Source organism: Tistrella mobilis KA081020-065 (assembly GCF_000264455.2).
GTDB classification, from domain to species: Bacteria; Pseudomonadota; Alphaproteobacteria; order Tistrellales; family Tistrellaceae; genus Tistrella; species Tistrella mobilis.
In genome coordinates, this window is sequence record NC_017966.1 from 573,608 (window position 1) to 629,737 (window position 56,130).

Annotated in this window: 50 protein-coding genes and 3 pseudogenes (2 of these 53 only partly in view); 26 read left to right on the forward strand and 27 right to left on the reverse strand. The window is 66.5% G+C overall.

Annotation, left to right across the window (positions count from 1 at the left end; all coding sequences use genetic code 11):
* The 3 genes from TMO_RS23270 to TMO_RS23280 all read right to left on the reverse strand — a co-directional run.
* Window positions 1-194: the 5' portion of a 2-keto-4-pentenoate hydratase gene (locus TMO_RS23270; RefSeq protein WP_014753265.1), read on the reverse strand. The gene continues 613 nt to the left of window position 1, outside the view; 194 of the gene's 807 nt are visible here — the first part of the coding sequence; it begins with the start codon at window positions 192-194; its stop codon lies off the left edge, out of view.
* Window positions 195-309: 115 nt separating this feature from the next.
* Complete coding sequence (locus TMO_RS23275; protein ID WP_081599069.1) at window positions 310-1,410, reverse strand: MFS transporter; 1,101 nt, start codon at window positions 1,408-1,410, stop codon at window positions 310-312.
* A 65-nt stretch (window positions 1,411-1,475) separates the two neighbouring features.
* A complete protein-coding gene (locus tag TMO_RS23280; protein WP_416069010.1) occupies window positions 1,476-1,928 on the reverse strand; it encodes a cyclophilin-like fold protein in 453 nt (150 codons plus the stop codon).
* Between the two features lie 174 nt (window positions 1,929-2,102).
* Between TMO_RS23280 and TMO_RS23285 the strand changes: the two genes are divergently transcribed.
* Complete coding sequence (locus TMO_RS23285; protein WP_014753268.1) at window positions 2,103-2,996, forward strand: LysR family transcriptional regulator; 894 nt, start codon at window positions 2,103-2,105, stop codon at window positions 2,994-2,996.
* A gap of 9 nt (window positions 2,997-3,005) precedes the next feature.
* On the opposite strand, the gene TMO_RS23290 is transcribed toward TMO_RS23285, so the two are convergent.
* Window positions 3,006-3,509 (reverse strand): winged helix-turn-helix transcriptional regulator, encoded by a 504-nt coding sequence (locus TMO_RS23290; protein ID WP_014753269.1) that lies wholly within the window; start codon window positions 3,507-3,509, stop codon window positions 3,006-3,008.
* A 110-nt stretch (window positions 3,510-3,619) separates the two neighbouring features.
* On the opposite strand from TMO_RS23290, the gene TMO_RS23295 reads away from it, so the two are divergent.
* Together TMO_RS23295 and TMO_RS23300 are read left to right on the forward strand one after the other, a co-directional pair.
* Window positions 3,620-4,384: an SDR family NAD(P)-dependent oxidoreductase gene (locus tag TMO_RS23295; protein ID WP_014753270.1), complete on the forward strand. Its 765-nt coding sequence runs from the start codon at window positions 3,620-3,622 to the stop codon at window positions 4,382-4,384.
* A 14-nt stretch (window positions 4,385-4,398) separates the two neighbouring features.
* Window positions 4,399-5,007 (forward strand): 2-hydroxychromene-2-carboxylate isomerase, encoded by a 609-nt coding sequence (locus tag TMO_RS23300; RefSeq protein WP_014753271.1) that lies wholly within the window; start codon window positions 4,399-4,401, stop codon window positions 5,005-5,007.
* 7 nt (window positions 5,008-5,014) lie between these two features.
* On the opposite strand, the gene TMO_RS23305 is transcribed toward TMO_RS23300, so the two are convergent.
* The 4 genes from TMO_RS23305 to TMO_RS23320 all read right to left on the reverse strand — a co-directional run bounded on the left by TMO_RS23305 (window position 5,015) and on the right by TMO_RS23320 (window position 7,101).
* A complete protein-coding gene (locus tag TMO_RS23305) occupies window positions 5,015-5,203 on the reverse strand; it encodes a hypothetical protein (protein WP_014753272.1) in 189 nt (62 codons plus the stop codon).
* A gap of 82 nt (window positions 5,204-5,285) precedes the next feature.
* Window positions 5,286-6,266, reverse strand: coding sequence for a helix-turn-helix domain-containing protein (locus tag TMO_RS23310; protein WP_014753273.1), 981 nt, complete (start codon window positions 6,264-6,266; stop codon window positions 5,286-5,288).
* A 35-nt stretch (window positions 6,267-6,301) separates the two neighbouring features.
* A complete protein-coding gene (locus TMO_RS23315) occupies window positions 6,302-6,631 on the reverse strand; it encodes a nuclear transport factor 2 family protein (RefSeq protein WP_014753274.1) in 330 nt (109 codons plus the stop codon).
* Complete coding sequence (locus TMO_RS23320) at window positions 6,628-7,101, reverse strand: 2,4'-dihydroxyacetophenone dioxygenase family protein (protein WP_014753275.1); 474 nt, start codon at window positions 7,099-7,101, stop codon at window positions 6,628-6,630. The genes TMO_RS23315 and TMO_RS23320 overlap by 4 nt, the downstream gene beginning before the upstream one ends.
* 245 nt (window positions 7,102-7,346) lie before the next feature.
* Between TMO_RS23320 and gloA the strand changes: the two genes are divergently transcribed.
* From gloA to TMO_RS23340, 4 genes are all read left to right on the forward strand, one after another.
* Complete coding sequence (gene gloA, locus TMO_RS23325) at window positions 7,347-7,871, forward strand: lactoylglutathione lyase (RefSeq protein ID WP_014753276.1); 525 nt, start codon at window positions 7,347-7,349, stop codon at window positions 7,869-7,871.
* A gap of 122 nt (window positions 7,872-7,993) precedes the next feature.
* Entirely contained in the window at window positions 7,994-8,656 is a 663-nt protein-coding gene (locus TMO_RS23330) for a GntR family transcriptional regulator (protein ID WP_041607544.1), read from the forward strand.
* 23 nt (window positions 8,657-8,679) lie between these two features.
* Window positions 8,680-9,615, forward strand: coding sequence for a type I pantothenate kinase (coaA, locus tag TMO_RS23335; RefSeq protein ID WP_014753278.1), 936 nt, complete (start codon window positions 8,680-8,682; stop codon window positions 9,613-9,615).
* Window positions 9,616-9,726: 111 nt separating this feature from the next.
* Window positions 9,727-11,361: a GMC family oxidoreductase gene (locus tag TMO_RS23340; RefSeq protein ID WP_014753279.1), complete on the forward strand. Its 1,635-nt coding sequence runs from the start codon at window positions 9,727-9,729 to the stop codon at window positions 11,359-11,361.
* Window positions 11,362-11,375: 14 nt separating this feature from the next.
* On the opposite strand, the pseudogene TMO_RS23345 reads toward TMO_RS23340, so the two are convergent.
* A pseudogene (locus TMO_RS23345) lies at window positions 11,376-12,283 on the reverse strand (LysR family transcriptional regulator).
* A gap of 104 nt (window positions 12,284-12,387) precedes the next feature.
* On the opposite strand from TMO_RS23345, the gene wrbA reads away from it, so the two are divergent.
* The gene (gene wrbA, locus TMO_RS23350; protein WP_014753282.1) at window positions 12,388-13,014 is read left to right on the forward strand and encodes an NAD(P)H:quinone oxidoreductase; all 627 of its coding nucleotides are present in this window, start codon (window positions 12,388-12,390) and stop codon (window positions 13,012-13,014) included.
* Window positions 13,014-14,291 (forward strand): CynX/NimT family MFS transporter, encoded by a 1,278-nt coding sequence (locus tag TMO_RS23355; RefSeq protein WP_051045597.1) that lies wholly within the window; start codon window positions 13,014-13,016, stop codon window positions 14,289-14,291. The genes wrbA and TMO_RS23355 overlap by 1 nt, the downstream gene beginning before the upstream one ends.
* Here TMO_RS23355 and TMO_RS23360 read toward each other — a convergent pair.
* The 3 genes from TMO_RS23360 to TMO_RS23370 all read right to left on the reverse strand — a co-directional run bounded on the left by TMO_RS23360 (window position 14,239) and on the right by TMO_RS23370 (window position 19,129).
* The gene (locus tag TMO_RS23360; RefSeq protein WP_014753283.1) at window positions 14,239-15,327 is read right to left on the reverse strand and encodes a 50S ribosomal protein L11 methyltransferase; all 1,089 of its coding nucleotides are present in this window, start codon (window positions 15,325-15,327) and stop codon (window positions 14,239-14,241) included. The two genes, TMO_RS23355 and TMO_RS23360, sit on opposite strands and share 53 nt — an antisense overlap.
* A 98-nt stretch (window positions 15,328-15,425) precedes the next feature.
* Window positions 15,426-17,072: an AMP-binding protein gene (locus TMO_RS23365; RefSeq protein WP_014753284.1), complete on the reverse strand. Its 1,647-nt coding sequence runs from the start codon at window positions 17,070-17,072 to the stop codon at window positions 15,426-15,428.
* A 95-nt stretch (window positions 17,073-17,167) separates the two neighbouring features.
* Window positions 17,168-19,129, reverse strand: a complete 1,962-nt coding sequence (locus TMO_RS23370; RefSeq protein WP_014753285.1) for a flavin-containing monooxygenase — start codon at window positions 19,127-19,129, stop codon at window positions 17,168-17,170.
* Window positions 19,130-19,423: 294 nt separating this feature from the next.
* On the opposite strand from TMO_RS23370, the gene TMO_RS23375 reads away from it, so the two are divergent.
* From TMO_RS23375 to TMO_RS23400, 6 genes are all read left to right on the forward strand, one after another.
* On the forward strand, window positions 19,424-20,641 hold the full coding sequence (locus tag TMO_RS23375) for a serine hydrolase domain-containing protein (protein ID WP_014753286.1): 1,218 nt from the start codon (window positions 19,424-19,426) through the stop codon (window positions 20,639-20,641).
* Between the two features lie 101 nt (window positions 20,642-20,742).
* Window positions 20,743-21,891: a C4-dicarboxylate TRAP transporter substrate-binding protein gene (locus TMO_RS23380; protein WP_014753287.1), complete on the forward strand. Its 1,149-nt coding sequence runs from the start codon at window positions 20,743-20,745 to the stop codon at window positions 21,889-21,891.
* Between the two features lie 73 nt (window positions 21,892-21,964).
* On the forward strand, window positions 21,965-22,498 hold the full coding sequence (locus TMO_RS23385; protein ID WP_014753288.1) for a TRAP transporter small permease: 534 nt from the start codon (window positions 21,965-21,967) through the stop codon (window positions 22,496-22,498).
* Window positions 22,495-23,802 (forward strand): TRAP transporter large permease, encoded by a 1,308-nt coding sequence (locus TMO_RS23390; RefSeq protein WP_014753289.1) that lies wholly within the window; start codon window positions 22,495-22,497, stop codon window positions 23,800-23,802. The genes TMO_RS23385 and TMO_RS23390 overlap by 4 nt, the downstream gene beginning before the upstream one ends.
* A gap of 51 nt (window positions 23,803-23,853) precedes the next feature.
* Window positions 23,854-24,564, forward strand: coding sequence for a TetR/AcrR family transcriptional regulator (locus TMO_RS29935; RefSeq protein ID WP_014753290.1), 711 nt, complete (start codon window positions 23,854-23,856; stop codon window positions 24,562-24,564).
* 44 nt (window positions 24,565-24,608) lie between these two features.
* Window positions 24,609-24,854 carry a type II toxin-antitoxin system ParD family antitoxin gene (locus TMO_RS23400; RefSeq protein WP_014753291.1) on the forward strand — a complete coding sequence of 82 codons (246 nt, stop codon included), beginning with the start codon at window positions 24,609-24,611 and terminating at the stop codon, window positions 24,852-24,854.
* Between the two features lie 15 nt (window positions 24,855-24,869).
* Here the strand turns inward: TMO_RS23400 and TMO_RS23405 are convergent, their stop codons facing one another.
* Entirely contained in the window at window positions 24,870-27,152 is a 2,283-nt protein-coding gene (locus tag TMO_RS23405) for a mechanosensitive ion channel family protein (RefSeq protein ID WP_014753292.1), read from the reverse strand.
* 171 nt (window positions 27,153-27,323) lie between these two features.
* On the opposite strand from TMO_RS23405, the gene TMO_RS23410 reads away from it, so the two are divergent.
* From TMO_RS23410 to TMO_RS23420, 3 genes are all read left to right on the forward strand, one after another.
* Window positions 27,324-28,598 (forward strand): serine hydrolase domain-containing protein, encoded by a 1,275-nt coding sequence (locus TMO_RS23410; protein WP_014753293.1) that lies wholly within the window; start codon window positions 27,324-27,326, stop codon window positions 28,596-28,598.
* Between the two features lie 128 nt (window positions 28,599-28,726).
* Entirely contained in the window at window positions 28,727-29,365 is a 639-nt protein-coding gene (locus TMO_RS23415) for a peroxiredoxin (RefSeq protein ID WP_014753294.1), read from the forward strand.
* Between the two features lie 55 nt (window positions 29,366-29,420).
* Window positions 29,421-29,846 carry a hypothetical protein gene (locus TMO_RS23420; protein WP_014753295.1) on the forward strand — a complete coding sequence of 142 codons (426 nt, stop codon included), beginning with the start codon at window positions 29,421-29,423 and terminating at the stop codon, window positions 29,844-29,846.
* Here TMO_RS23420 and TMO_RS23425 read toward each other — a convergent pair.
* A pseudogene (locus TMO_RS23425) lies at window positions 29,831-30,734 on the reverse strand (DMT family transporter). The gene TMO_RS23420 and the pseudogene TMO_RS23425 overlap by 16 nt on opposite strands.
* Window positions 30,735-30,859: 125 nt before the next feature.
* On the opposite strand from TMO_RS23425, the gene TMO_RS23430 reads away from it, so the two are divergent.
* A complete protein-coding gene (locus tag TMO_RS23430) occupies window positions 30,860-31,768 on the forward strand; it encodes a helix-turn-helix transcriptional regulator (RefSeq protein WP_014753297.1) in 909 nt (302 codons plus the stop codon).
* Window positions 31,769-31,785: 17 nt separating this feature from the next.
* Here the strand turns inward: TMO_RS23430 and TMO_RS23435 are convergent, their stop codons facing one another.
* On the reverse strand, window positions 31,786-33,099 hold the full coding sequence (locus tag TMO_RS23435) for an MFS transporter (RefSeq protein WP_014753298.1): 1,314 nt from the start codon (window positions 33,097-33,099) through the stop codon (window positions 31,786-31,788).
* A gap of 236 nt (window positions 33,100-33,335) precedes the next feature.
* On the opposite strand from TMO_RS23435, the gene TMO_RS23440 reads away from it, so the two are divergent.
* Window positions 33,336-34,208 carry a LysR substrate-binding domain-containing protein gene (locus TMO_RS23440; RefSeq protein WP_041607374.1) on the forward strand — a complete coding sequence of 291 codons (873 nt, stop codon included), beginning with the start codon at window positions 33,336-33,338 and terminating at the stop codon, window positions 34,206-34,208.
* Here the strand turns inward: TMO_RS23440 and TMO_RS23445 are convergent.
* Window positions 34,149-35,201 (reverse strand): GlxA family transcriptional regulator, encoded by a 1,053-nt coding sequence (locus TMO_RS23445; RefSeq protein ID WP_014753299.1) that lies wholly within the window; start codon window positions 35,199-35,201, stop codon window positions 34,149-34,151. The two genes, TMO_RS23440 and TMO_RS23445, sit on opposite strands and share 60 nt — an antisense overlap.
* Before the next feature lie 99 nt (window positions 35,202-35,300).
* Between TMO_RS23445 and TMO_RS23450 the strand changes: the two genes are divergently transcribed.
* Genes TMO_RS23450 through TMO_RS23465 form a run of 4 tightly spaced genes read left to right on the forward strand, consistent with a single transcriptional unit; the run spans window position 35,301 to window position 40,433 of the window.
* A complete protein-coding gene (locus TMO_RS23450) occupies window positions 35,301-36,554 on the forward strand; it encodes a sarcosine oxidase subunit beta family protein (RefSeq protein ID WP_014753300.1) in 1,254 nt (417 codons plus the stop codon).
* 10 nt (window positions 36,555-36,564) lie between these two features.
* The gene (locus TMO_RS23455; RefSeq protein ID WP_014753301.1) at window positions 36,565-36,864 is read left to right on the forward strand and encodes a sarcosine oxidase subunit delta; all 300 of its coding nucleotides are present in this window, start codon (window positions 36,565-36,567) and stop codon (window positions 36,862-36,864) included.
* The gene (locus tag TMO_RS23460) at window positions 36,861-39,863 is read left to right on the forward strand and encodes a sarcosine oxidase subunit alpha (protein ID WP_014753302.1); all 3,003 of its coding nucleotides are present in this window, start codon (window positions 36,861-36,863) and stop codon (window positions 39,861-39,863) included. The genes TMO_RS23455 and TMO_RS23460 overlap by 4 nt, the downstream gene beginning before the upstream one ends.
* 18 nt (window positions 39,864-39,881) lie before the next feature.
* Window positions 39,882-40,433, forward strand: coding sequence for a sarcosine oxidase subunit gamma (locus TMO_RS23465; RefSeq protein ID WP_014753303.1), 552 nt, complete (start codon window positions 39,882-39,884; stop codon window positions 40,431-40,433).
* A 469-nt stretch (window positions 40,434-40,902) separates the two neighbouring features.
* Here the strand turns inward: TMO_RS23465 and TMO_RS23470 are convergent, their stop codons facing one another.
* The 11 genes and pseudogenes from TMO_RS23470 to TMO_RS23515 form a co-directional block, all read right to left on the reverse strand.
* Window positions 40,903-41,355, reverse strand: coding sequence for a host attachment protein (locus TMO_RS23470; RefSeq protein ID WP_014753305.1), 453 nt, complete (start codon window positions 41,353-41,355; stop codon window positions 40,903-40,905).
* A gap of 106 nt (window positions 41,356-41,461) precedes the next feature.
* A complete protein-coding gene (leuD, locus tag TMO_RS23475; RefSeq protein WP_014753306.1) occupies window positions 41,462-42,115 on the reverse strand; it encodes a 3-isopropylmalate dehydratase small subunit in 654 nt (217 codons plus the stop codon).
* Between the two features lie 4 nt (window positions 42,116-42,119).
* The gene (gene leuC / locus TMO_RS23480) at window positions 42,120-43,514 is read right to left on the reverse strand and encodes a 3-isopropylmalate dehydratase large subunit (protein WP_014753307.1); all 1,395 of its coding nucleotides are present in this window, start codon (window positions 43,512-43,514) and stop codon (window positions 42,120-42,122) included.
* Window positions 43,511-44,749 carry a CaiB/BaiF CoA transferase family protein gene (locus TMO_RS23485; RefSeq protein ID WP_014753308.1) on the reverse strand — a complete coding sequence of 413 codons (1,239 nt, stop codon included), beginning with the start codon at window positions 44,747-44,749 and terminating at the stop codon, window positions 43,511-43,513. Before TMO_RS23485 ends, leuC begins: the two co-directional genes overlap by 4 nt.
* Before the next feature lie 64 nt (window positions 44,750-44,813).
* Complete coding sequence (locus TMO_RS23490; protein WP_014753309.1) at window positions 44,814-46,001, reverse strand: acyl-CoA dehydrogenase; 1,188 nt, start codon at window positions 45,999-46,001, stop codon at window positions 44,814-44,816.
* Between the two features lie 47 nt (window positions 46,002-46,048).
* Window positions 46,049-46,672, reverse strand: a complete 624-nt coding sequence (locus TMO_RS23495) for a cysteine hydrolase family protein (protein ID WP_014753310.1) — start codon at window positions 46,670-46,672, stop codon at window positions 46,049-46,051.
* 3 nt (window positions 46,673-46,675) lie between these two features.
* Window positions 46,676-48,756: pseudogene (locus TMO_RS23500) on the reverse strand (hydantoinase/oxoprolinase family protein).
* 28 nt (window positions 48,757-48,784) lie between these two features.
* Window positions 48,785-50,491 carry a hydantoinase B/oxoprolinase family protein gene (locus tag TMO_RS23505; protein ID WP_051045598.1) on the reverse strand — a complete coding sequence of 569 codons (1,707 nt, stop codon included), beginning with the start codon at window positions 50,489-50,491 and terminating at the stop codon, window positions 48,785-48,787.
* A gap of 58 nt (window positions 50,492-50,549) precedes the next feature.
* Window positions 50,550-51,395 carry a GntR family transcriptional regulator gene (locus tag TMO_RS23510; protein WP_014753313.1) on the reverse strand — a complete coding sequence of 282 codons (846 nt, stop codon included), beginning with the start codon at window positions 51,393-51,395 and terminating at the stop codon, window positions 50,550-50,552.
* 396 nt (window positions 51,396-51,791) lie between these two features.
* Window positions 51,792-53,315, reverse strand: coding sequence for a hypothetical protein (locus TMO_RS30815; protein ID WP_145978391.1), 1,524 nt, complete (start codon window positions 53,313-53,315; stop codon window positions 51,792-51,794).
* A 332-nt stretch (window positions 53,316-53,647) separates the two neighbouring features.
* A complete protein-coding gene (locus TMO_RS23515) occupies window positions 53,648-55,237 on the reverse strand; it encodes an LA2681 family HEPN domain-containing protein (protein ID WP_014753315.1) in 1,590 nt (529 codons plus the stop codon).
* A 284-nt stretch (window positions 55,238-55,521) separates the two neighbouring features.
* Between TMO_RS23515 and TMO_RS23520 the strand changes: the two genes are divergently transcribed.
* Complete coding sequence (locus TMO_RS23520; RefSeq protein WP_014753316.1) at window positions 55,522-55,998, forward strand: VOC family protein; 477 nt, start codon at window positions 55,522-55,524, stop codon at window positions 55,996-55,998.
* Window positions 55,995-56,130, forward strand: partial view of an ArsR/SmtB family transcription factor gene (locus TMO_RS23525; RefSeq protein WP_014753317.1) — the beginning only. 206 nt of this gene lie beyond the right edge of the window; the window shows 136 of its 342 coding nt (coding positions 1-136); the start codon lies at window positions 55,995-55,997; its stop codon lies beyond the right edge, outside the window. Before TMO_RS23520 ends, TMO_RS23525 begins: the two co-directional genes overlap by 4 nt.

A 56,130-nucleotide genomic window follows, 5' to 3' on the forward strand; every position in this document is an offset into this window, starting at 1 on the left:
AGGCTGGTGGCGGCGATCTTCCAGCCGATATGGGCAGCCGGATCGGCCACCAGCCGCGCCTGGATGGCATAGCCCTCGGCCCGGCTCTGTGGCTGCAGCGCAGCGGGCAGGCAGGCGAGCCGCGTGCCGGCATTCCAATGGTCGATCAGCAACCGGGCAGCGGCAGCATGTCCCGACATGGCGATCTGGTTCATCGGCGGATCCTCCCTGGTACGTTCTCATTTTGCGGAACTTAGGGAAGATCATGCCATGAGCCGTATCGGATACGTCATATGGAATGTGCAGCTGCCGGCCATGGCAGGCAGGTGATCAGCGCGCCCGCACGGCCAGCGCGGCCGCCAGGCCGAGCAGGCCGGCCGCGAAGATGAAGGTCGCGGCATGGCCGCCCGCATCGAACAGCACGCCGCCTGCAGCAGCCCCGACCGTGATGCCCGCCTGGATGATCGCGACCATCAGCCCGCCGCCGGCCTCGGCATCCTCTGGCAGGGTACGGGCAAGCCAGGTCCACCAGCCGACCGGGGCGGCGGTGCCGACCAGGCCCCAGAGGCCGAGCAGCGGCGCCACGATCCACAGCCGGTCACCCGCGACCGCAAGTCCGAGGGCGATCCCGCCCAGGATCAACGGCATGCCGATCAGGGCCGCGCCGAGGCTGCGGGTCAGCACCATTCCGATCAGGCTTGTGCCGATCAGCCCGGAGATGCCGATCACCAGCAGAAGCGCCGAGAGCGTATCGACATCCACCCGCGTCACGGCCTCCAGGAAAGGCCGCAGATAGGTGAACAGGGCGAACTGACCCATGAACAGGAACAGCACTGCCGCCATGCCCGAAGCGACCGGGCGCCGCTGGAAAAGACGAAAGGGGCTTCTGCCTGCCCGGCGACCGCCGGGCATGCGCGGCAGGCTGCATGCCTGCCAGACGAAGGCGATTGCGGCGAGCGGCACGATGCAGAAGAAGGCACCGCGCCAGCCGATCACCCCGCCCAGAAAGCTGCCGAGCGGTGCCGCGATCGTGGTGGCCAGCGCATTGCCGCCATTGAGCAGCGCCAGCGCCCGCGGCACGGCGTGATCCGGTACCAGCCGCATCACCACCGCGGTGGTCATCGACCAGAACCCGCCGATCACCACTCCGAGCAGTGCCCGGCCGGCCATCAGCACCGCTCCATCGGGTGCCGCGGCCACGATGATGCCCGAGATCAGCATCAGCCCGGTCAGGGCGAGCAGCACGGTCCGGCGATCGACACCACCGGCCAGACGGCTGATCGACAGGCTGGTGAGCACGGCAAAGACGCCCGACACGGCGATCGCCTGCCCGGCCCGGCCTTCGGTGATGGCCAGATCCGCCGCGATCGGGGTCAGCAGGCTGACCGGCATGAATTCCGAGGCGATCAGCACGAAGACGCACAGCGACATCGCGAACACGCCGCCCCATGCCGCGGCAGTGCGACCGCCCGACGCTGCGGATCGGATGTCCACCTTCACGGCACCCCCTGCACCGAGAGGGGAAAACTGCCGCGCGTCAGCAGCGGCCCGATGCCGCCATCCAGCCGGCCGAGACGGATCAGGCCCCGCGAATACCGGTAGCCTTTGTAGAAGAAAGCGAGATTGCCCCAGGGTGCGAAATAGCAGAGGTCGCCCGGCGCCTCGCCCGAAAACGTGCCGCTCCCGTCCTCTGTCAGCCGGCGCGGCAGGCGGGCGATCTTCTCGTTGGTGGAATAGTCCTCGATCGTCAGATCGAGCGGCAGCATCGACATCAGATCCCGCGCCGTCGGTGTATCGTCGAGGGTCGCCGTGAAGTCATGAGTGTCGAAGGTGAAACGCAGCTGCATGGTCGTGCCCCCGCCTGGAGTTGCGGCACGGAGCGGTACTGGCGTCATGGCAGCAGCCGCCGCCTGGAGCAGCAACCCGCGCCGTGTGATGGAGAGGCCCATGCCCCTGTCCTCCTGATCGCTCCGGATGGAAGGTCCTGAGGCTAGCAGCTGCCGCCCATGGTCATTAGCCGGTAGAATCCGCATCTTGTTATGAGGACAGTTCATGAATTGCCTGCAGCCCGACCTGCGCAGGCAATGCTATGAAGACCGGGACACCACCAGCGGGGGACATAGATGCCGCGCGACAATCTCAATGACCTGCAGGCTTTCCTGGCGGTCGCCCGCGAGCGCAGCTTCACCCGTGCCGCAGCGAAAGCCGGCGTCTCGCAATCGGCGTTGAGCCATACCATCCGGCAGCTGGAGGCCCGGCTGGGCGTGCGGCTGCTGACCCGCACCACCCGCGCCGTGTCCCTGACCGAGGCCGGGCAGCGCCTGCTCGACGGGCTGGGTCCCCATTTCGACGGTATCGAGGCCGAACTCGATGCGCTGAACGCGCTCCGCGACAAGCCTGCCGGCAACATCCGGATCGTCGCCTCGGATCACGCGCTCAACCATCTGCTCTGGCCGAAGCTGCGCCGGTTCCTGATCGAGCATCCGGACATCAAGGTCGAACTCGTGCTCGACAACGGCCTCACCGACATCGTCACCGAACGCTTCGATGCCGGGGTCCGGATGGGCGAACAGCTGGCCAAAGACATGATCTCGGCCCGGATCGGTCCGGATTTCCGCTTTGCCGTGGTCGGCGCACCCGGCTATTTCGAGACCCGTCCGGTGCCGCAACATCCGCGGGACCTTGTCGAGCATGTCTGCATCAATCAGCGCATGCCGACCTCGGGCGGGTTCTGGGTCTGGGATTTTGAGGAAGACGGTCGTGAGCTGAAGATCCGGGTCGACGGGCAGCTCGCCTTCAACAACATTTATAACGTCGTCGATGCGGCACTCGACGGCTTCGGTCTCGCCTATGCGCCGGAAGACATCATCCTGCCTCATGTCGAGGCGGGACGTCTCGTGCGCGTGCTGCAGGACTTCTCGCCCGACTGGGACGGCTACCACCTCTATTATCCAAGCCGCCGGCAGTCCTCTCCCGCCTTCGTCGCCCTGGTCGAGGCCCTGCGTCACCGGAGCTGACCGGCCGGATCAACCGGTCCGGCTGCGGCGCGGTGGCAGGGCCGCAGCGGCGGCGGCCTCGTCGCCGATGCCCGGCCCGGCGCGCACCTCCACCTCGCGGGCACGCAGTTCCTCGCCACAAGCCCTGCAGGTCAGCACCGGTTCGATGTCGTGGCCGCAATTGCGGTGACGATGCAGCATCGGCGGCCCGGCCTCGCCCGCATAGTGCTGATTACCCCAGTGCACGATGCTCATCACCACCGGATAGAGATCGAAGCCCTTGGGGGTGAGGCGGTATTCGTCGCGCGGCGGCCGGTCCTGATAGCGCACCCGCGCCAGCACGCCCTCATCCACCAGCAGCTTCAGCCGGTCGGCGATGATGGTGCGCGAAATGCCCAGCCGCTCCTGAAAGGCGTCAAAGCGGCGCACCCCCAGAAAGCAGTCCCTGAGCAGCATCAGGGTCCATCGGTCGCCGATCACCGCAACGGTGCGCGCCATGGAACAGGGCTGGTCTTTCAGATCATCGCGTTTCATGGCTGCAGTATTCCATTGACTCGATCCAGATTCAATACGAACTTCGTCCAGAAACTGGACTTACATAATCCCGGGCAATATGATGACCCGGTCGGGAGGAGGAACACGCCATGAGCCATCCAACGACGCAGGCCGAACCCGGCGGCACGCCCGGCGCCTGCCTGGTCATCGGCGCCGGCATCGGGGTCGGCGGGGCGATCGCCCGGGCGTTCGCCGCCCGCGGCCACGCGGTCTGCCTGACCCGCCGGCCGCGCAATCTGGACCAGGTGGAGGCGCTGGCCGAGGAGATCCGCGCCGAGGGCGGCCGCGCCCATGCCTATGGGGTCGATGCCCGGTCGGAAGACGAGATGGTCGCCCTCTTCGACCGGGTGGAGGCCGAGGTCGGGCCGCTGGAGGTGGTGGTCTTCAACATCGGCGCGAATGTCCGTTTCGACATCCGCGACACCACCGCCCGCGTCTTCACCAAGGTCTGGGAGATGGCCTGTTTCGCCGGCTTTCTGGCCGGGCGGGAGGCCGCGCGCGTGATGGTGCCGCGCGGCCGGGGCACCATCCTGTTCACCGGTGCCACCGCCAGCATCCGCGGTCGGGAAGGCTTCGCCGCTTTTGCCGCCGCCAAGCACGGCCTCAGGGCCGTGGCTCAGAGCATGGCGCGGGAGCTGGGGCCGCAGGGCATCCATGTCGCCCATATCGTGGTCGACGGCGCGATCGACGGCGCCTTCACCCGCTCCACCCGCGAGGATGTTCAGACGCTGCTGGACCAGGACCTGATCCTGAAGCCCGAGGACATCGCCGCCAATTATGTCTGGCTGCATAAGCAGCCCAAATCGGCCTGGACGCATGAACTGGATCTGCGCCCCTGGTCGGAAACCTGGTGAGGGAGACCAGACGCATGAGCAGCCGCACCGTCGACATGATCTATGATTTCGGCAGCCCCAACGCCTATCTGGCGCGCCGGGTGCTGAACCGGATAGCCGCCCGCACCGGCGCCACCATCAATGTCATTCCCTGCCTGCTGGGCGGCATCTTCAAGGCGACCGGCAATCAGGCGCCGATGCAGGCCTTCGCCGGCATCAAGGGCAAGAACGAGTACGAGGCGCTGGAACTGCGCCGTTTTGTAGCCAGGCACGGCTTCGATGCCTTCCGGATCAACCCGCATTTCCCGGTCATCACCCTGCTCGCCATGCGCGGCTTCATCGCCGCGAAGCGCATGGGGGTGGGCGACGCCTATCTCGATGCCGTCGAGGTCGCGATGTGGGAAACCGGCCGCAAGATGGACGACCCCGAGGTCTTCGTCGCCACGCTGAATGAAGCCGGCCTCGACGGAGCCGCCATCGCCGCCGCAACCCAGGACGCGGCGGTGAAGGCCGAACTCGCCGCCAACACCGAGGCGGCGGTCGCCCGCGGCGCCTTCGGCATCCCGACCTTCTATGTCGGCGACGAGATGTTCTTCGGCAAGGAACGGCTGGGTCAGGTGGAAGAGGAACTGGCGAAGGGGTGAGCCTCCGTCAGCGCCGGTTCCGGGCGATCACCTCTGTGGCCGTCAATGGCTGGCAGGCCATGTTTGGGGCGGCGAAGGCTTCGGTCAGCGCCGCCTTCAGACGGTCGAAAGCCCCCTTCTCATCCCCGGCCCGCTTCTCCTCCCCCGTCTTTGGCGGTTGATCGACGTCTGTGGTCCGCCCGTTGATCCGGGACATGGCGAAACTCCTCGGCCGGTCCGCATCAATTCATGGTGCAGGTGACGCGGATGATATCGCCTCTTCATCCGCCTTTCACCTGTCACTTGGCTCGCCCCTGCCGGAACGCCTGCGGCGACAGGCCATAGGCGTCGCGGAAGCGGCGGCCGAAATGGCCGGCGTTCTGGAAACCCCACGAGAAGGCGATGTCGGTGATGGTGCGTCCCGCCATCACCGGATTGGCCAGATCGCGGCGGCAGCGGTCCAGCCGGGCCGCGATCAGATGGCCACGGACGGTGGTGCCGTCGCCGGCGAACAGGGCATGGAGATGGCGAAGCGAGATGCCGGCCGCGGCCGCGATCCCGGCCGGATCCAGATCGGGATCGTCGAGCCGGGCCGCGATCAATGCCTTCACCCGGCGGAGCTGCGCCGCCCGCAACCCGTCGGTGCGGCGCGGGGTCTCGGCACCCAGGCCTGCGACCAGCACGCCCAGCATCGCCTCGCCCAGCGCCTCACCATCGGGCAGGTTCTGCTCCAGCAGCCCGCCGGCCATGGCGCCCACAGCGCCGGAGACCATCGCCGCCCCCGCCGTGCCTGCCGCCATGCGGCCGGTCGCCGCCTGCCAGCTGCCCGGCAGCCAGTGGCGGAGCCGGGAAAGCGGCAGCACCACCGACCGCTTGTGCAGACGTTCCGTCACCTCGAAGCTCATCGGCCGGGTGGTGGTCCAGACCAGCACGTCGCCGGGGCCGAGGGCGATACGCGCCTCGCCGATCGAGAACTGCTCACGACCGCCGAGAACCAGCTGGATGACGACAAGCTCGCGGCCATCACGCGCAGGCCCCGGCCGGCGGCGGCTGCCGGCACAGGGGTCGCAGATACAGTCGACGACCGTCACCGGGCCGACGGTCCGCTGACGCAGCCGCGCGTCGAAGCCCGGCATCGGCCGGCCGGTGGCCGCCCAGCCGTCATAGACGGCTTCGAGCGTGGTGCGCCAGACCTCCGGGCGGAGGTCCGGCGGGTGGTCGGCGGCGCGCCAGGATGCGCCGCCCGGCGCGGTGGACAGGGGTGTGGTGGACAGGGGCATGGGCGACTGGCCTCCCCGCCTCGCTGGCGGATATGTCAGCCGTGGAAGGGGGTGAACGTCTGAACCAGGATCCGATCGTCGCGGACCAGCAGCGTGTCGGTCGCCCGCGTGACGAAGGGCGCCGCCGACCAGACCAGATAGGCGACCTCCCCCGCCACCTGACGTGTCTCGACCCGGAAGGCCGCCCAGAATTCGGGCGTGGCCTCCGCAAGGAAGCCGGCAAAGAACTGCCGGATCTCCTCGGTCCCATGATGCACTGCATCCGGGGTGATCACCACTGCCGCCGCATCGTAGTCGGCCAGAACCGCATCCAGGCCCTGTGCGAAGGCGCCGAGATGGCGGTCGAACACGGCGGCCGTGCTCATGACTGCGCCGAAAGGAAGGCGGTCCAGGCCCCCTGGGCCTCGGCCCAGCCGATATTGGCGATCACCGTGCCGTCCGGCTGAATGAAGGCGAGCGGGCCGAGGAACGTCATATAGAACACGCTGTCGACCGGGAAGAAGGTGCGGTCGTGGCGGGCACCCGAGGATTCGAAGCCATAGCCCGGCGCAACCGCGGTGTCGCCGCCGGCATCCCGGCCGCCGCGCACGTCCATGCGGCCATGGGTCAGGAAATACTCGCCCGGCCCGGTATGGATATGGGCCGCAAAGGACGATCCGGCCGGGCAGGTGAAAATCGCGGTCCAGCCGCCGCTTTCGGGGGAAACATGCAGCAGCTTCCAGGTGATGCCGCCGTCGGAGAAGGCATCGGGGAACGGTGCCCAGGGCCCGTCGTCGATCTGGACATATTCCTCGGGCGTCTGCGGCTTGGCGATATGGCTCGTCGACATCAGCATGATCGTCCTCCCAGGTCTCCGTTGAACGCCCCGTCTGCGGGGCCGCCTCTTGCGGGCCTGATCAGTCTGGCAGGGGGATCGGGCCGCCGCTCGCCTGCGGGTGCACGTCGTCGGGTCTCTCAGCGCGCAGCGTCGCCGCGCGCCACCTCGACAGGCGACAGGCACGCCGCCTGCCGCTAGGCTCTGCCCCGATGCCCACCCCTGGGGCCGGCTGCCATCGGCCCCCGCCACTCAAGGAGACGGTCATGACCGGAACCGCCGCCGCCGATCCGGCCACCCGCGATTTCATCCTCAGCCAGACCATGCTCCGGATCCGCGATCCGGAACGGTCGGTCGCCTTCTATCGCGACGTGCTGGGCATGCGCCTGCTCAGGCGCTTCGACTTCCCCGAGATGAAGTTCTCGCTCTACTTCATGGGCTATGTCGACGCCTCGGACGAGCCACAGCCCGAGACCCCGGCCGAGGCCGCCGCCTGGGTGTTCCGCCGCAAGGGCGCGCTGGAGCTGACCCACAACTGGGGGACGGAAAGCGACGAGGCCTTTGCCGGATATCACAACGGCAACAGCGATCCGCGCGGCTTCGGCCATATCGGCATCACCGTGCCCGATGTCTATGCCGCCTGCGCGCGCTTCGAGGAGTTGGGCGTCGATTTCGTCAAGCGGCCCGATGATGGCAAGATGAAGGGGCTGGCCTTCATCCGCGACCCCGACGGCTACTGGATCGAGATCCTGTCGGCGGAGGGCCTTGCCGGGCTGGTGACCGGCGGCTGATCCCGATCAGGCCGGATCCGGACCGGCGGTTCGGCGGTTGCCGTGGATTTCGTATACCAAGTACAATCCTCCGGCCCCGCCCTTCCGCCGCTCCGGACCCCAGCCTCATGACAGCCGGCCTCATGACCCAGATCAGCGACATCCCGCGCCTCGGCGAACAGCATCTGCCGCTGCATGAACGCGTACGTGCCGAGATCCGAAAGGCGATCCTGACCGGGGAGCTGAAACCCGGGGACCGGCTGGTGGAAGACCGCCTGGCGGAGGTCTACGGTGTGTCGCGCAACCCGGTGCGCGAGGCGATCCGCGGGCTCGCCACCGAAGGGCTGGTGGAAGTGCTGCCCCGCCGCGGTGCCTTCGTCGCCCGCATGGCGCCCGACGAGGCACGCGAAACCATCGAGGTCCGCGCCCTGCTGGAAGGCCAGACAGCCCGCCTCGCCGCCCGCCGCCGCGACCCCGGCATGGTTCATCGCGCCCGCGACATCCTGGCGCGCGGTGATGCGGCCATGGCCGAGGGGCGGGACGATCTGCTTGCCGGCCTCAACATCGACTTCCACAGGGCCCTGGCCGAAGCCGGCCGCAACAGCGTGCTGTCGGACCTGATGATCGGCCTGCGCGACCGTACCGCCGCGCTCTTCGCCGACGACACCCCCGCCCGCCGCCGGGCGGCCTGGGCCGATCATGCCGCCATCCTGGAAGCCGTGATCGCCGGCGACGAAGATCTGGCTGCCCAGCGCGCCACCGCCCATGTGCTCAGGGCCGGTGAGGCCTTCCTGGGCGAGGGCTGAGGCGCGGTGATGGAGAAGACATGATGCAGGATATTGCCGGCGCGCTGCCGGGCTATGAGAGCTTCGACCGCGGCACCTGGGCGGCGCTGCGCTCCAACACGCCGCTCACCCTGTCGGAAGCCGAGCTGGCGGGCCTCCGCGGGCTGCAGGATCCCATCGGGCTCGCCGACGTGTCGGAGGTCTATCTGCCGCTCTCCCGGCTGCTGAACCTGCATGTCGGCGCCGCACGGGGCCTTGCGCGGGTGCGCGACGCCTTCCTTGGCCGCCCCGCCGGGCGGCCCCCCTATGTGGTGGCGCTGGTCGGCAGCGTCGCGGTCGGCAAGAGCACCTTCGCCCGGGTTCTGCGTGCCCTGCTCGCCCGTTGGCCCGATCATCCCCGCGTCGACCTGGTCACCACCGACGGCTTCCTGCACCCGACCGCGGTGCTCAAGGCCCGCGGGCTGATGACGCGCAAGGGCTTCCCCGAAAGCTATGATACCGCGGCGATGATCCGCTTCCTGGCCGCGGTGAAAGCGGGGGCGGAAGAGGTTGCGGCCCCGGTCTATTCCCACCTCTCCTACGACATCGTGCCCGGCGAGTTCCAGATGGTCCAGCGGCCCGACATCCTGATTCTGGAGGGGCTGAACCTGCTGCAGGTGGATGGCAATGCCCCGGCGGTGGTGTCGGATTTCTGCGATATCGCGCTCTATCTGGACGCCGACGAGGCCGATGTCGCGCGCTGGTATGTCGACCGCTTCCTGCTGCTGCAGAAGACCGCCTTTGGCAACCCGGCCTCGTATTTCCACCACTATGCCGATCTGCCCCATGATGAGGCGGTCGAGGTCGCCCGCGGCATCTGGACCGGCATCAATCGGGTGAACCTGCACGAGAACATCCTGCCCACCCGCATGCGCGCCGACGTCATCCTGCACAAGGACGCAACCCATGCGATCGATCGTGTGCTGCTGAAATCGATCTGACCCGCCCCCGGACCGCATCAACCATCTGGACATAAGGGCGGGACCGGCGTTCAATTTCCTCAACCAAGACGCACCGGCACGCATCGGTGCGACCGGGGGAGGAAAAGGGCGATGGTATTCGATTATGTGATCGTGGGCGGCGGATCGGCAGGGTCCGTGCTCGCCCGACGGCTGACGGACGACCCGTCGGTCAGCGTCTGCCTGATCGAGGCGGGCGGCGAGGGCCGCGACCGGCTGATCCGCACGCCGGCCGGCGTGGTGGCGATGCTGCCGGGGCGGCCGAAGATCAACAACTGGGCCTATGAGACGGTGCCGCAGCCGGGCCTGGACGGCCGGCGCGGCTATCAGCCACGCGGCAAGGCGCTGGGCGGGTCGAGCGCGATCAACGCCATGCTCTATGTCCGCGGCCATCCGTCGGATTATGACGGCTGGGCAGCGGCAGGCTGTCCGGGCTGGTCGTGGGATGAGGTTCTGCCCTGGTTTCGCAAGGCCGAGGCCAACCAGCGCGGCGCGGATGATCTGCATGGGGCCGACGGGCCTCTTCAGGTCTCGGACCAGCCCTCGCCGCGCCCGGTCTCGCGGGCCTTCATAAAAGCTGCGGCCGAATGCCAGTTCCCCGTGAACGAGGATTTCAATGGCCCGCGCCAGGAGGGCGTCGGGCTCTACCAGGTCACTCAGTTCCACAGCGGCCCGGCGAAGGGTGAGCGCTGCTCGGCAGCGGCGGCCTATCTGCATCCGGTGATGGCGGCGCGCCCGAACCTGCACGTCATGACCCGCACCCATGCCACGCGCATCCTGATCGAGGACGGCCGCGCCACCGGCATCGCCTGGCGCCGCGGCCGGGAGACAGGTGAGGTGCGCGCACGTGCCGAGGTGATCCTCTCGGGCGGCGCCTTCAACTCGCCCCAGCTGCTGATGCTCTCAGGGATAGGGCCTGCGGCCGAGCTGTCGGCGCTCGGCATCCCGGTGGTGGCCGACCGTCCCGGCGTGGGCCGTAATCTTCAGGACCATCCCGACTTCATCCTGGGCTGGTCGTCGACCGACAGCGACATGTTCGGCATCGGCATGGCCGGCACCGGCAGACTGTTTCGGGCCTGGCGGGAGTGGCAGCGCAACCGCACCGGCATGCTCACCACCCCCTTCGCCGAGGGCGGTGCCTTTCTCAAAACCGATCCCGCGCTCGACCGGCCCGACATTCAGCTGCATTTCGTGATTTCGATCGTCGACGACCACGCCCGCAAACTGCATGCCGGCTATGGCTTCAGCTGCCATGTCTGCGTGCTGCGGCCGAAATCCCGCGGCAGTGTGCGCCTGGCCTCGGCCGATCCGCTGGCCGCGCCCGCGATCGACCCGGCCTTCTTCGCCGATCCGGACGATCTGGCGGTGATGCTGAAGGGCACGCGCATCACCCGGCGGATCCTCTCGGCACCGGCACTTGCCCCCTATCGGGCGCGCGAACTCTATCTCTCGGGCGAACCCGACGACGACACCCTGACCAGCCACATCCGTGCCCGCGCCGACACCATCTACCATCCCGTCGGCACCTGCCGGATGGGCAATGACGAAGGCGCGGTGGTGACGCCGGATCTGCGGCTCTGCGGGGTGGATGGCCTGAGGGTGGTGGACGCTTCCGTGATGCCCTGCCTGCCGGGCGGCAATACCAACGCCCCCACCATCATGATCGCCGAACGGGCGGCATCGATGATCCTTGCCGCCCGTAGCACCGGCGCGAAGGCGGCCGCCTGAGGCAAGGACCGGCCTCAGACGCCGAGCTGTCGTTTCAGGGCCTGGCGGAATGCCGCGGCGGCCGGGCCGAAGGGTTCATCGATCCGATGGGCCAGATAGGCCTCCGCGGCAAGCTGGCTGTCACGGCCGAGCGCTCTGGTCGCGAGGCGCACGAGACGCCCCTCCGCCAGATCCCGCGCCACCTGCCAATGGGGCAGTCGCCCCCAGCCGAGGCCGGCCAGGATCATCGCATGCTTCGCGTCCTGGCCGGTGACGCGGCAGGTTTGCGGGGAGAGAACGCCGAACATGCGGTCGCCGGTGACCGGCGTGGGGTCGGACAGGACGATCTGCAGGTGATCAGCCAGATCCGCAAGGCCGATGGACCCGCCCGATTGGCGCAGCGCCAACGGATGCCCGGCCGAGACGACGGCGACCTGGTCGACGGACGAGATCGCCTCGAACGCAATCCGCGGGTCGCGGAAATCCTCACCCACCACGATCGCGAGCGCACTGCGCTTTTCGATCAGCGATGTCATCGGTCCGCCAAGCGGCTCGACGGCCAGACGGATGGAGACCGTCGGATATGCGGCACGCATCGCCGCCAGGGCCGCCCCACCGCGTCGATCGGGAACAGGGTGTCGACGGTCAGTGACAGCTCAAGCTCGACCCCCTCTCCCAGGCCGCGGGCTCTGGCCTTCAGGGCGTCGATCCTGAGAAGAATGTCGCGCGCATTCGAGAGCAGAGCCTGCCCTTCAGCCGTCAGCACCGGCCGGTGACCGGTCCGATCGAAGAGGGTCAGCCCCAGCTCGGCTTCCAGATTGGCAATGGCATGGCTGACGGCGGACTGGACCCGCGACAGGCGGGCGGCCCCGGCCCGAAAGCTGCCGCTTTCCGCCACGGTCACGAAAACCCGCAGCTGATCCAGTGTCAGCACATCCAGCATGATCTATCCGATCGATCGAACCTATCAATTCTATATCACTTCTGCGTATCAACCATACGCCTATCCTTCCGTCGGTTCAGGCCACGAACTGCGGAGGAAAGGTTATGACCAGGGTTCTTGTGCTGTACTACTCGTCCTATGGCCATGTCGAGACGATGGCTGAGGCCGTTGCCGATGGCGCGCGCGATGCCGGTGCCGTGGCCGTGCTCAAGCGGGTTCCGGAGCTTGTTCCACAGCATGTCGCGGACGCGGCCGGATACAGGACCGATCAGCGGGCGGATATAGCGACGGTGGCCGAGCTTCCGGAGTATGACGCGATCATCCTCGGCACACCGACCCGCTTCGGCAACATGGCGGCCCAGATGAAGAACTTCCTCGACCAATGCGGCGGCCTCTGGTTCGCAGACAGGCTGGTGGGCAAAGTCGGGAGCGTCTTCACCTCCACCGGCAGCCAGCATGGCGGACAGGAGAGCACGATCCTCTCCGTTCACACCGTTCTGCTGCATCTGGGCATGGTCGTGGTCGGGCTGCCCTATTCCTTCAAGGGCCAGCTGCGGATGGACGAAATCACCGGCGGCTCCCCCTATGGGGCATCGACGCTTGCCGATGACGGCAGCGGCGGGGATCGCCGCCCCAGCGAGAATGAACTCAACGGCGCCCGGTTTCAGGGCCACCATGTGGCCGGGATCGCCCGTGCCCTCGCCGCCGCACGGAATAGCGGGGCGGCGTGATGGCGTCGACCGGATGCGCGGCATCGCCGCAGGGCAGTCATTGGCCTGCCGTCGGCGTCGTGCTGGGCGCGGGCATCGTCACGGCGTTTCATGCCGGAAAGGTCGCCATCGCCACGCCCATGCTGCAGCGGGATCCGGGCATCGACCTTGCGGCCGCCGGCTGGCTGGCCGGGATCTTCGCCATCCTCGGGTGTCTGGGCGGCATCCCCGCCGGTTCGCTGGTCGGTCGTGCGGGCGATCGGCGAAGCCTGATCGCCGGCCTCGCCCTGACCGCCCTCGGGGCCGTCATCGGTGCGACCGCATCGGGATATGGCCTCCTGCTCGTGTCCCGCATCCTCGAAGGGGCGGGCTTTCTTCTGATCACGGTGGCCGGACCCGCCATTCTGAACCGGATCGCCCGGCCCGGGCAGCAGGACATCGTGCTCGCCCTGTGGAGCTGCTTCATGCCGGCGGGCCTGGCGCTCGCCATGTTCACCGGCCCCCTGCCGGGGGACTGGCGTCTGCTCTGGTGGGGTGGCGCCGGCCTCGGCGCGGCCCTGATCCTGGCGGCACGGGCAGTCATTCCGCCCGCGCCGACCCGCGCGCGCCCATCCTGGCGGCCCATGCTGTCGGATGCGCTGCAGGTTGTGGGAAGCACGAAGACGAGGCTGGCGGCCAGCTGCTTCGCCCTCTACAGCCTGATGTTCTTTGCGCTGTTCAGCTTTCTTCCGGTCCTGCTGATGACGCGCATGGGCCTGTCGCACAGCACGGCCGGATGGCTGAGCGCCCTGGCCATGATCATGAACATCATCGGCAATCTCACCGCCGGCTGGCTGCTCATGCGCGGCATCAGGCGCGCCGCGCTTCTGTCCGGCGCCTGCCTGATCATGGGGCTGTCGTCTCTTGGCATCTTCCTGCCGGTCTTCGACGACATCCCGACCGTTCTGCTCTGCCTGCTGTTTGCAGGCGTCGGAGGTCTGATCCCGGCCGCGCTGATCTCGGCAGGCCCCACGCTTACGCCATCCGCACCGCTGATGCCGCTCGGCATCGGTCTTCTGATGCAGGGCAGCAATCTGGGTCAGCTGGCGGGGCCGGTCGCGGTCGGCAGTGCCGTCGAGGCCTGGGGATGGCCGGCGGCCGCGGGCGTCGTCGCAGGCTCCGCCCTGATTGCAATCCTGATCGCCCGGCGTATCGGCGTCGATGACAGCCAGCCCGCCCGCCCGGCGATGCCGGCCGATCCTGGCGTCAGGCGACGGCGCTCTCCGCCGACGCCTCGATCTCCTCGCACCAGATCATGATCGTGTTGCGATCATGGGTGGCACCGATCTTCACCACCGCCCCGGCCGGCAGATCCCGCGGGGCATCGAAGGGGAAGAAGCGCACCGCCCAGCACGAAGAAAGACCCTGATCCGGGCGGTTCTCGTAGATCAGCTCGCCCGTGCCGTCCATGTCCATCTTCAGCCACTGGACCACACCGGCGACCCGGCCGCCGGTGGCGGTCAGCTTCGCCATCGCCCGGCCGCCCGGATAGGGGCCGCCGGAACGCAGGTCGAAATGCATCAGGTCGTGGACGGCACTGCGGAGCGTAAACCGGGAGGAATCGGCCCCCACCCGCTGGCAGACCTGGGCCAGATGGTCGAAACCGCCAAGGTCGAAGCCCGAAACTTCGCCCATGCGGTGCCTTACGGCGCGGGTATCGTCGACCAGCGCCACCCGGGCGGTGACCGAATCCGGAATCATCCGCGCCCCGGGCTTCAGCAGCCGCTTGACCGCATCCTCCATCGCCGGCAGCACGGCCTCGCCCAGGAGATCGTTGGAGATGATCTCCTGAACCAGCAGATCGGCGCGGCCGTCGATATCCTCGCCGACCAGCGCGTCGTCGGATTTCTTGGGCACCACGGTCACGCGATCGGCATAGCCGTTCTTCGCGATGATCCGGGTCGCTGCCTCGGCGACCGACGGGTTCATCTCGCAGGTCGTAACCCGTTCGGCGCCAGCCCGAGCCGCCATCATCGACAGGATGCCCGTGCCGGTGCCGATTTCCAGCACATGAGAGCCAGGGCGGACCAGCCGCTTCAGCGCCGCCTCGTAGAGGTCGTTGCGGCGCTGATCGCGGATGATCGAAAAATGCCATTTCGGCACATCGCGGGCCAGAATGTCCCGCGCCACCATCACCGCCTCGGGATGACCGTCGCCCGCCACCTCCAGCACCCGCAGGGCGGCGACCCGCGCCTCCTCCTTCTTGCCCTTGGACCAGAGCACGACCGCAAGACGGGCGAGCGGCAGGGGCTTGTCGTGAAGCTGCTGGGCAAGTGCGTCGGCGCTGATCGGCATGAGGCGGTCCCGGAGGTGAGGATGTCGTCGGCCGGCATCATGTCACGTCCGGAACCGGAGTGCGAGAGGGTGTGGCAGCATAAGCCGCGAGGGGGCGCTCAGCTCGCAAACCGCTCGGACTTCAACCGCAGTCCCGCCGCCTCGCGGTCCCAGGCATCGGCCGTGATGCCCTCGGCGCGGAGTTCGTGTTTCAGCACCTTGGCGGTGGGTGTCTTGGGCAGGGCGTCAAGCACGCGGACATAGCGCGGGATCATGAAATAGGCCATGCGCGGGCGCAGGAACTCGATCAGCGCCGCCGGGTCGATGGTCCGGCCTTCGACCGGAGCCACGCAGACCAGCACGTCGTCCTCGCCCATCTCGCTCGGCACGGCGACGACGGCCGCCTCGCGGACATCGGGATGGGCCGTCACCTCGGCCTCGACCTCCAGCGACGAGATGTTCTCGCCGCGGCGGCGGATGGCATCCTTGCGCCGGTCGACGAAGAAGTAGTTGCCCTCGGCATCGCGGATGAACGCGTCGCCGGTGTGGAACCAGCCATTGCGCCAGGCCCCGGCCGTTGCTTCGGGGTTGCGGTAATAGCCGCTGTTCATCGCCCAGGGCCGGTCGGTACGGACGATCATCTCGCCCACCTGCCCCACCGGCACCTCGCAGTCATTGTCGTCGACCAGCCGGACCTCCACCCCTGGCCGCATCCGGCCGCAGGTGCCCTTGAGCGGCGGGTTGGCTTCCGAGACGATCGGGCTTGAAATCTCGGTCATGTTGAAGATGGTGCGGACCTCCACCCCGAAGCGTTCGGCAAAGACCGCCGCATCGCCCAACGGCACCACCAGCACCAGCCTGAGCCCGTGATTGCGGTCGTCGGCCGAGGGCGGCAGCTTTTCCAGGAAGGTCGCCATCACCCCCAGCAGGAACGAGACGGTGACGCCGTTGCGCCGCACGGTCTGCCAATAGGTGGCGGTGTCGAACCGCTCGACCAGCGCAAACGAGGCACCGCGGGCCAGCATCACGAACATCGGCCCCATGCCGCCGATATGGAACATCGGCGCATTGACCAGATAGCGGTCCTCGCCCGTGACGAAGGGCCAGGCATCGGGACCGGCATTGGTGTAGATGTGCAGATACGACACCAGCACCGCCTTGGACGGCCCGGTGGTGCCCGAGGTGTAGATGATCGCCATCGGGTCCCAGGGCTCGATCCGGCGCGCGGGCGCGGTCAGCGTGCCGGTCTCGGGCAGCAGCGCCTCTTCCAGCCGCACCGCCGGCAGGGGGCATTCCGGCATGCGCCCGCCCGAGACGATCAGCCGTTCCAGCCGGGCGGTCGGCACGTCGAACAGCCGCTCGACCAGATCGGCATGAACGATCGCCAGGCTGGCATCGGACAGATCGACCACATGTGCGAGCAGCGAACCGCGATAGGCGGTGTTGATCGGCACATAGACCGCGCCCAGATAGTTCAGCGCGAAATAGACCCGGATCTGGTCGCGGCCATTGGGCATCCAGACCAGGACATGCGCGCCCTGCACCACGCCCTGCTGCTGCAGGCCCAGCGCGGTCTGGACGATCAGCTCGCGGAAGCGGGCATAGCTCCATTCCTCGCCGGTGTCGTCGAATTTCACGAAAACCTTGTCCGGCTGCTCCACGGCCAGCCGGTCGACAAGGTCGCGGGTCACCACCCGGTCGCGCGGGGGAATGCGCGCATCGAAATGGACCGGACCCTCGGGGCTCTGCTCGACCACGATCGTCATCGGGACGTCCCTCCCATTGCGTGTGTCCACGGTCGGGCCGGTCGCGGGATCGATGCCCGCGCCGGCCTCTTAATCTTCTGTCGTCTGGCGTCTCGTCAGGCCGCGTCGCCGGCGGCGGCCGGCCCGCCGTCGAAGACGTAATCCGCCGGCGCCACCGTGCGGGTCATGCGCCAGAAGTCGTCATTGCGCCAGGGGGTGATCGCCACCACCCGGCCGCGGGAATTGCGGTACCAGTTCTCCATGCCCTCATGGGTCCAGACCATCTTCGCATGGGCCTCGTCGACCCTGCGATTGTAGTCGTCATGGATCTCCGGCCGCACTTCGATCGTGGCGGCGCCCCGGCGGAACATCTCGTCGAGCGCGCTCAACAGATAGTCGCATTGCAGCTCCACCGCCGAGATGATGCTGCCGCCGTGGCCAAGGCCGACATTGGGCCCCAGCAGCATGAAGAAATTGGGGAAACCGGGCACGGCGGTGCCCAGATAGGCCCGGGCATCGTCGCCGTTCCAGACCTCCGACAGCGCCTGATCGTCGCGGCCCCGCACCTCGTAAGAGCCCAGGAACTCGGTCGCCTTGAAGCCCGTGGCCAGCACCAGAATGTCGGCCTCGCGTTCCTCACCCCCGCGCGAGACCAGTCTGCTGCCCCGCACCTCGGCCATATGGTCGGTGATCAGCTCGACATTGTCGCGGGCAATGGTGCGGTACCAGCCATTGTCGAGCAGCATACGCTTGCCGAAGGGTGGGTAGTCGGGCAGCACCTTCTCCAGCAGATCCTGCCGGTCGCCGAGTTCCTGCTGCATGTATTTGACGAAGGCACGGCGATGGCCGTCATTGACCGCGTTCAGCGCCCGGTCCGGATGCGGCCAGGCGGGATCCTTCTGCAGCGAGGCATGAACCCGGTCGTTGAAGGTCCAGGCGAGACGCTGGCGATACCACAGGCGGTAGAGCGGCATGTTTGCGATCAGGAAGCGGATCGGCTGCGGCATTTCCTTGCCGAATTGCGGGAAGGGTGCCGCCCACTGCTTCGACCGCGCAAAGATGGTGAGCTGCCCCACCTGCGGCGCAATCGCAGGCGCCACCTGCATGGCCGAGGCGCCATTGCCGACCAGGGCCACCCGCTTGCCCGTAACATCCAGATCTTCGGGCCATTCGGCGGTGTGGAAACAGGGTCCGGGGAAGCTGTCGAGGCCGGGGATATGCGGCACCAGCGGCGTGTTCAGCACGCCCACCGCACTCACCACCGCATCGGCGGTCAGCACCTCTTCCGCGCCGTCGGGCCGGCGGACGGTCACCGCCCAGCGCCGGGCCTCCGCCTGCCACAGGGCGCTCAGCACCCGGGTGTCGAAACGGGTGCAGCTCTCCAGCCCATGATCGCGCGCGACCTTGCGGAAATAGCCGTAAAGCTCGCCCTGCAGCGCGAAATAGCGCGTCCAGTCATGCGGCGCGAACGAGAAGGAATAGATGTGGTTGGGGGTGTCGACCCCGGCGCCGGGATAGCGGTTCTCGCGCCAGGTGCCGCCGAAATCCGAACCCTTCTCGATCACCTCGCAGGCGATGCCGCGCTGGCGCAGGCGGATCGCGGCGCAGATGCCCGAGACGCCGGCGCCGATCACCAGCACCTTGAAGCCGGCCGGCACAGCCCCCGGCTCACCCAGCCGGTGCGCCTTCAGCCCCAGCCCCGAGGCGATGATCTCGCCATATTCCGCCGGCACCTCTTCGGCCATCGACACGCTCAACATGCGCACCAGCAGATCGTCGTCCGGCCGCGGCATCGCCACCGGCCGGCCCGCCCGCCAGGCCAGGATCGCCTCGGTCGCAGCCGCGCGGATCTCCGCCTGCACGTCCTCCGGCAGACCGCCATCATCGTTGTCGTCCAGCCCGCGGCCGCGTTCGGGTGCATAGGGCGGCTCCAGCCAGCGCGTGTCGCCGGTCAGCTGGACCAGCACCATCAGCAGCGTCGGGATATTGGCGATCGCCACCGCCACCCGAAAGGCGGCGTCCTGGTCAATGTCGCCGGCACCCGCAAGGGCGCCGTCCCGGTTCGCGTGATCGGCCATCGTCAGGTTTCCTTACCCTTGGCGGCAGGTTCGTCCTGCCCATTGCTTCTGATACGTCCGGCGCCCTGAGTGCCGGGGCCCTGAGTGCCGGGGGCCCTGAGTGCCGGGGCCTGCAGCCCTCCATCGGGCATCTTGACCCGCATCGGGTGTCCGGGTACCGTAATTAAGTCGAACGTTTTAGTCGATAGCTTTATACGACCGGCTTATCGGTCGTGACTGGCGGAGCGCCCCGCACCACCCCGCTTGGGGGGGTAGGATGAAGAAGGGCGCCCGCGCGGGAGGAGTAGGGTCCGGATGCCTGCACGCCACGATGACGCGGCGCGGTTCTCGCGCATGCTTGATGACACCGTCACGATCGAAGGATGGTGCCACCCGCGCTTCGCCGCGGTGGCCGAGGCCTTCGCCCGGAATTTCACCGACCGCGACGAGGCCGGCGCCTCGGTGGCGCTGGTCCATGACGGCCGGCTGGTGGTCGATCTCTGGGGCGGCGCCGCCACCGCTGACCGCCCCTGGCAGGCCGATGATCTGGTGGTGGTGTTCTCGGCCACCAAGGCCGCGACCGCGCTCTCGCTGCATCTTCTGGCCGAACGCGGCCGGCTCGATCTGGACCGGCCGGTTGCCGGCTACTGGCCGGAATTCGCCGGGAACGGCAAGGACCGCGCCACGGTGCGGATGATCCTGGATCACACCATCGGCCTGCCGGTGCTGCGCCCGCAGCTGAAGGCGGACTGCATCACCGATGCCGCCTATATGATCGATCATCTGGCCGCCGAAACCCCGTTCTGGGAACCCGGCACCCGCACCGGCTATCACCCGCTGACCATGGGCTTCCTGGCGGCGGAAGTGGTCCGCCGGGTCGACGGTCGCAGCCTGGGCCGGTTCTTTGCCGACGAGATCGCCGGCCCCCTCGGCCTCGATTTCTGGATCGGCCTGCCGGAAGAGCACGAGGCCCGGGTGGCACCGGTGATCATCCACCGGCCACCGCGCGACGCCCAGACCACGCCCTTCCTGCTGGCGGCGCGCGAGCCGGGCAGCATCGCCAATCTGTTCGTGTTCAACAGCGGCGATTTCGCCATCCGCGGCGTCAACACCCGCGCCGGCCACGCTGCCGAAATCGGCGCCGCCGGCGGCATCACCAATGCCCGCGGCCTGGCCGGACTCTATGCGGCGCTGGTGCCGGGCGGCCCGCTCGGCTTCTCTGCCGACACCCTGGCCGGCTTCGCCGAGGCCAGTTCCGCCACCCATCTGGACGCGACCCTGCTGCAGCCGATGCGCTTCGGCCCCGGCTTCATGCTGCGCATGGACAATCGCCGCCGGCCGCAGCCGGCCGACAGCCTGGTGATCGGCCATCGCGCCTTCGGTCATGTCGGCGCCGGCGGCTCGGTCGGTTTCGCCGATCCCGAGGCCGGCATCGCCTTCGGCTATGCCATGACCCGCATGGGGCCGGGTCTGCTGCTCAACCCGCGCGGCCAGTCGCTGGTCGATGCGGCCTATGCCGCCCTCGCCGCCTGAGCGGCCAGCACATTTCCGCACCACCGCCACAACGACAGACGGCACCCGGCACAGCGTCTGGTATGCCGCACGCATCTGCACCACACGGGAGGACATCCACCATGAAGACGATCCAGGGGATCGGTCTCGCCGCGGGTCTGGCCGCGCTGACCATGACCGCCACCACCGCCTCGGCCGATCAGCTGCGCTTCGCGATCGGCCATCCGCCGGCCTCGTTCCTGGTCAAGGCGGGCGAGACCATGGCCAAGACCATGGCGGCGGAGACCGGCGATGCCGTCACCATCAAGGTCTTCCCCATGTCGCTTTTGAGCATGGCCGAGACCTCGGGCGGGCTGCGCGACGGGCTTGCCGATATCGGCACGGTGATGAGCACCTATTTCCCGGCCGAGTTTCCGCACACCAACCTGCTGCTCGAAGCCTCGATGATGCTGAGCACCCTGCCGGAAGATCCGACCGGCGTGGAGGCACAGGCCTATTCGGCGGCCATGGCCGAATACATCCTGACGAAATGCCCTGAATGCAATGCCGAGTTCGCGAAGCAGAACCAGGTCTACACCGCCGCGGCCGGCACGCCGGGCTATGCGCTGAACTGCACGAAGCCCGTGGTCACCATGGACGACCTCAAGGGTGCGCGGCTGCGCATCGGCGGCGCCAACTGGGCCGGCTGGTCGGAAGCGGTGGGCGCGGCCCCCGTCACCATGTCGGGCAACGAGATGCTGGAGGCGCTGAGCCAGGGCGTGCTGGACTGCATCATCCTGTCGGTGCCGGACGTGCAGAATTTCGGCATGGGTGAGTCGGTGAAGCACATCACCATGGGCGCACCCGGCGGCGTCTACGTCGCCTCCATGGCCCAGGTCAACCGCGATGCCTGGCAGGATCTGTCGCCCGAAGCCCGGACCGCCCTGCTGAAGGCGGCGGCGCTGGGCTCGGCCGAGGCGAGCCTCGCCTACGAGAACAACCAGGCCGACATTCTGGAAAAGGTGAAGGCCAAGGGCGTCCAGGTCCATCAGGCCGATCCGGCCGTGGTCGAGGCGACCCGCAGCTTCGTCGAAGGCTATCTGAAGGCGATGCCCGCCGCCTATCAGCAGCGTTATGGCGTGACCCGCGGCGAGGAGATCCTGACCGATTTCCGCACGATCCTGATCAAGTGGGTGGGCCTCGCCCGCACCGCCAAGACCCGCGAAGACCTGGCCCGGCTCTACTGGGACGAGATCTATTCCAAGGTCGACGTGAACACCCACGGCATGTGATGCCATCCCGCCCCGACCAGGCTGGCCGGGGCGGGCTTCGCACGATCCCCAGAACCCGACAGGTCCCGTTCCCATGTCGACGCCCGGCCGCCTGCTTGCGCGGACGACCTCGCTCGCGACGCTCATCGCCGGCATCGCGATCGCGCTGATGATGCTGCACGTCTCGCTCGACGTCGCCTTCCGCTATCTGCTGGGCGCGCCCCTGCCCGGCACCCTCACCGTCGTCACCTATTACTACATGGTGATCGCCGCCTTCGTGCCGCTCGCCTTCGCCGAGTTGCGCCGCGCCCATATTTCCATGGAGATCGTGACCGATCTGCTACCCAGACGCGGCCGCAACATGCTGGAAGGCTGGATGCTGGTGCCCACGGGCCTGGTCACCGGCCTGCTCACCTGGCGAGGTTTCGAAGAGGCATTGAAACAGCAGGCGATCGGGGCGGCCCAGATCCAGGGCTCGTCCAGCATCCCGATCTGGCCGGCCTATTACGCGCTGCCGCTGGGCGCGGGATTGATGACCCTGCTGGTGATCTACCGCTTCGTCAATTTCCTGCGCCGGCGGCCCGACGACCTGGCAGCCGCCACCTCCGGACGGGAGGCGGGGCTGTGAGCGACGTTCAGATCGGCCTCTCCGGGCTGGGCCTGCTGCTGGTGTTCATCGCGCTGCGCATCCCCATCGGCATCTCGCTGATCGGCGTGTCCTTCGGCGGGCTCTGGGTACTGATGGGCTGGAAGGTCGCCTGGGGCTCGCTCGGCCTGCTGCCCTTCCAGTTCGCGGCCAACTGGGTGTTGAGTTCGGTGCCCATGTTCCTGCTGCTGGGCTTCGTCTGCTATCACGGCCAGCTGACCCAGGGCCTGTTTCGGGCGGCACGGGTCTGGCTGGAACGGGTGCCGGGCGGGCTGGCGGTGGCGGCCGTGATGGGCTCGGCCGGTTTCGCCGCGGTGTCCGGCTCGTCCATCGCCTGTTCGGCGACCATGGGCCGGATCGCCATCCCCGAAATGCTCAAGGCGCGTTATCACCCCGAACTCGCCACCGGCTCGGTGGCCGTGGCGGGCACGATCGGCGCGCTGATCCCCCCCTCGATCATCCTGATCCTGTATGGCGTGGTGGCCCAGGTGCCGGTCACCGGCCTGTTCCTGGGCGGCATCGCCGCCGGGCTGATCACCGCGCTCGGCTATGTGCTGGTGATCATGATCCGGGTGAAGCTGAACCCGGCGCTCGCCCCCGACGTCACCATCCGTACGCCGGCATCCGAACGGATCGCAGCACTGAAGGACACCTGGCCGGTGATCCTGCTGATGATCGGCATCTTCGGCGGCCTGTTCTCGGGCGTGTTCACCGCAACCGAGGCGGGCGCGGTCGGCGCGCTGATGGCGGTGGTGATCGCACTCGCCAAGGGCACGCTCACCCGCGCGCGGTTCTCGACCGCGATCGTCGACACGGTGCTCACCACCTCCACGCTGATCATCATCGGCATCGGCGCCACTCTGCTCACCCGCTTCCTGGCGCTGTCGGGATCGGCCGATTATCTCTCGGAACAGGTGCTGGCGCTGGGGGCCGATCCGGTGCTGATCATGGCCGGCGTCGTGATCGTCTACCTGCTGCTCGGCCTGTTCCTTGAACCGGTCGGCGCCATGCTGCTGACCCTGCCGATCGTGCTGCCGATCGTCGACGGCACCGGCTTCGGCCTGCTCTGGTTCGGCGTGATCCTGACCAAGCTGCTGGAAATCGGCATGATCACCCCGCCGGTCGGCATGAATGTCTTTGTGATCAAAAGCGTGGTCGGCGATCTGGTCAAGACCTCGGCCATCTTCCGCGGCATTCTGTGGTTCCTGGTCATGGACCTGGCCGTGCTCGCGCTGCTGATGCTGGTTCCGGAATTGATCATGTATCTTCCGACCCGTTTCGGATAACCAATGGTCAGACGACCCGCAGCCAGCCGTCGGAAGACCCAGGAGCAGCGCATGTCCGCCGAACCCACCCCCCTCGCCGGGGAGACCACGCAGACCGATCCCACGCGCGAGAAGCTGAAGCTCGCGGCCATGCGCCTGTTCTCCACCCGCGGCATCGACGGCGTATCGGTGCGGAACATCGTCACCGAAGCCGGCATGCGCAACGGCGCCTCGCTCCACTATTATTTCGGATCGAAAGAGGGGCTGATCCGCGAACTGGTGGTCGAGGCGGCGCAGCGCAGCGATCGCGCCCGCAATGCCCGGCTGGACGTGATGGAGGCCGAGGGCGGCCCGGAGCGGGTGGCCGATATCGTCCGCCTGCTGCTGGAGGTGGAGACAACGGGCGCCGGCGACCCCGACGCCCATCGCAGCCTGCCGATCGGCTTCGGCCATATGCGCTTCATCGTCGCCATGCAGATCAACCACCGCGCCATGTTCCTGGACGCGGTGGGCGATCGCTGGCGGTCGAGCTATATGCGCTGCATCGACCATCTGCGCCGGCTGATGGTCCCCCTGCCCGCGGCGGTGATCAGCCAGCGTCTGGCGCATATGGTGCTGTTCATGAACACCAGCCTCGCGGTACGTGAGACCGCCTTCGAGGCCGACCCCACCGGCGGCGGGCTCTGGGGCAAGCCCTATGCGCTCGACTGCCTGGTCGAATCGCTCTGCGGTGCGCTGGAAGCGCCGCTTTCGCCCGAGGTGGCGGCGGTGTTGCCGGGGTGAGGCCGCCGTCGCCACGAGACTCTCTGCATCAGAGGAGACCTGCAATGGCAACGATGAACGTATCCCTGCCCGATGCGATGAAGGCCTGGGTCGAAGGCCAGGTCGACGGCGGCCGGTATGGCGACGCAAGCGACTATGTGCGTGACCTGATCCGCCGCGACCGTGCCCGCAAGGAAGCGATCGCCGCCCTTCAGACCGCGGTCACCGACGGCACCGACAGCGGCGAGCCGCAGGCGCTCGACGTCGAGGCCTTCAAGCTGCGGATGCGCGACCGTCATCTCATCCGCTGAGCCGCCCGCCTCATCTCAACCAGCCTTCCCATCCTCCCCCGCCGCGGAAGCGGCAAGCGTCGCCTGGGCCGCCGCGGCCGCATCGCCGCCCTGGCCCGAGACCGAGACGGTCGGGAAGGCGAAGGCGATGTCGTTGGCCTCGAAGGCCTTCTTGATCAGCGCATAGGCGCGGCGGCGGATGACGAACTGTTCGCCGGGCTTGGTCATCATCTTCAGGCGCAGCTGGATGGCATAATCGCCGAACTGCTCCACGCCCTGCATCTTCAGCGTCTCGATGATGTTGGGGGCGAATTCCGGATCCTGCTGCAGGTCGCGGCCGACCTGTTTGATGATCTTCTTCACCTTGTCGAGATCGGCGGCATAGGTCACCTTCACCGTCAGCTTGTCGATCACCCAGTCGCGCGAATAATTGGTGATCTTGTCCAGAGAGCCGAAGGGGATGGTGTGCAGCGCGCCCCGGTGGTGGCGCAGCTTCATCGAGCGCAGCGAGAAGCTTTCCACCGTGCCGCGGATATTGCCGCTTTCGATGTATTCGCCCACCCGGAAGGCATCGTCGAACAGGAAGAACATGCCCGAGATGATGTCCTTGACCAGCGTCTGCGCGCCGAAACCGATCGCGACGCCGACCACGCCGGCACCGGCGATCAGCGGGCCGATTTCCACCCCCAGCGACGACAGCACCATCAGCAGGGTGATCACCCCCAGCACCGCCAGCAGCAGGTTGCGCAGGATCGGCAGCAAGGTGCGCAGCCGCGCCTGCCGGCGCAGGGCATCCTCGCCGCCGGTCGCGCCGTCATGGGCGGCCCGCATCAGCCGGTGATCGATCCAGGCCGCCGCCAGCCGCCAGGCGATGTCGGCGACGAGCACGATCACCACCGCCTGAAAGATCCCGCCCATCGCCCGCTGCAGCGGGGTCTCGCGGCGGGCAAGCTCGGTCAGGTCGTAATCGATGATGCCGGCGATCAGCACCGCCGCTCCCAGCAGCCAGAAAGCCCGGAGCCCGCGGCCGACCGAAATCGCGATCATCGAAGGCGCAGGTCCCGCCGATATCATCATGCCGCCGCCCTCGCCGCCGCCATGACCGGCATGGACGATCGCGGCCGGCTCCGGCTCCACGCCCTCCGGATGTTCGGTCGGCCGGACGAAATGGGCGACAGCCCGGCGGGTGGCAGGCAGCAGCACCACGAACAGCAGCAGCAGCACGATCGCCACCTGGAAGGGCTGAATCGAGCCCGTGAACAGCAGCAGCCAGACGCCGACCAGATAGATCGAGAACAGCCAGGTGGCCAACGCCCGGCGCCGATGGGCGCGGCCCTCGCCGTCGATTTCGGGCCGGGTCCAGGTGGCGATCAGGGTCAGCAGAAGCAGGACCAGCCCCATGCCCAGCCCCAGCGCCGCCCAGGGACCGGGCGCCATGCCCAGCCCGTGCAACAGGTCGAGCGTAACATCGCCCAGCCCGTACCAACCGACCAGCACCGCCGACCACAGCATCCAGTGCCGGGCGGCGGCATCACTCATCGGCACGATCCGGAAGCGCGGCACCTGGGGCGAGAGCAGAATGCGGCCGAACCCCGTCACCAGCCGCAGCATCAGCACGATCAGCAGATAGGATGCGACCACCTGGCGCAGCATCGGCGGCCAGGGCATCACGGCAAAGGCGCCGATGCTGCCCAGCGCGAAAGCGGCGAGCACGCCCAGGCCATAAAGCGTCCGCAGCCCCGCCACCCTGAGCCGCATGCGCGGCCGGTCGGTCGGGTGCGCCTCGATCCGCCGGCGCAGCGGCCGGGTCGCCCGGGTGAAGGCCCATTCGAAACCGCAGCCGAGCAGGGCGAAGCCCAGCAGGGGCAGGATCACCCCGCCGGTCCCGGCACCGATCCGCGCACGGAAGGTGCCCGCTGCCGCCGCCAGTTCGGCCGGAATCTGCGGCAGCCCGGCTTTCAGCGTGCCGAGGAAGGCGCGGATGCCGTCGATACGGGCGGTGAGCAGGCGCTCGGCCATCATGCGGCGCTCGGCCGCATCGGCGGGCAGAATGGTCGTCTGGGCGGGCGGTGATGCGGGCGCAGCCGTCCCGGCCGCGGCCTGTGCGGCAATCCAGGCCTGGATCGTGGGGTCGGCAAGAAGCCCCATCAATTCCCGCACCCGCTCGGGATCGGCGGGTGCGGGGGCCGCGGCGCTCTGTTGCTGGGCCAGCATCATCTGGGGCATGGCCGCCACGGCCGGGCTGCCGCCGCCTGCCAGCATCAGCCACATCACACCCGCCAGGACCATGAGCATCATGCCCCGCCCGTTGCCCGCCATCCCGCCAGTCCTCCCGCCCCGCAAGGTCTCGCCCACGGCGTCGCTTTGCCGACGCGTGACCGCACGCGATCATGAGGCCAGCCGCGGGCGGCTTCAATGGCGATCCGCAGGGCGGATGGGCTATAAATGGCCCGCTCACCACCTTCCTTATCCCAGGGACACACGCCACCCATGACCGCCCCGCTCCATCCCGATGCCGCCGCCTGGACCGCCACCGTCGACAGTGCCGAACACGGGACGCTGCGGATCGAAGGGCGCTGCCATCCGGCTTACGAGGCGGTGGCCCGGGCATTCACCACCAACTTCGCCGAACGCGACGAGGTCGGCGCCTCGGTGGCGCTGGTCCAGGACGGGCGGCTGGTGGTCGATCTCTGGGGCGGGCTGGCGGTGCGGGCGGGTGGCGACAGCCCGGCCCGGCCCTGGGCGGAAGACACGGTTTCGGTGATCTTCTCGGCCACCAAGGGCGCGACCGCGATCGCGTTGCATCTGGCGGCGGCGCGCGGCCTGCTCGATCTGGATCAGCAGATCGTCGAAATCTGGCCCGAATTCGCCGGCCGCGCCCCCGAACCCGGGCCCAAGCGCGCGGCGACGGTGCGGATGATCCTTGACCACAGCATCGGCCTGCCGGTGCTGACCGCGCCGCTCAAGGCCGATTGCGTCACCGATTATCCCTATATGATCGCCCGGATCGAGGAAGAGGCCCCGCTCTGGCAGCCCGGCACCCGCACCGGCTATCACCCGATCACCATGGGGTTCATGGCGGCAGAGGTGCTGCGCCGGGTGGATGGCCGCAGCCTGGGCCGGTTCTTCGCCGAAGAGATCGCCGGGCCCTTGGGCCTCGATTTCTGGATCGGCCTGCCCGAGAGCGTCGAGCCGCGCGTCGCCCCGGTGATCGTCCGCCGCGCCCAGCGCGGCGCCGACCTCACGCCCTTCCTTGCCGCGGCAAAGCAGCCGGGCACGATCCAGCATCTGTTCGTGTTCAACAACGGCACCTACAGCAGCCGCGGCGCCAATACGCGCGAAGGCCATGCGGCCGAAATCGGCGCGGCCGGCGGCATCACCAATGCCCGCGCGCTCGCCTCGCTCTATGCCGCCACCCTGCCCGGCGCGGCGCTCGGCTTCGACGCCGACACCGTCGCCGGCTTCGCCGAGGCCAGCTCCGCCACCCAGATCGATGCCACCCTGCTGCAACCCACCCGCTTCGGCCCGGGCTTCATGCTCCGCATGGACAACCGCCGCCGCCCGCAGCCGGCCGACAGCGTCATCATCGGCCACCGCGCCTACGGCCATGTCGGCGCCGGTGGCTCGATCGGCTTCGCGGATCCGGAACGGGGCATGGCGTTCGGCTATACGATGACGAAGCTGGGGGCGGGGCTGCTGCTCAATGCGCGGGGGCAGGCGCTGGTGGATGCAGGAGCCGCCGCGACGGATGGCCGCGCGGGATAAAGCGCATATCGCAGTTTAGAATTTATCAAATGTCAAAGCGCGGGGCCGGGGCGGCCCTCATCCTTGGCTCACGATGACGCCGGCAACGGCGATCGCCATCGAAACCCGAAGCCGAAGGATCGACCGCCATGACCACCACCCCCGGTTTCCCGCGTCTGAACGAGCCCGCCCCGCATTTCGAGGCGCGGACGACACACGGTCCCGTCTCCCTCGCCAGTTACAGGGGCCGCTGGCTGGTGCTGTTCGCCCATCCGGCGGATTTCACGCCGGTCTGCACGACCGAATTCATCGCCTTCGCCCGCGCCCATGACCGGTTCCAGACCCTGAATTGCGACCTGCTGGGCCTGTCGATCGACAGCGTCTTTGCGCATCTCGCCTGGACCCGCAACATCAGCGAGAAGTTCGGGGTCGAGATTCCCTTTCCGATCATCGAGGACATCTCGATGAACGTCGCCAATGCCTATGGCATGGTCCATCCCGGTGCCGCCGACACCCAGGCCGTGCGCGCCACCTTCGTCATCGACCCGGAAAGCCGCCTGCGCGCGATGATCTATTATCCGATGAGCAATGGCCGCTCCGTCGAGGAAATCCTGCGCCTGGTGACCGCCCTGCAGACGAGCGACACCCATGGCGTGGCCACGCCCGAAGCCTGGTGCCCCGGCGCCAAGGTGATCGTGTCGCCGCCCAAGACGGCAGCCGAAGCCGAGGCCCGTGCCGGCCAGGGTTACGAGACGACGGACTGGTACTTCTCGCAAAAATCGCTCTGACGACATCCGGGCGCGCCCCCGCCATGGCCTGTCCGCCCCCGGAAGGAGAGATGAAATGACCGTCCTGCGAACGGCCGCGCTTCTTGCCGGCCTCTGCCTTCTGGCCGCGCCGGTTGCGGCCAGAGACAGCCTGTTCGTCACCGTGACCAGCGGTGACCCCCAGACCCAGGCCATGGCCATGGTTCTGTCGCAGCAGGCCCTGCAACGTCAGACGCCGGTGCGCATCCTGCTCTGCGGCCCCGGCGGCGATCTGGCGCGGAAGGATTATCAGGGCCCTGCCCTGAAACCTTCCGGCAGAACGCCGCAGCAGATGCTCCAGGGCCTGATTCAGGCAGGGGCACATGCAGAGCTCTGCGCGCTCAATCTGCCCAACAGCGATGGCCTGACCGCAGCCGATCTGATCGACGGCGTCACCCCCGTGACACCGCCTGTGATCGGTGAACACATGGACCGTCCCGATGTCCGCTATCTCGGCTTCTGACGGGCCGGGTGGCTGCTGCTGCCGTTCGGGCGCCGTGCGAACATCACGATATTGCCGAACACGATCAGGCACAGCCCGGCGGCGGCCGTCCAGGTCCATTGATAGCCTTCGAACAGGGTCGAGATCAGAAGGGCGACCATCGGAAAGACCACCGTCGCATAGCCCGCGCGGGCCGAGCCTATCTTCTGCACCAGCAGCAGATAGGTCGTGAAGCCGGCGACGGAGCCGATCACGGCCAGATAGATCAGCGCCGCCCAGGAGGTCATGCCCTCGGGCAGGACGACCGGCTGGCCCGTGGCGAGGATCAGTATCAGCAGGACGACGGCCCCCACTGCCCATCCCCCAGGCATTGGCCGTAACCGGAGAGGTGCCGAGCGCACTGTTCCTGCGCGAGGCCATATTGCCGAGCGAGAACATCATCGTGCCGAACCCCGCCCAGGCAATGCCGCGCAGGCTGTTGCCGTCGAGCGTGGTGAACAGGTCGTGCCAGAACAGCAGGACCAGCCCGGACGCCCCGATCGCGCCGGCACCGACGACGCGGAGCGTGATGCGCTCCCCGAAGAAGATCCGGGCATTGACCGCGTTGAAGATGGAGGCGAGCGAGAAGACCACCGAAACCAGCCCCGACGGGATCAGCCCTGCCGCCTTGTACAGCCCGACGAAGTTGAACGAAAACAGGCACAGGGCCTGCAAGGCGACGAAACGCCAGTGTGCCGGGCGCGCCAGACGGCCCATGAGGGCGAGCCCGGCGAGCATCACCAGCCCGGCAAGCGCGAAGCGATAGAAGATCGAGACCATGACAGGCATGGCGCCGACCTGCAGGGCGATCGCGATCCACGTCGTGCCCCAGATCAGCACGGTGGCGATGAAGAGAAGGGATGTGTTCATGCGCGCAGCATAGGCCGGGCCGCCCCGGCGGTTTTGCATCTTCTTGCGCAAATCCGCAGGCCGACACTTTTCCCGGCGCACCGGCCGACCTAACATCGACCGACGCACCCAACGGCCGGCACCCCATGTCCCACCAGCCCACGTCTCACATTGCGACCTCCCGTCCCTCCACGCCCGACACCATCTACGACGTCCTGCGCAGATCGCCGGTCGCCCGGGTACTCGCCGGCATGGAGCTGGGCGAAGGCTGTGCGGTCACGGTCTGGGAAAACACCCGCGATCGGGTGTGCTATCAGGCGCCGGCCCATACGACCTTCAGCCTTTATCTTGAGGGCGGCACCGGAACGCGGCGGCTGGATGCCGGCGGGGTTGCCGGCTATCCGGGGGCCATCTGCGTGATGCCGGAGGGCTGCGGCTCCGACTGGGAGATCAACGCCCCTTTCCGCTTCGTGCATCTCTATCTGTCGGAAGCCAGGCTGCGCAGCGGCTTCGTCAGCACCCATGACTGCGACGCCCGCAGCCTGGACCTGCCGGAAGCGACCTTCGTCCGGAACCCGGATCTCGCCATCCCCCTCGCCCAGCTTGCCGCCGCCGGCGCCGAGGGGGATGTTCTGCATGCCGAAACCACCCTCGCCGAGCTGTTCGGCGCCCTGCGCAGGAAGCCGGTGACCATACGCGCGGGCCTTGCGCCCCATATCCTGCGCCGGGTCGACGACTGGATCGACGCCCATCTGGACCAGACGATCACGCTGGACGACCTTGCCGCCCTGGCCGACCTGTCGGGCTTCCACTTCCACCGCATGTTCCACCTGTCCCGCGGCCTCGCCCCCCATGCCTGGGTCACCTGGAAACGCGTCGCCCGGGCCCGCATGCTGCTTCGAACCGACCAGCCCATCGCCGCCATCGCCGCCGCCTGCGGCTTTTCAAGCCAGAGCCACCTGACGCGCGTCTTCCAGCGGCATGTGGGGAAGACGCCGGCGGTGTATCGGGGGGCGGTGATCGGAAGCATCCAGAGACATGGAGCGTTCCGTTAGGTGCACTTGCCCGTCATTCACTGTTCCTTCCTATACCTCATGAGACTCGTCGCACATGCGAGCGCCGAGAACGCGCTGCCGAGCCAGAGAGCGGTCATGGAGCCTGCCTCGCCTGCAACCGTGAAGCAGGCGGCCACCAGGGCTGTGCCCAGAGCCTGGCCGAGCAGGCGGGCCGTCGGGATGATGCCGCTTGCTGCGCCGGCCCGCTCTCGTGGCACGCTCGCCGTCAGGGCCTTCAGGTTCGGGGATTGAAACAGGCCGAAGCCTGCGCCGCAGATTGCCAGCCGCCATGCGATGTCCGGAAACGTTGCCTGGTCCGGCAGGAAGGCCAGCAGCGCCATGCCGAGGCAGAGCAGCAGCAGGCCGACACCCCCCAGAACCGCAACCGACCGGCGTTCCGACAGGCGCCCTGCAATCGGGGCGACGACGGCCACCATGACCGGCCATGGCGTTAAGAGAAGGCCGGTTTCGGTCTGTGATCGCCCCATGACCGTCTCAAAAAGGAACGGCAGAGAGACGAAGGCCAGACCTTGGGCAGCGTAGGCAAAAATCGACGTCAGAACTGACAGGGCAAAAAGCGGCCGACGACATAAATCGACGGGCAGCAGCGGCGCCGGATGCCCGCGCTGTCTGTAGAGGAGCGCACCGAAGCAGACAAGGGATGCACCCCATTCGCACAATACCCGCACCAGGCCGGCCTGGTGGGCCGCATCTCCGAGCCCCAGGATGAGAAGGCCGAACATGCCCGCGACCAATATTCCGCTGGTGCCGTCAAATGAATGGGATGCCCGTTCGCCGGTTGTGCTGGGCAAAGCTCTGAACGCCAGCACCACGGCAAAAGCCCCGAGCGGGATGTTGATCAGAAACAGCCACGGCCAGGTGGTTACAGCCAGAACGCCCGAGGCAACCAGGGGGCCGATCGCGAAGAACACGGCGACGATCAAGGCATTCAGACCTTGTGCGCGGCCAATCTGACTATGCGGGTAGATAAACCGGATGAGGGCACTGGTGACGCTCAGGATGCCCGCCGCACCAATACCTTGCAGCGTCCGGGCTGCAATCAGCATCGGCAATGATGACGCCAGCCCACATGCAAGAGACGCAAGCGTGAAGAGCGCCAGGCCGCCCGTATAGACGCGTCTGTGCCCGACGATGTCGCCACAGGCCGCGAGGGGCAGCAGCGTTGCGACCATCGCCAGCTGATACGCATTGATGATCCAGATCGACATTTCCGGGCTTGCGTGCAGGTCGGCCGCGATGGTTGGCAGCGCCGTTGTCGCGATTGTGGTATCCAGTGTGGCGATGGCGCTTCCCAGGATGAGCGTTGCCACCGCCCGGAGCTTTTGCGCCCCCGGCAGGCCGTCGCTGATATCATTGACCTGGGGTTGGCTTTCGAACGCGGAAATGGCGGGCGCTCCTGTGGATGGACGCGGTTCCCAGAAGGCGCCTTCCCGAAGATGGGGTGTAGAGGCTGCCTGCCTGAGAGCCTTCGGTGACGGAGCCTAGCCCGGCCAAATCACTTTGATAATTTTGTACTTCTTTCAAAATTGTTTTGATAAATTTAATCATGGCTATGCCTCCCAACCTCGATATGGATGTCCTTCGGACGTTCGTGACCGGCAGCACGCTCGGAAGCTTCGCGAAAGCGGCCGAGCGGATCGGACGGTCGCCGCCCGCGATCAGCCTGCAACTTCGCAAACTGGAAGCCCAGGTGGGGCAGACCCTGTTTCGTAAACAGGGTCGCGGCCTCGTGCTGACAGAGGCGGGCGAAATCCTGCTGTCTTATGCAAAGCGACTGCTTGAGTTGAACGATGAAGCCATGATGGCGATGCAACGCCTCACCGATATGGAGGGACGGATCCGTCTTGGTATTCCGCAAGACTTCGCCGATACATCGCTGCCTGTGCTGCTTGGTCGCTTCTCACGCGCCTATCCCAAAATCAGGGTGACTGTTCGTGTAGAGCGCGGCTCCCATCTCGTGAGGCTGATCGAAGCCGGCGACCTGGATCTCGCCCTGACCTGGGGCAATCTGAGCAGTGCTCACCATTCGATTATCGGCAGCTTTCGTGTCGTCTGGATCGGGCCAGACGCATTTGACCGGGAGCCGGACATGCCTGTTCCTCTGGTGGCGTTCGATCCGCCCTGCTCGTTTCGGGCAAGGGCAATCGACGCGCTGGAGAAAGATGGCATTGCCTGGGAGCATGTATTCGCCAGTTCCGGTCTGGCCGGATTGTGGGCTGCCGTGACGGCCGGTTTGGGGATCACGGCGCGGATCGCAGACGTCGTGCCGTCGCATCTTCGCGTCCTTGATGCAACCTCGTGCGGTCTGCCGGCACTCGGGACGATCAATCTGGGCCTGCATCTTGCTGACGCGACCCCGTCAAGCCCGGTAAAGCGCTTCAGCGAGCTTCTCGTCGAAACTGTCTCCGACATCAGATGACGGCCGGGTGAGGTCGCGCCCCGTAGCCCCCACCCGCCGAAACGCCGCCGGCGACAGTCCGAACGCCCCCCTGAACATGTTGATCAGATGCGAGGCATCGCAAAAACCCGTCGCATGGGCGATGTCGGTGACCGTGCGCGGTGTGGTCGCCAGCAGGTGGCGGGCGGCGTCGAGCCTGAGGCGCTGGCCGGCCCGCGCCGGGGAGAGGCCGAGATCGGCCTGGAAGCTGCGTTCCAGCTTGCGGCGGCCCACGCCCAGATCGGCGGCCAGCTCGTCGACGGTCGCCGGGTCCTCCAGCCGCTGGCGCATGCGGATCAGCGCCTTGCGCACCAGCGGGTCGCGGGCGGTGAGCGGGCTGCCGCCGCCGGGCTGGGGTTTGTCGCCGGTCATCGCCTCGTCGATGATCAGGATGCTGAGGCTTTTGATCGCCGCGACCCGGCCGATATGGGTTTCGACCAGCCAGGCCGCCAGATGTGCAGCACTGTGGCCGCCGGAACAGGTCAGCCGGTCGCGATCGACCACGAAAATCTGGTCGGATACCGGCCGGGTTGAACCGAAACGTTCAAGAAAATCGTCATGGTGGAACCAGCTGACGCAGCAGCGGTAGCCGTCGAGTAGCCCCGCCTCGTGCAGCAGGAACACCCCCGTACACAGCCCGACCAGCGGCACACCGCCCCGCGCCGCTGCCTGCAGGAACTGCATGCTGGCCGGCGAGAGGCCGCTCGCCTCGCGAATCAGCCCGCCCACCACCACGAGATAATCATAGGTCCCGGCCCGGTCGAGCCGGGTATCGGGCTGCACCTTCACGCCGCAGCTCGACCGGATCGGGCTCATATCGTCGGAGAGCACCGTCCAGTCGCAGAGAATCGGCCGCGACCGGTCCGCCTCGTCGGCCGCAAGTCGCAGAACATCCACGAAATTTGCGAAGGCCGAGAGCGTGAACCGATCCGCGAGCAGGAAGCCGACACGCAGGCGTTTCCGGGCTGGGGTCATGACGCAATTCTACAACGCTTCCGTCGCAGGCTTCCAGTCCCGAGGCAGGATCCCGCGCCTAGAATACCCGCAAAGCTGGAGCGTTGAGGGCTGGCCGCCATGACCCGTTTTTCCGCCATGTCGCTGTTGAAGAATGCCCTGACCGGCCACAAGGGCTGGACGGCACAATGGCCCGAATGCGACCCCAAACCGGAATACGACGTGGTGATCGTCGGCGCCGGCGGCCATGGGCTGGGGGCCGCCTATTATCTGGCGAAAGAGCACGGCATCACCAATGTCGCGGTCATCGACAAGGGATGGCTGGGCGGCGGCAATACCGGGCGCAACACCACGATCATCCGGTCGAACTATCTCTATGACGAAAGCGCCCGGCTTTACGATCATGCCGTCGATCTCTGGGACGGGCTGTCGCAGGATCTGAACTACAACGTCATGTATTCCAAGCGCGGCGTGCTGATGCTGGCGCATACCGTGCACGACATCCAGAGTTTCAAGCGCCACATCCACGCCAACCGCCTGAACGGCGTCGACAACCGCTGGCTGACGCCCGAAGAGGCCAAGGCTTATTGCCCGCCGCTCGACATCTCCCCCCGCGCCCGCTATCCGGTGGTGGGCGCCGCCCTGCAGGAACGCGCCGGCACCGCCCGCCATGATGCGGTCGCCTGGGGCTATGCCCGTGCCGCGGCCGCGCGCGGCGTCGACATCATCCAGAACTGCCCGGTGACCGAAATCCGCCGCGGCCCCGATGGCCGGGTGACCGGGGTCGAGACCGCGAAGGGCTTCATCCGCGCGAAGAAGGTGGCGGTCTCCGCCGCCGGCAATACCAGCGTGGTGATGCAGAGTGCCGGGGTGCGGCTGCCGCTGGAGAGCTACCCGCTGCAGGCGCTGGTGTCGGAACCGGTGAAGCCGGTCTTCCCCTGCGTGGTGATGTCGAACACGGTGCATGCCTATATCAGCCAGTCGGACAAGGGCGAACTGGTGATCGGATCGGGCACCGATCAGTATACCAGCTATTCCCAGCGCGGCGGCCTGCCGCTGATCGAACACACCGTCGCGGCGATCTGCGAGATCTTCCCAATCTTCAACCGCATGCGCATGCTGCGCAAATGGGGCGGCATCGTCGACGTGACGCCCGATCGCTCGGCGATTTTGGGCAAGACGCCGGTGCCGGGGCTTTATGTCAATTGCGGCTGGGGCACCGGCGGCTTCAAGGCGACGCCCGGCGCCGCCCATACGCTGGCCTGGACGGTGGCGAAAGACGAGCCGCACCCGATCAACGCCCCCTTCACGCTGGAGCGGTTCACCACCGGCCGTCTGATCGACGAAGCCGCGGCCGCCGCCGTCGCGCATTGAGGATCGCCCCATGCTTCTGATCCACTGCCCTTATTGCGGCGAAACCCTGCCCGAGCTGGAATTCGTCTATGCGGGCGAGGCCCATATCGCCCGGCCCGACCCCGCCACGGCGACCGACGAGGACTGGCGCGACTTTCTGTTCATCCGCAACAACATCCGCGGCGCCCATGTCGAACGCTGGCGCCACGTCCATGGCTGCGGCCGGTTCTTCAATGCCGTGCGCGACACGGTGAGCGACCGCTTCCTGACGACCTATCGGGTCGGCGATCCCCGCCCCGATCTCGCGGCCCTGAAGGAGCGCGCAGAATGAGCCCCGCCGGTTTTCGCGTTCCGGGCCGCGGCCGTGTCGACTATGGCCAGCCGGTCACCTTCACCTTCGACGGCCGGCGCTATCAGGGGTTTGCCGGCGACACCGTCGCCTCGGCCCTGCTGGCCAATGGCGTGCATCTGATGGGCCGGTCGTTCAAATATCACCGCCCGCGCGGCGTGCTGACCGCCGGATCGGAAGAGCCGAACGCCCTGGTCGGCACCCGCCGCGGTCCCGGCCGCGCCGAGCCCAATACCCGCGCCACGGTGCAGGAACTCCGCGCCGGGCTGGAGGTCACCAGCCAGAACCGCTATCCGAACCTGAAGCTGGATCTGGGCGCGATCAACGACAGCCTGCACATGCTGCTGCCGGCCGGCTTCTACTACAAGACCTTCATGTGGCCGAAGAGCTTCTGGGACCGGTTCTACGAGCCCTTCATCCGCGCGGCGGCGGGGCTGGGCGTCTCGCCCGCCGAACCCGATCCGGACGGCTATGCCTCGCGCTATCTGCACACCGACCTGCTGGTGGTGGGCGCCGGCCCTGCCGGCCTGGCGGCGGCATTGACGGCGGCCCGGGCCGGGCTGCGGGTCACCCTGGTCGACGAGACCGCCGAGGCCGGCGGCAGCCTGCTCAGCGAGCCGCAGGCCGTGATCGACGGCCGCCCGGCCTGGGACTGGCTGGCGGCGACCCTGGTCGAGCTCTCCGGTCTGGGCGTGCGTGTCCTGACCCGCACCACCGCGATCGGCTATTACCATCAGAACATGGTCGGGCTCTGCCAGCGGCTGACCGATCACCTCGACGCCCCGGCCGCAGGCCAGCCGCGCGAACGGCTGTGGCGGGTGCGGGCGGGCCAGGTGGTGCTGGCCCAGGGGGCCATCGAAAAGCCGCTGGTCTTCAACGGCAACGACCGGCCGGGGGTGATGCTGGCCGGCGCGGCCCAGACCTATCTGAACCGCTATGGCGTGCGGGTGGGCAGCTGCGCGGTCGTCGTCACCAGCCATGACAGTGCCTGGCACGCGGCCTTCGATCTGGCCGACGCCGGCACCCGGATCGCGGCGATCGTCGATACCAGAAGCCAGGCCCCCGCGGCGCTCAAGGCGGCCGCAGAGGCGCGCGGCATCACGGTTCTGGCCAGCCACACCGTCACCGGCACCGCCGGCCGGCTGCGGATCCGGTCGGTCGAGGTCAACCCGGTCCGGAACGGCCGGATCGGGGCGGCGGTCAGGATCGACTGCGACTGCCTTCTGATGTCCGGCGGCTGGACGCCGTCGCTGCATCTGTTCTCGCACACCAAGGGCAGCCTTGTCTGGGATGCGGCCGCGCAGACCTTCCTGCCCGGCACCCGCACCGAGGCCTGCCAGATCGCCGGGGCCGCCCGCGGGTTCTGGGGCATCGCCGCGGCGCTGGATGACGGCGCCGCCATGGGGGCTGCCGCCGTTCGCGAGCTGGGCGGAGATCCCGCCGCAGCCGGCCGCCACACCGTCACCGACGACCGGCCGGGGACGGGCGAGAGCGTGACCGAGCTTCCGACCGATCGCGAGCCCGCCCGGGTGCGCGCCTTCGTCGACTATCAGAACGACGTCACCGCCAAGGATCTGCGGCTGGCGGTGCGCGAGGGCATGCGCTCGATCGAGCATGTCAAGCGCTACACCACCAACGGCATGGCGACCGATCAGGGCAAGCTGTCGAACATCAACGGCCTCAACATCGCCGCCGATGCGCTGGGCCGCAGCCAGCCGGAGGTGGGGCTGACCACCTTCCGCCCGCCCTATACCCCCACCACCTTCGGCGCGCTGGCCGGCTATCATCGCGGCGAGCATTTCGACGTCACCCGCAAGACGCCGATCGACGGCTGGGCCGTCGAGCATGGCGCCGTCTTCGAACCGGTCGGGCTGTGGCGCCGGGCGCGCTATTTCCCGAAACCGGGCGAGGACATGGATGCGGCAGTCGCCCGCGAATGCCGCGCCACCCGGGCGAGCCTCGGCATCTTCGATGCCTCCACGCTCGGCAAGATCGAGGTGGTAGGCCCCGATGCGGTCGAATTCATGAACCGCATGTACACCAACCCCTGGAGCAAACTCGCCCCGGGCCGCACGCGCTACGGCCTGCTGCTGGGCGATGACGGCTTCATCCGCGACGACGGCGTCATCGGCCGGCTGACCACCGACCGCTTCCACGTCACCACCACCACCGGCGGTGCCGCCCGCGTGCTCAACATGATGGAGGACTATCTCCAGACCGAATGGCCCGACCTCAGGGTCTGGCTGACCTCCACCACCGAGCAGTGGGCGACCATCGCCCTCAACGGCCCCAATGCCCGCAACCTGCTCAGCCCCTTCGTCGAGGGGCTCGACATCTCGGATGCCGCCTTCCCGCATATGTCGATCACCGAATGCCGCGTCGGCGGTTTTCCGGCCCGCCTCTTCCGGGTGAGCTTCACGGGCGAACTCGGCTTCGAGGTCAATGTCCCCGCCCGCCACGGCCGGGCGCTGTGGGACATGCTATGGGCGGCCGGCCAGCGCTATGACATCTGCGCCTATGGCACCGAGACCATGCATGTTCTGCGGGCCGAGAAGGGTTACATCATCGTCGGCCAGGACACCGACGGCACCGTCACCCCCTTCGATGCCGGGCTCGGCTGGGCGGTGGGAAGCAAGAAGCCGGATTTCGTCGGCAAGCGCGGCCTGCAGCGCCCGGACCTCGCGGCCCCCGGTCGCCGGCAGCTGGTCGGGCTGCTGACCCGCGACGGCCACACCCGGCTGGAAGAAGGCGCGCAGATCGTGCTCGACCCGGCCCAGCCGATCCCGATGAAGATGGCGGGTCACGTCACCTCGTCCTATCAGAGCGTCGCGCTGGGCCGGCCGATCGCGCTGGCCCTGCTGGAGGGCGGCCATGACCGGATGGGTGAAACGGTCTGGATCCCCATGCCCGATCGCGTGATCGAGGCCGAGGTGGCCGGCACCGTCTTCTACGATCCCGCCGGCGACCGGCTGAAGCTCTGACAGGGAGAGGCTGAGACCATGACCTCCGATCCGACCGTCGAACCCGGCCCGCTCGCCCGCAGCAGCGCGGTCACGGTCACCCTCCTCGCCCCGGTCGCACGGTTCTCGCTTCGGGCGCGCGCCGGTGATCTGGCGGCGCTCTCAGGCGCGCTGGGGCTCGATCTGCCGCAGAAGATCGGCGATCGCGCCGCGGCGGGGGCTGTCGAGGCCCTGTGCCTCGGCCCCGATGAATGGCACATCCTGGCGCCCGAGGCCGATGCCGGACGTCTGGCTGCGGCAGCGGCTGCCGTCTATGACGCGGCCCCGCACAGCCTGACCGACATCTCGGACCGCGAGGTCACGGTGATGGTCGAAGGGCCAGCGGCCGCGGAGCTGCTGACCATCGGCTGCCCGCGCGACATCGACCGGATCGCCCCCGGCCGTGGCTGCCGGACGGTGATGGACGGGGTGACGGTGCTGCTCTGGCGCGACGGTCCCGAGCGCTTCCGGCTGGATATCTGGCGCTCCTTCGCCCCGCATGTCATCGCCCTGCTGCGGACCGGCTGCGTCGAACTGGCCACGTGTTCGTAATACGAACATATATGCGCGAACATTCGTCCGTCATACGATCAATCGCCCATATGCGACATGTAATAGAGCACCAGCAGTCTCCAGCCCATCTTCAGGTATTTCCGCAGCTTCCGGAACATCCAGTCGGTCAGCGACAACCGACGCCGCGGCGCCCGTCTGGCGGGCGCCCGGCGGCGCGGCGAGGATTTGCGGCGGCGCGATGTTCGCTTCTTGTTCCGTAATCTGAACATGGGGGCAGGCCAGGGGCGGCATCTCGCAAAGATCGATCGAGAGCCGGCCCCGGATATCAGCTGGGGATCGGAGGGGGACATGCCGCGGCGTGACGCCGCCGCTGCGTGTGCACCATAACGGAAACACACGTCTTCATTGAAGCACTATTACGTGCCGATGTGTTGCAGCCGGCAATGAAAACGGCCCAGCCGGCGCAGTGCCGGTCGGGCCGTTGCTGGTTCGCAGCGCGGTACGGGTATCAGTCGGCTTCGGTGGCGACGACCCTGACGATCTCGGGCACCGGCCAGTTGACCAGCTCCCGGGGGATCTCGGCGATCACGTCACCCCGCAGCCTGTCGGGCAGATGGGTGCGCAGATCGCCAAGCATGCGCGGGGGTGCGACCAGCACCAGCCGGCGGATCTCTCCCGCGGCGTGAAGGGCGGCGGCCTTCTCGGCCACCGCGCGGCCGAAGGCATGTTCCAGCGCATCATGGGCGTTCGGATGCTCGATCGCACTGCGCGGGCCGATGCGGTTCTGCAAAGTGCCCGGCGCCCGGACGGCTCGATCGGACACCGTCTCTTCGCCCGGGGCCGTCATCTCCAGAAAGACGACCGGGTCGGATGTCTCCGGATCGTCGGAAGGGCGCAGGAACAGCGCCTTGCGACCGTCGGCGACCAGGATAGTGGTATGCGGGTGCAGGGTCTGGGACATCGGAACCTCCCCTCCATGCCGGCGTCGGGCGTGGTGCACGGCGCCCGATCCATTCCGGATCATTGCAGAGGATATATCCCCTGGCCCCATACGGCCTTGATCTGTCTCAAGTTATGCGTGAATCCGGCACCACCCAGGGTTCATGCCGTGTCCGCACCTCTGCATATCCGGCGATCTCATCCGCCAGCGACAGGGTGAGCCCGATCTCGTCCAGGCCGCGGACCAGCAGGTCCTTGCGGAACGGGTCGACCTCGAAGCCGAAGACCTCGGCCCTGCCCGCCCCCATAGGAAGGGTGACGGTCTGTTCGGGCAGATCGACCGAGACGGTGGCACCGGGGCTTGCGGCCAGGGCGGTCAGCAGCCGGTCGACCACCGCCTCGTCCAGCGCCACCGGCAGCATGCCGTTCTTCAGCGCATTGGCGCGGAAGATGTCGCCGAAGCCAGGCGCAATTATCACCCGGAAGCCTGCATCGACCAGGGCATAGACGGCGCCTTCGCGCGACGAGCCGCCGCCGAAATTGCGCCGGGCGACCAGGATGCCGGCGCCGGCATAATCCGGGCGGTTGAGCACGAAATCCGGATCGGGCCGGCCCTCGGCATCATGGGCCAGATCGTGCAGCAGATAGGGGTGGTACCCATCGCCGCGCGGCCGGCGCATGAAGCGGGCCGGCAGCAGCTGGTCGGTATCGACATTTGCGAGCGGCAGCGGTGCCGCGATCGCCGTCAGCCGGGTGAGCGGGCGGAGCATCGCCTGGGCCATCGGATCAGCCCTCCATCAGCCGGCGGATATCCGCCAGCCGGCCGGTCACGCCCGCCACCGCCGCCATGGCCGGACTCATCAGATGGGTGCGCGCCCCCGGCCCCTGGCGGCCGCGGAAATTGCGATTGGTGGTCGATGCCACCCGCTCGCCGGGTGCCGCCAGATCCCCGTTCATGCCCACACACATCGAACAGCCGCTCTCCACCCAGTCGGCCCCGGCCTCGACGAAGATCCGGGCCAGGCCTTCCGCCTCGGCCTGGCGCTTGACCCGGGTCGAGCCGGGGGAGACCAGCATCGGCACCGTCAGCCGCCGGCCCTTCAGCAGGGCGGCCGCCGCGCGCAGATCCTCGATCCGGCCATTGGTGCAGGATCCGATGAACACCCGGTCGACCGGCAGACCTTCCAGCTTCTGCCCCGGCACCAGCCCCATATAGTCGAGCGTCGCCGGATCGGCATCGCGCGGCACATGGCCGTCGATCGCCACCGCCTCTTCCGGCGCCGTGCCCCAGGTGACGACGGGTGCGACGGCGCTGCCGTCGATCACGATCTCGCGGTCGAACATCGCTTCGTCATCGCTGCGCAGGGCCGACCAATGCGCCACCGCCCGATCGAACAGCGCCCCCGCCGGGGCGGCAGGCCGGCCCTTCAGCCAGGCGAAAGTGGTCTCGTCGGGGGCGATCATGCCGGCGCGGGCACCGGCCTCGATCGACATGTTGCACACCGTCATCCGCGCTTCCATGCCCAGCGCCCGGATCGCCGGCCCGGCATATTCGATCACATGGCCGGTGGCACCATCGGTCCCGATCACCGAAATCAGATGCAGGATCAGATCCTTGGCCGAAACGCCGGCCCCCAGCCGCCCATCCACCCACACCCGGAAGGTCTTCGGCCGGCGCTGCCACAGCGTCTGGGTCGCCAGCACATGGGCGACTTCCGAGGCACCGATGCCGAAGGCCAGCGCCCCGAAGGCGCCATGGGTGGAGGTATGGCTGTCGCCGCAGACGATGGTCAGCCCCGGCAGGGTCAGCCCCTGTTCCGGCCCGACCACATGGACGATGCCCTGTTCCTCGTCGCCCAGATCGAACAGCCGCACCGCATTGGCCGCCGTGTTGTCGCGCAAGAGCCGGATCACCCGGCCGACATCGGGGTCCGCCGGCTCGGCATCGCGGTTGCGGGTCGGCACGTAATGATCGGCGACGCCGAAGGTCAGATCCGGCCGCGCCACCCGCCGGCCCATGTCCGCCAGCTTGCCATAGGCATGAAAGCTGCCCTCATGGGTGAAATGGCGGTCGATCCACAGCAGGCGCTGGCCGGCCGGATGGACCTGCACGACATGCGCATCCCAGATCCGGTCGAACACCGTGCGCGGCGCCCCCGAAACGGTCGCGGGCAGGGTCATCCGATGACACCTCTTTTGCGAAGATCGGCAAGGGCGGCCACATCCAGCCCCAGCAGCCGGCCCAGCGTCTCGTCGGTATCGACACCGAGGCGGGGTGCGGCGCGGGCGTAATCGACCGGCGTCGCCGACAGATTGAGCGGATTGGCCACCGTCGGCACCGATCCCAGCGCCGGATGGGCGATCTGCCGCGCCAGGCCGCGGGCCTGCACCTGCGGATCGGCAAACACCCGGTCGAGCGTGTTGATCGGGCCGCAGGGCACGGCCTTGCTTTCCAGCGCCGCAATCCAGTCGTCGGTGGTGCGGGTGGCGACCGCCCCCGCCACCAGCGGCACCAGGGCGGCACGGTTGGCGACGCGTTGGGCGTTGGTCGCGAAGCGCGGATCGGTACCCCAGTCCGGATGGCCGGCCTCGGCGGCAAAGCGGCGGAACTGTTCGTCATTGCCGATCGCCAGCACCAGATGGCCGTCCTGGGTCGCGAAGGCCTGATAGGGCACGATATTGGGATGGGCATTGCCCATCCGCCCCGGCGCCTTGCCCGAAACCAGATAATTCATCGCCTGATTGGCGAGCGTTGCGACCGAGACGTCGAGCAGGGCCAGATCGATATATTGCCCCGCCCCCGTCCGCTCGCGATGGGCCAGCGCCGCCAGCACGCCGATGGTGGCGTAAAGCCCGGTCATCACGTCGACCAGGGCCACACCCACCTTGACCGGCCCGCCACCCGGCACCTCGTCGGGCTCTCCGGTCACCGACATCAGCCCGCCCATGGCCTGGATCATGAAGTCATAGCCGGCGCGCGGCGCATAAGGTCCGGTCTGGCCGAAGCCGGTGATCGAGCAATAGATCAGCCGCGGATTGAGCGCCCTGAGGCTCTCCTGGTCGAGGCCGTATTTCTTCAGGCCGCCGACCTTGAAATTCTCGATCACCACATCGGATTCGGCGGCAAGGCGGCGGATCAGCGTCGCCCCCTCCTCGGTGCCCATATCGATCGCGACCGAGGATTTGTTGCGGTTGGTGGTCAGGAAATAGGCCGCCTCCCGCGCCGAACCATCCGCCGCCTCGGCATAGGGCGGCCCCCAGCCGCGGGTGTCGTCGCCCGCACCCGGCCGTTCGATCTTCAGCACCTCCGCGCCCAGATCGCCCAGGATCTGGCTGGCCCAGGGGCCGGCAAGGACGCGGCTGAGATCGAGCACGCGAATGTGAGAGAGGGCACCTTCGGCTCGGGGGGTCGCCATAGGGTCGGGCTCCGTGGTTCAGTGTCGGGCGGTCGGTAGCGGAAGGCGTCGCCGGCAGGCCGGATCAGCCGAAGGCGGCGATGCCGGTCTGGGCGCGGCCCAGGATCAGCGCATGGACGTCGTGCGTGCCTTCATAGGTATTCACGGCCTCCAGATTGCACATGTGACGGATCACATGATACTCGTCGGCGATGCCGTTGCCGCCATGCATGTCGCGGGCGACCCGGGCAATCTCCAGCGCCTTGCCGCAATTGTTGCGCTTCAGCAGGCTGATCGCCTCGGGTGCCGCGATGCCGCGATCCTTCAGCCGACCCAGCTGCAGCGCCGCGGTCAGGCCGAGCGCGATTTCCGTCTGCATATCGGCCAGCTTCTTCTGGATCAGCTGGGTGGCCGCCAGCGGCCGACCGAACATGATCCGGTCCATGGTGTACTGGCGGGCGGCATGCCAGCAGAATTCCGCCGCACCCATCGCCCCCCAGGCAATGCCGTAGCGGGCATTGTTCAGACACGAGAACGGGCCGGTCAGGCCGCGGACCTCGGGGAAGGCGTTCTCTTCGGGCACGAAGACCTGATCCATGGCGATCTGACCGGTGATCGAGGCGCGCAGCGAGAACTTGCCCTCGATCTTAGGCGCGGTCAGCCCGGTCATGCCCTTTTCCAGCACGAAGCCGCGGATCGAGCCGTGATCATCCTTGGCCCAGACCACGAAAACGTCGGCGATCGGCGCATTGGTGATCCAGGTCTTGGTGCCCGAAATCTCGTAACCGCCCTCCACCTTGCGGGCGCGGGTGCGCATCGACGAGGGGTCGGAGCCGGCATCGGGCTCGGTCAGGCCGAAGCAGCCGACCAGTTCGCCGGTCGCCAGGCGCGGCAGGTATTTGCGGCGCTGCTCTTCGGTGCCGAAAGCATAGATCGGGTACATCACCAGCGAGGACTGCACGCTCATCGCCGAGCGATAGCCGCTGTCGACCCGCTCCACCTCGCGCGCCACCAGGCCATAGGCCACGTAAGACAGGCCCGCGCAGCCATACTCTTCAGGCAGGGTGCAGCCCAGCAGGCCCAGCGCGCCCATCTCGGTCATGATCTCGCGATGGAAGATCTCGTGACGATTGGCTTCCAGCACCCGGGTCTGGAGCTTTTCCTGCGCATAGTCATGCGCGGTGTCGCGGATCATCCGCTCCTCTTCCGACAGCTCGCCGGCAAGGTTCAGCGGATCTTCCCACTGGAAGGCGGGGCGGGTTTCACGGGCCATGGGGTCTTGTCCTCGGGTCGGGGAAGGCAGGTCGGGAAAGGCTTGGCTCAGATTGCGGCGCGGATGCGGGTTTCAGCCCCGGCGCAGTCCATCACCGGCCCCACGGAGGAAAGCACGGTGACGGTGGCGTCGTGCAGATCCGGCTTCATCGCCGCACAGCCGTCGGAGAGTAGCAGCGTGGGCAGGCCGCGGACATGGGCGTCACGCACCGTGCTCGCCACGCCGCCATTGGTGACGATGCCACAGGCGATCAGCCGGTCGATGCCGGCGCGCGCCAGCACGAAGTCCAGCCGCGTCTGATAGAAGGCGCTGTAGGCGACCTTCTCGACAGTGAAATCGGCCGGCTGCAACTCGTCGACCAGGGCATGGCCCCAGCCGCCGGGCATGAAATCGCCCTTGCGCAGGAAGGGGCGGATCTGGCGCAGATGATCGGCGATCATCGGCTCGCCGCCCCGGCCGGGCACCAGGGTGAACTGGGTGGAGATGACGAAGCCGCCGGCCGCGCGCAGGGCATCGGCCACCGGCTTCACTCGCGCCGGCAGGGCGGCGATTTCAGGCGCGCCGGCCCCGCCACGAGCATAGGCGCCGTCCGGGTGCAGGAAATCGTTCTGCAGGTCGACGATCAGCAGGGCGGTGCGGGCGGGCTGGAAGTCGGCGAAGAAATCGGCCATGGGTCAGGCTCCCTCGCGGTCGCTCTTGCGGGCGATGACCAGGTTGCCGAACCGGTCGACCGTGGCATAAAGGTCGGGTTCGACGAAGATCGTGGTGTCGGGCTGCTCCAGGATCGCCGGCCCCTCGACCACGCTGTCGACCGGCAGATCCAGCCGGGCATAGATCCCGGCATCATGCCAGGCGCCGTCGACATAGACCGGACGGGTGCCCGTGCGGGCCTGATCGATCCCGCCGGTGGTGTGGGGGCCAGCACGCCCAGATCGAATTTGGGCCGGGTGCCGATCACGGCGGTGCGCAGGTTCAGCACCCGCATGGTGCCACCTTCCAGCAGCCGGCCATAGACGCCGCGATAGGCGTCCTCGAAGGCGGCGGCGATGTCGGCGATGCCGAACGGCGCCGGATTGCCCGCCGCATCGACCGCGATCTCGAATGGCACCGGCACGGTGTGGGTCTGGCCCATATAGGCCATGTCGAATTCGAAACGCACGGTCTTGGCGTCCAGCGTCACGCCCGCCGCCGCCAGCAGCTTCAGCCCGCCCGCCGCATGCTCGCGCATCGCCGCCGCCAGCACGGCCGGGTCGACCGCATCCAGCACCGCATTGATGGTCTGGACATAGTCGTGGCGCATGTCGGCGATCACGCAGCCCAGCGCCGAGGTGACCCCCGGATAGCGCGGCACCAGGGCCCGGCCCAGCCCGACATCCTTCATCAGCGCGCCGACATGCAGCGAACCGCCGCCGCCGAAAGGCATCAGCGCGAAGCGCTTCGGGTCGTAGCCGCGTTCGATCGACACCAGGCGGATGGCGCCGGCCATGCGCGAATTCGCAACCCGGATGATGGCCTCGGCCGCCGCCATCGGCTCCAGCCCCAGCGGCTTCGCCACCTGCGCCTCGATCGCCGCCAGCGCCGCCTCGCGGTCCAGCCGGGCAAGCTTGCCGCCGATCGGCCGGTCGGCATTGATCCGGCCCAGCACGACATTGGCATCGGTCACCGTCGGCCGGTCGCCGCCATTGCCATAGCAGACCGGGCCCGGGGTCGACCCGGCGCTTTCGGGGCCGATATTCAGCATGCCGCCCTTGTCGACCCAGGCGATCGAGCCGCCGCCGGCGCCGATGGTGGTGATCTCGATCATCGGCGTGCGCACGACCATGCCGTAATCGATCGAGGTCTGTGGCGACAGCACGGTGCGGCCGTCGGCGATCAGCGAGACGTCGAAGCTGGTACCGCCGATATCGCCGGTGATGACGTTGGGGAAGCCGGCCTGGTCGGCGATATAGCCGGCCGCGATCACGCCGGCCGCCGGCCCCGACAGTGCGGTCCGCACCGGCAGCCGGCGGGCGGTGTCCACCGACATCACCCCGCCATTCGACTGCACGATCAGGAATTCGCCGCCGAAACCGTCGGCGATCAGCGCATCTTCCAGCCGCTTCAGATAGCCGCCGACCTCGGGTTGGAGATAGGCGTTGAGCGCGGTGGTCGAAAACCGCTCGAATTCGCGGATCTCGGGCAGGATCTCGGTCGAACAGGTGACATGGTCGTTGGGCCAGAGCGCGCGCACCGCCGCGACCGCCGCGCGCTCATTGGCTGGGTTGGCATAGGCGTTGACGAACAGGATGGCGATGGCGGCACAGCCCGCCTCGATCAGCGCGCGGGCCTCGGCCTCCACCGCGGTCAGGTCCACCGTCTCGCGCAGCGTGCCGTCGGCCAGCACGCGCTCGGGCACCTCGCGGCGCAGATCGCGCGGCACCACCGGCTCGAACGCGCCCCACAGCCCCCAGGTCTTGGGCCGGTCGCGGCGGCGCATTTCCAGCACGTCGCGGAAGCCGCGGGTGGTGATCACGCCGATCCGCGCCCCCTTGCGCTCCAGCAGCGCATTGGTGCCGGCGGTGGTGCCGTGGACGACGGTGGCGATCCGCGCCTTGTCGGGCACCCGGGTCGAAATGCCGTCCAGGAAGCCCGCCGACTGGTCGGGACGCGAGGTCGGCACCTTCGAGACCTGGGCGGTGCCCTTGGCCTCGTTCAGGAAGAAGACGTCGGTGAAGGTGCCGCCGACGTCCACGCCGATGACGAAATCCTTGCTCATGGGTCGCAATATCCGTGTCTGGCGTGGGTTATTCGGGCGTGTAGCCGTAATCGCGGGCGGCGGCCTCGGGCGTGAGGTAGCCCAGCCGGATGTCGCGGGCGATGGCCTGGGGGTCGCGCTTCGCCGGGTCGCCATAACCGCCACCGCCCGGGGTTTCCAGCCGCACCCGCTGGCCGCGGACCAGCTTCACGCCGATGGTCTTGGAGACCTTCTCCGGCTCGTGCCAGCCGTCATCCTGCTGGTAGTGGAAGCGGTTGAGCGCCGCCTCGCCGCCGCCGACCACGCCCTTGGGCGCGAACTTGCCGCGCTCGCCGAACAGGAAGACCTGGGCGTCCTGTTCCAGCAGCTCGATCTCGTAGACGGCACCCACGCCGCCGCGCGCCTGGCCGGGGCCGGCACTGTCGGGGCGCAGCGCCCATTCGGTGAACATCACGGGATAGGCCGCCTCCAGGATCTCGACCGGCGGGATGGTGGCAGTCGAAATCGGCGCATTGCCGTGGTTCAGCCCGTCTCCCGCCGGGCTGCCGCCCAGCCCGCCGCCATAGAAGGAGAACATCACCCAGCGCCGGCCGTCGGCCCGGTGGCCGGCCAGCGACAGGGCATTGATCGTGCCATAGGCATTGCCGTTCACCCGGTCCGGCGCCGCGTTTGCAAAGGCTGCGAAGATCACGTCGATCATCCGCAAGATCGTCTCGGTATAGCCGCCGACCGGCTTGGGGAATTCGGCCGAGAGCAGGGACCTGTCCGGGATCACGAAGTCGATCGGCCGCATCACGCCGGCATTGGCCGGCAGGTCCGGGAAGATGTGCTTGATCGCCACATAGCAGCAGGCGATGGAGGTAGAGCGGCTGATGTTGATCGGCCCCTGCGCCGGCCCGGCCGAGCCGGTGAAGTCCAGTGTCAGCCGGTCGCCCCTGATGGTCAGCGTCAGCCGGATCGGCAGTGGCTCGTCCGAGATGCCGTCATTGTCGAGGAAGTCCTCGGCTTGCCAGCTGCCGTCGGGCAGGCCCGAAATGGCGGCGCGCATCAGCGTCTCGGCCCGGTCGCCCAGCGCATCCAGCGCCGCCTTGACCAGATCGGGCCCGTATTCGTCGAGCAGCGCATCCAGCCGCTTCACGCCCAGATCCAGCGCGTTCAGCTGGCCGTTCAGGTCGCCGAAGGCCGAATTCGGCTGGCGGGAATTCATCAGCAGGATGTCGACGATGTCGCGGTTGAGCTTCCCCGCGCGCATCACCTTGACCGGCGGGATGACCATCGCTTCCTGAAAGGCTTCGGTCGCGACCGGGTTGTAATTGCCCGGCACATTGCCGCCGACATCGTGCCAGTGGCCGACCGAGGCCAGATAGCAGAACACCCGGCCATCGCGGAAATAGGGCCGGACCAGCCGCATATCCGAGAAATGGGTGCCGCCGGCATAGGCCTCGTTGAAGATGTAGACGTCGCCGTCTTCCAGGTCACCGTCGCGGGCGGCCTTGTCGATCACCGATTTGACCGCGAAGGCCATCACGCCCACGAAGATCGGCAGTCCCGACTTGCCCTGAACCAGCGTCGCGCCGCTCAAAGGGTCGTAAAGGCCGTGGGAGGCATCATGCGCCTCGGCGATGATCGGGTTGAAGGCGCTGCGGAACAGGGTCGCGTCCATTTCGTCGGCGATCTGTTCCATGCGGCCGGCGAGCACCGCCAGCGTCACGGGATCGATGGCACTCACGTCACGTGGTCTCCCAGAGGCATGCATCCGGCCGGCGGTATCGATGGCCGCCGACGCGTTCTGATCTCTTATCCGTTCTGATCCGTCATTCGCCGACCGACAGGCGCGCGGGCTTCCAGCCGCCGTCCTCGTCGTCGCTGCGGGTCAGGTCCATGCGGTATTCGAACCGGCCGGGCACGTAGAGCGAGACCAGATGGTCGAAAGGCCGCATGGCCTGGTCGTACATGGTTCGGGTCAGCCGGAGCAGCGCCGCCCCGGGCTCGACCTCAAGAAGCACCGCCAGCCGGTCATCGGCCAACTGCGCCGACAGCTTCTGACGCGCGGCCGCAACCGCGAAGCCCGCCTCCTCGAACAGGCCCAGGCGCGGACGATGCGCCAGGCTCCGCTCGGTGAAGGCGGCGGCCGCGGCCGGCAGGGTATGGGTTGCAAGCAGCGCGAAGGGCCGCCCGTCGGCCGACCGCACCCGCTCGGCCGCGACCAGTTCGGTGCCCGGATCGATTTTCAGTTCCTCGGCGATCGCCGCCGGCGCCGCAACGCGCGCCAGCGACACCAGCCGCACGCCCGACCGCGCGCCGATGTTCTGAATGGTCGCAATCAGCCCGTCCAGCGGCGCCCGGATCGGCGCCGGCCGGTAGTGATGCGTCACCATGGTGCCGCGGCCGCGCTGGCGCGACACCAGCCCTTCCGCCGCCAGATCGTCCAGCGCCCGCTTGGCGGTGATCCGCGACACGCCGTAATCCCGCGCGATATCCAGCTCCGCCGGCAGCACATCGCCGTCGCGCAGCTCCCCACCCAGAATCTTCTCGCGAAAGATGACATAGAGCCGGTGATAGAGCGGCGTCGGCCCCTCGCGCCCCAGCGCCGCCCGCCCGCCTTCCCCGACCGCTCCGCCTTCATCCATGTCGTGGATCTCATCATCCGTGTCGCTCATGGAGGGGAGCTTAGCGCGGGTGATGGCATAATGCTATATGAATATATCATTAGGACATGTCGCTAACGCTTTTGCACTGAAGACCCACGGCTGATCTTCAGCAAGTGTCAATTTCTCATGTTTGCCGTGGCCACCTGGAGACATTCCCTGTCTTTACTGACTAAAATGCACTTGAGGTCGCTGAGATAGAAAGGCACCTATTCGGCCATTAGCCAATCATACATGCAGCATGTTGCCCATTCGAAATATATATTCCACAATTAAAGTATCCTAAATTTTATTGCACATGTAAATTTTATCTATTTATATTGTTGTTTGTTTACGAAGTACTATAATATATTTCACTCATGCGCACCAAATTACATGGTCATTTATATTATCGAATTTTTCCCAGAATTAAATTTCTGACATTAATATTCCACGTACATGAAATCCTGCATATTTATCAACCTTCACCGGATGAAAATCCCAGAAGTCGCGGAGCACCTCCGGATGCGGATGCCGGTATTTTCGATTGTGCGGATCAGACGAGAAAATACTCACCACCGGAGACAGGTCTGCCGCTAAACCAGAATACCAACTACTCTTAGCCCCGTGATGCATGACCTGAAGAAAACCAGCACGCGCAAGTCGGCCTTCAGGCTGATAGTAATTCTTGAACTTCTGGAATCTCTTTTTTGTATTAAGTATCCCATCACCCGTATAAATTTGCGCGAACCTAGTACGCACATCCGGAGGACACGGCATTCTCTCATTAAAACAAAAAAATCTATAGTCACCAATTGGACCGGAGTATATGAAGAGTGATATGATGTTTCTGTTTCTGGAAGATTTTCCAAAATTTTTATCGTATAATTTTTTCAGTTTATCAAGTTGGTGTTTGCATGTATTTGGTTTGTTTAAAATACTCCGAACCAAATTCATCGCATTAGTTTTGAATTGATCATTAAGCTTCGGTAACATCGAGGCATCGTTATAAGGGAGGAACTCCCAATCAGAGGCGGCTGATATGACACCACCTCGTTTTAGATAATGCACATTTGCATTTACGAGCTTAGTGAATAACTCATCCTGTGCCTGATCAGGAGGAGAGGCCACTTCGAACTTTATCGAAACCTCCTCAGATTCCTCTCCATCTCGCACGCCTCCATCTGGCACGGGCCCGATACGCGGAGATGGCGCTTCGTCATCTGACTCGGAGGGCAGCACAAAGACGATCTCGCCTATATCGCTGCCGTCCAAGCCCCTGAGGTAACTAACAGGGTCTATATAGAAACCAAACTCAGCATCCCCGGATGAGACCCCTTGCTGAATTGCCAAAATAAGACGCTGCAGAGGTGTGAGATATGGCAACAATATCATCCTAATCTGAGATTCCTGCACAAGATGCGAAAATCCGCTGATATGATCATTGTCAAAATGTGAGAGTATAACGAGATCAAATCTTGAAAATCTAAGACATTCTCTTTGTCTATTGCAATCTTTTATAGAATCATACAATAAATCTAAACTAGACGACGTTCCACAATCGTAAACCCAATTAAAAAAAGGACGGCCGTTTTTTACTATAGCGCCAGAAGAAAATAGACCTTGGCCCACAGGCCACCAGTCCAGAAAAAGACATGGGCTGCTATATTGTGACGAAGTCGGAACGCTATATCTCAACGCAAATGATGTCGCAGCCGGACCATTCTCCAGTTCGCGAATGAGCATAAAATCTCGCACCATCGCTTCCTGTGCCGGGAAAATCGCGTTGAAGCAGAGGCCTTTTCGTATCTGTCCAATCAGCCGTTGACTCAGATCGCGATCCGGGCGCGAAAAATAAGCCAGGATCTTCTGATCCGTTAATCGCGGCGTGATGTTAAGCATCCCCTTTATAAGGCTGATTTCATAATTTGATAGGAATTTCATGGATTTCATTCCCCCTCCTGGGTCCCCGTGGACGACTTTCATTCTTCAAGACATCGTGACAACCTAAAAAGGACACCTCGGCGGCGCATGCATTTCAATGCGTGTTCTCAAATACAAAATCTCTCTTCATCCTCCGAATCATAAATCCATATTATTATTTAAATAGGACTGAGATTATTGTATCGTACGCAAATTTACATAAATTTTTTAACCCAGCGAACTGAAGCGACTACGTAGGTGAATCTCCCAGGACAATCCATACATGCAGCACTGTCGCTGAAAACGGCTCCTAGCATAGGATATCACTCGGTAACAATGCACGCGTCTTCACTCAAGCGCAATCAGATTGGGTCCCGTCGCTTCCTGTTTTCTGTGAGTTTGTATAGTCGCATGGATCCGCCGACTTTTTCAGCGTTCGCTACGCTCTTTTTCAACTCCTCGACACCAATCGCAAGAGAAACAAGGAGCAACGCGGATCGGGCCATCCGCATGACGCGAATTGCCTTGGCTTCCAATTCGTCACTCCCAATTGATATACCGAAGCCATTACTGTCAGCGGAATCGAGCATGAAGGGCTTGGCCCAGCCTTCACTGACTCGCAGATACGTGTGTTCCAGAGCGTTGCGGATTACATGTAGTTCGCGTGCATCTGCAGCCGTTGTCTGCTTCAACTGTTCGTCGAAAAGTTCTTTCGAGAGCCAATACAAGCCGCGAAGCGGTAGATTGTCGAGTTCAGCGAACCGCGGAAGCAGGCGGGATTTCCCCTCCGCCATCCAGACATTTTTAAAGCTGATTCGCTCGGGTACTTTCTTCAAACTCCAATACCGATTCACGAGAAATGCGACCTTATCAAGGAGAGAATATGCAACACGAAAAGCCGTCCGTACGCGCTCGCTGGCTAACGAGTAAAGGGGATAGTCAAGTGTATCGATGAGGGTAACGGCGTGGTCAGAATAATGTACACGGGTGCTGCTCATCCCTTCAAAGAGCATGAAACGTGCGGAGACGTACTCCTGCTTCATCTGACTGAATAGACCGACAATTGGTGGCGGAAGGTGGCCATCGGGACGGTCATCGAACCGTTCCATGAGCGGTGGAAGCATCAGGTCATCAACCGCTGCTGCCGGACGGGCTCCGAGATCGTTTAGCGGACATAGAAACAGGCGGTGCCTGAGACACCAGCGACGATAGGCGCGCTCAGCGGTGGACTTACCTTCACCACCGGCATCGAGATCCTGGAGAGCCCTGACTGCTTCGACGTTGACCGCGCCCGCAACATCCTTCGCCTGCATGTCGAAGAAGGCCCTTGCCGCTTGCGGATCACCAGAATCGTAGAATGCGCCCTCCGCCAGAGCAGATTGAAAGCTGTCGTAAGCGTGCACAGCCAGGATCTCTCGTTCCCGGTCATTAAACATCAGCCCCGCATAGGCTCTGATGCCGCAGCCTCGGTTGCCAAGCGCGTTCGCAAAGAGGGGAATAATTTCAAGAGCCGAGTCCCACACAGCGATCGCGTCGGTTGTCCTGCCCATCAAGTTCAAAAGGTTCGCGTGGTTGGTGAGAATCTGGCATCGGCGGACTTTACCAAGCGCCGGGAATCCTGGGTGACTGGAGGCACGCGAGAGCGCGAGCATTTCTTCCTGCACTTCTGGAGATTCCCATGCCCAGGAGCGTCGGGTGTTTGAGATATGCGACATTGCCGCCCAGGCATTGGCTCTGAAATACTCGACGAGGGCTCCGTCGGCGGGGACAAGGTCGCGCTTTGAAAGTTCGTCAAGCAGGAAGAGCCCACGCTTAACAGCACGCATAGAAGAAGCGTCGGCTCCGTCATCTATAATATCACCGATGTGATCGAGTGCTCCCCGATCACTCATCTTTGTGATGCTTATTTGACATCGCTTGTTTAATTCCTCGAAATCAATTGATTGAATCATACTTGAAATACCTGATGGGTGCGGATTGGGGTGAAAAGGAACACGTGATGCAGAGCTTCGCCTGCTTGGCCCTGCCTAAGCTTTAGAACTAACTACGCGCACAACGCGATGAAGACCGCAAGAATCCACCGCCCGGAGGAGATCGTGCATCCTCAATCTCAACACCCCCGAGGCCCCAAAGCGGCAAGGCGCTTTCTCAGGAGAACGGCCCCTCGGAATCCCCCTTGACGATATAATTCACCCTATCGTTAAATATTTTCAGAAACCGACAGGGAGTGACCGCCATGAACGACCCCTTCCGCCGGCCGACCTTCGGGTCCGCCGTGTTCTATGAAAACCCCTTCGCCGCCCTCGACTGGCTGGAGGCCGCGTTCGGCTTCGAGCGCAGCCTGGTCGTCACCGATACCGACGGCAATCTCGCCCATTCCGAGATGAACTTCGGCGACGGCTACATCATGGTCGGGCCGATCTGGACCGACAGCGTCGCCAGCCCCCGGCAGACCGGCGGGCGCAATACCCAGACCGTGCATGTTCAGCTGAAGGACGGGATCGAGGCGCATCACGACCGGGCGGTCAAGGCGGGTGCGGTGATCACCCGGCCGCTGGAGCGGCAGTTCTATGGCGACCTCACCTATTGCGCCCGCGACCCCGAGGGGCATGTCTGGAGCTTCGGCCAGACCGTGGCCGTGGTCGGCCGCACCGAGGCCGAGGCGGCGAGCGGGCTGAAGATCGAAGGCTGGTTCGAGACCGGGCCCGAATGACGGCCGCTCCCGCTCTGGATACCGTGCTCGCCGCACTCGCCGACCCGCATCGCCGCCGGGTGGTGGAGCTGCTGCGCGCCCGCCCGCAGCGGGCGGGTGAGCTGGCGGACGCCATCGGCCTCAGCCCGCCCG

Bases quoted from the DNA above. Each gene is read 5' to 3' on its own strand.
- TMO_RS23405 (WP_014753292.1), bottom strand. From the start codon at position 27,152: ATGGCGGGCAACGGGCGGGGCATGATGCTCATGGTCCTGGCGGGTGTG.
- TMO_RS23415 (WP_014753294.1), top strand. From the start codon at position 28,727: ATGACCACCACCCCCGGTTTCCCGCGTCTGAACGAGCCCGCCCCGCAT.
- wrbA (WP_014753282.1), top strand. From the start codon at position 12,388: ATGACCAGGGTTCTTGTGCTGTACTACTCGTCCTATGGCCATGTCGAG.
- TMO_RS23300 (WP_014753271.1), top strand. From the start codon at position 4,399: ATGAGCAGCCGCACCGTCGACATGATCTATGATTTCGGCAGCCCCAAC.
- TMO_RS23455 (WP_014753301.1), top strand. From the start codon at position 36,565: ATGCTTCTGATCCACTGCCCTTATTGCGGCGAAACCCTGCCCGAGCTG.
- TMO_RS23275 (WP_081599069.1), bottom strand. From the start codon at position 1,410: ATGTCGCTGTGCGTCTTCGTGCTGATCGCCTCGGAATTCATGCCGGTC.
- TMO_RS23520 (WP_014753316.1), top strand. From the start codon at position 55,522: ATGAACGACCCCTTCCGCCGGCCGACCTTCGGGTCCGCCGTGTTCTAT.
- TMO_RS23400 (WP_014753291.1), top strand. From the start codon at position 24,609: ATGGCAACGATGAACGTATCCCTGCCCGATGCGATGAAGGCCTGGGTC.
- TMO_RS30815 (WP_145978391.1), bottom strand. From the start codon at position 53,315: ATGAAATCCATGAAATTCCTATCAAATTATGAAATCAGCCTTATAAAG.
- TMO_RS23355 (WP_051045597.1), top strand. From the start codon at position 13,014: ATGGCGTCGACCGGATGCGCGGCATCGCCGCAGGGCAGTCATTGGCCT.
- TMO_RS23360 (WP_014753283.1), bottom strand. From the start codon at position 15,327: ATGCCGATCAGCGCCGACGCACTTGCCCAGCAGCTTCACGACAAGCCC.
- TMO_RS23290 (WP_014753269.1), bottom strand. From the start codon at position 3,509: ATGAAACGCGATGATCTGAAAGACCAGCCCTGTTCCATGGCGCGCACC.
- coaA (WP_014753278.1), top strand. From the start codon at position 8,680: ATGCAGGATATTGCCGGCGCGCTGCCGGGCTATGAGAGCTTCGACCGC.
- TMO_RS23295 (WP_014753270.1), top strand. From the start codon at position 3,620: ATGAGCCATCCAACGACGCAGGCCGAACCCGGCGGCACGCCCGGCGCC.
- TMO_RS23465 (WP_014753303.1), top strand. From the start codon at position 39,882: ATGACCTCCGATCCGACCGTCGAACCCGGCCCGCTCGCCCGCAGCAGC.
- TMO_RS23315 (WP_014753274.1), bottom strand. From the start codon at position 6,631: ATGAGCACGGCCGCCGTGTTCGACCGCCATCTCGGCGCCTTCGCACAG.
- TMO_RS23410 (WP_014753293.1), top strand. From the start codon at position 27,324: ATGACCGCCCCGCTCCATCCCGATGCCGCCGCCTGGACCGCCACCGTC.
- TMO_RS23340 (WP_014753279.1), top strand. From the start codon at position 9,727: ATGGTATTCGATTATGTGATCGTGGGCGGCGGATCGGCAGGGTCCGTG.
- TMO_RS23505 (WP_051045598.1), bottom strand. From the start codon at position 50,491: ATGCATGCCTCTGGGAGACCACGTGACGTGAGTGCCATCGATCCCGTG.
- TMO_RS23365 (WP_014753284.1), bottom strand. From the start codon at position 17,072: ATGACGATCGTGGTCGAGCAGAGCCCCGAGGGTCCGGTCCATTTCGAT.
- TMO_RS23440 (WP_041607374.1), top strand. From the start codon at position 33,336: ATGGCTATGCCTCCCAACCTCGATATGGATGTCCTTCGGACGTTCGTG.
- TMO_RS23485 (WP_014753308.1), bottom strand. From the start codon at position 44,749: ATGGCGACCCCCCGAGCCGAAGGTGCCCTCTCTCACATTCGCGTGCTC.
- TMO_RS23495 (WP_014753310.1), bottom strand. From the start codon at position 46,672: ATGGCCGATTTCTTCGCCGACTTCCAGCCCGCCCGCACCGCCCTGCTG.
- TMO_RS23460 (WP_014753302.1), top strand. From the start codon at position 36,861: ATGAGCCCCGCCGGTTTTCGCGTTCCGGGCCGCGGCCGTGTCGACTAT.
- TMO_RS23320 (WP_014753275.1), bottom strand. From the start codon at position 7,101: ATGCTGATGTCGACGAGCCATATCGCCAAGCCGCAGACGCCCGAGGAA.
- TMO_RS23305 (WP_014753272.1), bottom strand. From the start codon at position 5,203: ATGTCCCGGATCAACGGGCGGACCACAGACGTCGATCAACCGCCAAAG.
- TMO_RS23445 (WP_014753299.1), bottom strand. From the start codon at position 35,201: ATGACCCCAGCCCGGAAACGCCTGCGTGTCGGCTTCCTGCTCGCGGAT.
- TMO_RS23310 (WP_014753273.1), bottom strand. From the start codon at position 6,266: ATGCCCCTGTCCACCACACCCCTGTCCACCGCGCCGGGCGGCGCATCC.
- TMO_RS23510 (WP_014753313.1), bottom strand. From the start codon at position 51,395: ATGAGCGACACGGATGATGAGATCCACGACATGGATGAAGGCGGAGCG.
- gloA (WP_014753276.1), top strand. From the start codon at position 7,347: ATGACCGGAACCGCCGCCGCCGATCCGGCCACCCGCGATTTCATCCTC.
- TMO_RS23385 (WP_014753288.1), top strand. From the start codon at position 21,965: ATGTCGACGCCCGGCCGCCTGCTTGCGCGGACGACCTCGCTCGCGACG.
- leuC (WP_014753307.1), bottom strand. From the start codon at position 43,514: ATGACCCTGCCCGCGACCGTTTCGGGGGCGCCGCGCACGGTGTTCGAC.
- TMO_RS23490 (WP_014753309.1), bottom strand. From the start codon at position 46,001: ATGGCCCGTGAAACCCGCCCCGCCTTCCAGTGGGAAGATCCGCTGAAC.
- leuD (WP_014753306.1), bottom strand. From the start codon at position 42,115: ATGGCCCAGGCGATGCTCCGCCCGCTCACCCGGCTGACGGCGATCGCG.
- TMO_RS23330 (WP_041607544.1), top strand. From the start codon at position 7,994: ATGACCCAGATCAGCGACATCCCGCGCCTCGGCGAACAGCATCTGCCG.
- TMO_RS23375 (WP_014753286.1), top strand. From the start codon at position 19,424: ATGCCTGCACGCCACGATGACGCGGCGCGGTTCTCGCGCATGCTTGAT.
- TMO_RS29935 (WP_014753290.1), top strand. From the start codon at position 23,854: ATGTCCGCCGAACCCACCCCCCTCGCCGGGGAGACCACGCAGACCGAT.
- TMO_RS23280 (WP_416069010.1), bottom strand. From the start codon at position 1,928: ATGGGCCTCTCCATCACACGGCGCGGGTTGCTGCTCCAGGCGGCGGCT.
- TMO_RS23430 (WP_014753297.1), top strand. From the start codon at position 30,860: ATGTCCCACCAGCCCACGTCTCACATTGCGACCTCCCGTCCCTCCACG.
- TMO_RS23370 (WP_014753285.1), bottom strand. From the start codon at position 19,129: ATGGCCGATCACGCGAACCGGGACGGCGCCCTTGCGGGTGCCGGCGAC.
- TMO_RS23285 (WP_014753268.1), top strand. From the start codon at position 2,103: ATGCCGCGCGACAATCTCAATGACCTGCAGGCTTTCCTGGCGGTCGCC.
- TMO_RS23515 (WP_014753315.1), bottom strand. From the start codon at position 55,237: ATGATTCAATCAATTGATTTCGAGGAATTAAACAAGCGATGTCAAATA.
- TMO_RS23380 (WP_014753287.1), top strand. From the start codon at position 20,743: ATGAAGACGATCCAGGGGATCGGTCTCGCCGCGGGTCTGGCCGCGCTG.
- TMO_RS23420 (WP_014753295.1), top strand. From the start codon at position 29,421: ATGACCGTCCTGCGAACGGCCGCGCTTCTTGCCGGCCTCTGCCTTCTG.
- TMO_RS23470 (WP_014753305.1), bottom strand. From the start codon at position 41,355: ATGTCCCAGACCCTGCACCCGCATACCACTATCCTGGTCGCCGACGGT.
- TMO_RS23450 (WP_014753300.1), top strand. From the start codon at position 35,301: ATGACCCGTTTTTCCGCCATGTCGCTGTTGAAGAATGCCCTGACCGGC.